The following is a 57671-nucleotide window of genomic DNA, read 5'->3' as shown; positions in this document are numbered from 1 at the left end:
CAGATGGACACGCCGGTGATGTCGGACGGCAGCAGGTCGGGCGTGAACTGGATGCGCCGCACCGAGCAGTCGATGGACCGCGCGAGCGTCTTGGCGAGCATCGTCTTGCCCACGCCGGGGACGTCCTCGATCAGCAGATGCCCCTCGGCGAGCAGCACGGTCAGCGAAAGCCGTACGACCTCGGGCTTGCCCTCGATCACGCCCTCCACCGAACCCCGCACGCGCTCGACCACCGCGGTCAGATCAGTGAGGCTCGCTCGATCGTCATAGGTCGTCACCCGGCCCTCCTCGGCCCCGTTCTCCAAGACCGACGCAACGGCTCGCGCGACCGGCCCACCCCGAAACACGGACAGCGCGCGGGAAAGGTTCCGCGCGACGCCACCACCGCATTCTTGTTGCCGTTACCGGTTCGTGTCACTCGCCTGTGGACAACTGCCAGCGATATGTCGGCTTTGATGCCTTTTGTGGCGTCGCGGGCGCGAATTGATAGCGAAACGACAGCTTCGGCGTGGGGTTACGCCGCCGCGTCGATCTCGCGCAGCAGGCCGGTCTTCACGTCGAAGACGAAACCGCGCACGTCGTCGGTGTGCGGCAGGAACGGCGAGGTGCGCACCCGCCGCATCGACTGCCGCACGTCCTGGTCGACGTCCCGGAAGGACTCCACCGCCCACGCCGGGCGCTGGCCGACCTCCTGCTCCAGCTCGGTGCGGAAGTCCTCGGTCAGGGTCTCCATGCCGCAGCCGGTGTGGTGGACCAGAACGACGCTGCGTGTGCCGAGCTTGCGCTGGCTGATCGTCAGGGAACGGATCACGTCGTCGGTGACGACACCGCCCGCGTTGCGGATGGTGTGGCAGTCGCCGAGCTGGAGACCGAGCGCCGTGAGCACGTCGAGCCGGGCGTCCATGCAGGCCACAACCGCGACCCGCTGCACCGGGCGGGCGTCCAGGTCGGAGTGGGCGAAGGAGGCGGCGTACCGCTCGTTGGCCTCGACGAGCCGGTCCGTGACGGAGCCCGCGGAGGCGGCGGTGTCCTGGGAGTCGGTGGGAACCGATGCAGAAGTCGTCATGCTTATGACGTTACTGGTCACCCGTGATCCGGTCTTGCTGTGAGACGGGGCAAAGAACGTCATTGGGTCGTTCTGTGAGGTAGTCCACAAGCGTCCTGCGGAGGGGTCCGTACGAGTGGCCCGCCGGCCCGGACACCGTCGCATGCGGTGCCCGTCGCGACGCGCAGGCCGGTTGATTGACCGGGCGACAGGGTGGACTAAAGTGACGCGAAGCGGGAGGCGAGACGCGCCCTCCCTGCTGGACCGCATTCACCCGGAGTCCCCGGCGACGTACCGGAGATCCCCCACGTGCGCGGCGCGTACGTACGGCTCGGCCTCCACCCGCTCCGGCCGGCCGACGCCTCCGGCGCCGGCAGGCCTCCCCTTCGCGAGCGGGCGGGGACCCGGCGGTGCGTACCGCCCGCCGGACCTGAGAGGGCCCCTTGAGCCAGAGTCGACACGTCCCGGTGATGCTCCAGCGGTGCCTGGACCTGTTGGCACCGGCCCTCCAGGCGCCGGGCGCGGTGGTCGTCGACTGCACCCTCGGCCTCGGCGGCCACAGCGAGGCCCTGCTCGCCCGCTTCCCCGAGGCGCGGCTCGTCGCCCTCGACCGGGACAAGGAGGCGCTGCGCCTGTCCGGCGAGCGGCTGGCCCCCTACGGCGAGCGCGCCACCCTCGTGCACGCGGTGTACGACGAGCTGCCCGACGTCCTGGACCGGCTCGGCATCCCGCGCGTCCAGGGCGTCCTGTTCGACCTCGGGGTCTCCTCCATGCAGCTCGACGAGGCCGGCCGCGGCTTCGCCTACGCCCAGGACGCCCCGCTCGACATGCGCATGGACCAGACGACCGGCATCAGCGCCGCGGAGGTCCTCAACACCTACCCGGCCGGCGAGCTGGTGCGGATCCTGCGCGCGTACGGCGAGGAGAAGCAGGCCAAGCGGATCGTCGGGGCGATCGTGCGCGAGCGGGAGAAGGAGCCGTTCAGCAACAGCGCCCGCCTGGTGGAACTGATCCGGGACGCGCTGCCGCAGGCCGCCAAGCGGACCGGCGGCAATCCCGCCAAGCGCACCTTCCAGGCGCTGCGGATCGAGGTCAACGGTGAACTCTCGGTGCTGGAGCGCGCGATCCCGGCGGCCGTGAAGGCGCTCGCCGTGGGCGGGCGGATCGCCGTGCTGTCGTACCACTCCCTGGAGGACCGGCTGGTCAAGCACGTCTTCGCGGCCGGTGCCGCGTCCACCGCGCCGCCCGGACTGCCCGTCGTCCCCGAGCGCTACCAGCCGCGCCTCAAGCTGCTCACGCGCGGTGCCGAACTTCCCACCGAGGAAGAGATCGCGGAGAACCGCCGGGCCGCCCCGGCCCGGCTGCGCGGCGCCGAGCGCATCAGGGAGGACGTCGAGTGAGCCGGGCGGAGGGCCGGGCGCGCACAGGCGCGGGTCGGAAAACCGGACCCACCGGGAGGGCGAGTGAGTAGGAAACCAGAACTGAGGGGCAGGGCGGCGCGGCTGGCGCGGCTCCTGCCCACGGCTCCGGGCCAGGCCGCCCGTACCCCCTTCGTCCTTCTCGTCGTGCTGCTCCTCGGCGGCGGCCTGATCGGTCTGCTGGTGCTGAACTCCGCGCTCAGCGAGGGCTCCTTCAAACTGGACGACCTCCAGCGCGAGACCAAGAACCTCACGGACGAGGAACAGGCCCTCCAGCGCGACATCGACGCCTACTCCGCCCCCGACGCCCTCCAGCGCCGCGCCCGCGAGCTGGGCATGGTCCCCGGCGGCGACCCGGCCTTCCTGAACCCCGACGGCACGGTCAAGGGCGTCCCCTCACCCGCCCCGGCCGCCGAGCCGCAGAGCGCCGCCCGCTCCCCGCTCGTCCTGGCCCCCGAGGCGATGACCGACCCCACCGCGTCCCAGACCGATTCCACGGCCTCCACGGCCGATCCGGCCGCACCCACGGGCGCCCCCACCGCTCCCGCGGCCGGCGGCCCCACGGCAGCCGCCTCCCCGTCCGCCCCCTCCGCCGCCCCCCGGCCCGCTCCGCCCGCCCCGACCATCCCCACGACCCCCGGCAGGTGACGGAAGTGGCTGACGACTACGGCAGGCAACCGCCGCGCCGCCGGGTGCCCGGCCCCGCGCGGCCCGTCCGCTCCGGCGGGCAGCGGCGCCCCGCACCCGCATCCGGAGCCCGCCCGGCCCGCCGCCCCGCGCGCCCCGCCCCGCCCCGCGCCACCGCCCCGCGCGTCATCCGGCTGGGCAGCCCCCGGCCCCGGCTGCGCATGGTCGGCGTCGCGCTCACGCTGGTCCTGCTCGTCTTCGTCGTACGTCTGCTCCAGGTGCAGGCCGTCGACGCGAGCGCGTACGCGGCCAAGGCGGAGCAGAACCGGTACGTCGGCCAGGTGCTGGCCGCCGAGCGCGGCGAGATCACCGACCGCGCCGGCGTGGCCCTCGCCACCAGCGTCGACGCGTACGACATCACCGCCGACCCCACGCTCTTCACTCGCGAGCAGCTGGAGATCGACGACGGCCCCGAGCAGGCCGCCGCCCTCCTCGCGCCGATCCTCGGCCAGGAGCAGGAGGACATCGTCAGGAAGCTGCGGCCCGAGGACGAGAAGCTGCGCTACGTCAAGCTCGCCGACCGGCAGACCCCGCAGGTCTGGAAGCAGATCAAGGACCTGAAGTCGGCGCTGGCCAACAAGGAGCAGACGGACGAGTCCACGGTGAACGTCCTCGCCGGTGTCCTGGCCACCCCCAGCAGCAAGCGGGTGTACCCGAACGGCGAGCTGGCCGCCGGGATACTGGGCTGGGTCAACGCCGAGGGCAAGGGCGGCGGCGGCGTCGAGCAGCAGCTGAACAAGCAGCTGGCCGGAAAGGACGGTGAGATCCGCTACGCCCAGTCCGGCGGCCGCCAGGTGCCCACCGTGGGTGCCGAGGAGACGCCCGCCGTGCCCGGCTCGGACATCGAACTCACCATCGACCGCGACATCCAGTGGGCCGCGCAGAACGCCATCGCCGAGCAGGTGGAGAAGTCGGCGGCGGACCGCGGCTATGTGATCGTGCAGGACACCCGGACCGGCGAGATCCTGGCCATGGCCAACTCGCCCGGCTTCGACCCCAACGACCTGTCCCGCGCCACCTCGGCCAACATGGGCAACGCGGCCCTCCAGGACGCCTACGAGCCCGGCTCCACCGCCAAGGTGATGTCGATGGCCGCCGTACTGGAGGAGGAGGTAGCCACCCCCGAGACGCGGGTGGTGGTGCCGAACCGGCTGCACCGCGGCGACCGGCTCTTCCAGGACGACATCGACCACCCCACCTGGTACCTCACGCTGAACGGCGTGCTCGCCAAGTCCAGCAACATCGGCACCATCCTCGCCACCGGCCAGCTCGGCAAGACCCAGGCGCAGGCCAACCGCGTCCTCTACTCCTACCTGCGCAAGTTCGGCATCGGCGAGTACACCGGGCTCGACTTCCCGGGCGAGACCAAGGGCATCCTGGCCCCGCCGGACGAGTGGTCGACCTCGCAGCAGTACACGATTCCTTTCGGCCAGGGCGTGTCCATCAACGCGATGCAGGCGGCGTCCGTCTACTCGACGATCGCCAACGGCGGCGTACGTGTCGAGCCGACCCTGATCCGCGGCACGAAGGGCCCCGACGGACGCTTCACCCCCGCCCCCGCACCCGAGAAGACCCGCGTGGTCAGCGAGAAGACCGCGAAGACGCTGGCCCGGATGCTGGAGTCGGTGGTCGACGACGAGGAGGGCACCGGCACCAAGGCGCGCATCCCGGGTTACCGGGTCGCGGGCAAGACGGGCACCGCCAACCGTGTGGATCCGGCCACCGGCAAGTACCACGGCTACACGTCGTCGTTCGCCGGTTTCGCCCCCGCGGACCAGCCCCGGGTCACCGTCTACTGCGCCATCCAGAACGCCACCGAGGGCAGCTACTTCGGCGGCCAGATCTGCGGGCCGGTCTACAAGCAGGTGATGGAGTTCGCGCTGAAGACGCTCCAGATCCCGCCCACCGGCGCCCAGCCCGCGAACCTGCCCGTGACGTACCAGCCCTGATCAGTCCTGAACAGCACCGAGCACCACCGAGCAACCAGGAACCACCGTGACAACGATCACCCCGGATGCCGGGAACCAAGGCACCCCCCGCCCCTCACTTCGCTCCGGGGCGGGTACGCCCGGTACGCTCACCGCCGTGCCACACGCTGATCAGTCCCAAACCACCCAGAAGGGCCATCCCGTGACCTATCCGGGACCGCCCCGGCCGGCGCAGGTCTCCGCCACACCCCTCGCGGAACTGGCCCGACAGCTGGGTGTCGCCGCTCCGGAGGACGACGCCGGGGTCACGGGCATCACCCATGACTCGCGCGCCGTCCGCCCCGGCGACCTGTACGCCGCCCTGCCCGGCGCCCGCGCCCACGGCGCCGACTTCGTCACCCAGGCCGCCGGCCTCGGCGCGGCGGCCGTGCTGACCGACCCGGCCGGCGCCGAGCGCGTCGCCGCCACCGGCCTGCCGGTGCTCGTCGTCGACGACCCGCGCGCGCGGATGGGCGAACTGGCCGCCACCATCTACGGCCGGCCCGGGCGGGACCTGCTCCAGATCGGCATCACCGGCACCTCCGGCAAGACCACGACGGCCTACCTCGTCGAGGGCGGCCTGAAGACGGTGAAGTCCACCGGACTGGTCGGCACCGTCGAGATGCGCATCGGCGACGAGCGCATCAAGTCCGAGCGCACCACCCCGGAAGCCACCGACCTCCAGGCCCTGTTCGCGGTGATGCGCGAACGCGGCGTCGAGGCGGTCGCCATGGAGGTCTCCAGCCACGCCCTGGTACTCGGCCGGGTCGACGGCTGTGTCTTCGACATCGCCGTGTTCACCAACCTCAGCCCGGAGCACATGGAGTTCCACTCCGGCATGGAGGACTACTTCCAGGCCAAGGCGCGGCTGTTCACGCCGGAGCGCAGCAGGCTCGGCGTGGTCAACGTCGACGACGAGTACGGCCGCCGGCTCGCCCGCGAGGCCACCGTCCCGGTCGTCACCTACTCCGCCGAGGGCCACCCGGACGCCGACTGGCGTGCCGAGGACGTGGTGATCGGCCAGCTCGACTCGACGTTCACCGTGCTCGGCCCGAACGGCGAGCGGATCGCCGCCAAATCGCCGCTGCCCGGCCCGTTCAACGTGGCGAACACCCTCGCCGCGCTGGTCGCCCTGGCCGCCGCCGGTCTCGAACCGCAGACCGCCGCCGACGGCATCGCCGCCGTGCCGGGCGTCCCGGGCCGCCTGGAGCGGGTGGACGCCGGGCAGCCCTACCTCGCGGTGGTCGACTACGCCCACAAGACCGATGCCGTCGAGTCGGTCCTGAAGGCGCTGCGCAAGGTCACCAAGGGCCGGCTGCACGTCGTCCTCGGCTGTGGCGGAGACCGGGACACCACCAAGCGGGCCCCGATGGGCGCCGCCGTGGCGCGGCTCGCCGACACCGCCGTACTGACCTCCGACAACCCCCGCTCCGAGGACCCGCTCGCGATCCTCGCCACCATGCTCCAGGGCGCGGCGTCGGTGCCGGTGCACGAGCGAGGCGAGGTCGTGCTCTTCGAGGACCGCGCCGCCGCGATCGCCGCCGCCGTCGAGCGGGCCCGGCCCGGCGACACGGTGCTGGTCGCCGGCAAGGGCCATGAGCAGGGCCAGGACATCGCCGGAGTGGTCCGTCCCTTCGACGACCGCCAGGTGCTTCGCGAAGCCATCCAGAAGACCCAGGGATGAAATCCCGAAAGATCCAGGGGATGAACTTGTGATCGCCCTCTCTCTCGCCGAGATCGCAGAAGTCGTCGGCGGGCAGACGTACGACATACCGGACACGTCGGTCCTGGTGACCGGGCCGGTCGTCCGGGACTCCCGTGAGGTGGGACCCGGCAGCCTGTTCGCCGCGTTCGTCGGCGAACGCGTCGACGGCCACGACTTCGCGCCACAGGTCGTGGCGGCGGGCGCGGTCGCCGTGCTCGGCTCGCGGCCCGTCGGTGTGCCCGCGATCGTCGTGGACGACGTCCAGGCGGCGCTCGGTGCCCTCGCCCGCCATGTCGTGAACGAACTCGGCACGACCCTGGTCGCGCTCACCGGCTCGGCGGGCAAGACCAGCACCAAGGACCTCATCGCGCAGGTGCTCCGGCGCAAGGCGCCGACGGTGTTCACGCCCGGCTCGCTCAACAACGAGATCGGGCTGCCGCTCACCGCGCTCAGCGCCACCGAGGAAACCCGGTTCCTGGTCCTGGAGATGGGCGCCCGCGGCATCGGCCACATCCGTTACCTGACCGAGCTGACGCCCCCGAAGATCGGCCTGGTGCTCAACGTCGGCTCCGCGCACATCGGCGAGTTCGGCGGCCGCGAGCAGATCGCGCAGGCCAAGGGCGAGTTGGTGGAGGCCCTCCCGGAGGACGGCACGGCGGTCCTCAACGCCGACGATCCGTACGTACGCGCCATGGCCTCCCGTACGAAGGCGAAGGTGCTGCTCTTCGGCGAGGCCGACGAAGCGGACGTACGCGCCGAGAACGTGCGGTTGACGGACACCGGGCAGCCCTCCTTCACCCTTCACACACCCTCCGGGTGCAGCGACGTGACCATGCGCCTGTACGGTGAGCACCACGTGTCGAACGCGCTCGCCGCGGCCGCCGTCGCCCATGAGCTGGGCATGTCCGCGGAAGAGATCGCCACCGCGCTCTCCGAGGCGGGCTCCCTCTCCCGCTGGCGGATGGAGGTCACCGAGCGCCCGGACGGCGTGACGGTCGTCAACGACGCCTACAACGCGAACCCCGAGTCCATGAAGGCCGCTCTGCGCGCGCTGGCGGCCATCGGCAAGGGGCGGCGGACCTGGGCGGTGCTCGGCAAGATGGCCGAGCTCGGGGACGAATCGCTCGCCGAGCACGACGCGGTCGGACGGCTCGCCGTCCGGCTCAACGTCAGCAAGCTCGTCGCGGTCGGGGGCAGGGAAGCCGCCTGGCTGCAACTGGGCGCATATAACGAGGGTTCGTGGGGTGAGGAGTCGGTGCACGTGTCCGACGCACAGGCGGCTGTCGACCTGTTGCGCAGCGAGTTGCGCCCGGGGGACGTGGTACTCGTGAAGGCGTCCCGTTCGGTCGGGCTCGAAAGCGTTGCCCAGGCGCTGCTGGAGTCCGGTGCCGAGGGTGAGGTTGCCGCCCGATGATGAAGCAGATCCTGTTCGCGGGAGTCATTGGCCTCTTCCTGACGCTGGTCGGCACCCCGCTGCTGATCAAGCTCCTCGCGCGCAAGGGCTACGGTCAGTACATCCGTGACGACGGCCCGCGCGAGCACGCCAGCAAGCGCGGTACGCCGACCATGGGCGGTATCGCCTTCATCCTGGCGACGGTCGCCGCGTACTTCCTGTCCAAGGTCATCACCGGCTACCCCCCGACCTACTCGGGCCTGCTGGTGCTCGGCCTGATGGTCGGCATGGGCCTGGTCGGCTTCCTCGACGACTACATCAAGATCGTCAAGCGGCGCTCGCTGGGTCTGCGGGCCAAGGCGAAGATGGCCGGCCAGCTGATCGTCGGCATCGCCTTCGCGGTGCTCTCGCTCCAGTTCGCCGACAACCGCGGCAACACCCCGGCCTCCACCAAGCTGTCGTTCATCACCGACTTCGGCTGGACCATCGGTCCGGTGCTGTTCGTGGTCTGGGCGCTGTTCATGATCCTCGCCATGTCGAACGGCGTGAACCTGACGGACGGTCTGGACGGTCTGGCCACCGGCGCCTCGGTCCTCGTCTTCGGCGCCTACACCTTCATCGGTGTCTGGCAGTTCCAGGAGTCCTGCGCCAACGCGGGCACCCTGACCAACCCCGGCGCCTGTTACGAGGTGCGCGACCCGCTCGACCTCGCGGTCGTCGCCTCCGCGCTGATGGGCGCCTGCCTCGGCTTCCTGTGGTGGAACACCTCACCGGCCAAGATCTTCATGGGCGACACCGGTTCGCTGGCGCTCGGCGGTGTGCTCGCGGGTCTCGCGATCTGCTCCCGCACCGAGCTGCTGCTGGCCATCCTCGGCGGTCTGTTCGTCCTCATCACCATGTCGGTGGTCATCCAGGTCGGCTCCTTCCGGCTCACCGGGAAGCGGGTCTTCAGGATGGCGCCGCTCCAGCACCACTTCGAACTCAAGGGCTGGTCCGAAGTGCTCGTGGTGGTCCGTTTCTGGATCATCCAGGGCATCTGCGTGATCGTCGGACTCGGCCTCTTCTACGCGGGATGGGCAGCAGAGAAGTGACCGACTGGCAGGGAAAGCGCGTCACCGTCGCCGGGCTCGGCGTCTCCGGCGTCCCGGCGGCCAAGGTGCTGCACGGGCTCGGCGCGATCGTCACCGTGGTCAACGACGGCGACGACGAGCGGGCCCGGGCGCAGGCCGCCGAGCTGGAGGCGCTGGGCGTCACCGTCCGCCTCGGCGACGGCGCGACCCTGCCCGACGGCACCGAGCTGATCGTCACCGCGCCCGGCTGGCAGCCGGACAAGCCGCTGTTCACGGCGGCTCGCGAAGCGGGGGTTCCGGTCTGGGGCGATGTCGAGCTGGCCTGGCGGCTGCGCGGCCCGGACGCCGCGCCCTGGCTCTGCGTGACCGGCACCAACGGCAAGACCACGACCGTGCAGATGCTGGCCTCCATCCTGAAGGCCGCCGGGCTGCGCACCGCCGCCGTCGGCAACATCGGCGTCTCGCTGCTGGACGCGGTGCTCGGCGACGAGGAGTACGACGTCCTCGCCGTCGAGCTGTCCAGCTACCAGCTGCACTGGGCGCCCTCGCTGCGCGCCCACTCCGCCGCCGTCCTCAACCTGGCCCCCGACCACCTCGACTGGCACGGCTCCATGGAGGCGTACGCGCGCGACAAGGGCCGCATCTACGAGGGCAATCGGGTCGCCTGCGTCTACAACGTGGCCGACAAGGCCACCGAGGACCTGGTGCGCGAGGCCGACGTGGAGGAGGGCTGCCGGGCCATCGGCTTCACCCTCGGCACCCCGGCGCCGTCCCAACTCGGCGTCGTGGAGGGCATCCTGGTCGACCGCGCCTTCGTCGAGAACCGGCAGAAGAACGCCCAGGAGCTGGCCGAGGTCGCCGACGTCAACCCGCCGGCTCCGCACAACATCGCCAACGCCCTCGCCGCGGCGGCCCTCGCCCGCGCCTTCGGGGTGCCCCCGCAGGCCGTACGGGACGGTCTGCGGGCCTTCCGGCCGGACGCCCACCGCATCGCCCATGTCGCCGACGTGGCCGGGGTCGCCTACGTCGACGACTCCAAGGCCACCAACACCCACGCCGCCGAAGCCTCGTTGGCGGCGTACGAGTCGATCGTGTGGATCGCGGGCGGGCTGGCCAAGGGCGCCACCTTCGACGAGCTGGTGGCCAGGTCGGCGAAGCGGCTGCGCGGGGTCGTGCTGATCGGCGCCGACCGCGCGCTGATCCGCGAAGCCCTCGCGCGACACGCCCCCGAGGTACCCGTCGTCGACCTCGACCGGACCGACACTGGGGCGATGCTCGCGGCTGTCCGGGAGGCCCAGCGCCTCGCCGAGCCGGGCGACACGGTGCTGCTGGCCCCGGCCTGCGCCTCGATGGACATGTTCGCCGACTACAACAAGCGCGGTGACGCGTTCGCGGCGGCCGTCCGCGAACTCGAAGCGGGCGCCTGACTGCGGGTCTCGACCACGGCGGGTGCTTCGGGACCCTTGGAGGGACGAATGACTCGGATGTGGCTCGGGATCGGCCGGCGGGAGTCCGCCGGTGGCAGGGCGCCGCGGCGGTCCGCGGCCGCGCCGCCCGGGGCCCGCCCCCGGGCGTTCCGGTGCGGGCGGGCGGGAGCCGGTCATGTCCGGTAGCCGTACGGGCCGTCCTCCGGTGCAGCGGGCCGTGCGGCCTCCGGCCGCCCCCCGCGAGAACCCGGTGGTACGGCTCCACACGCGGGCCCGCCGGGCCTGGGACCGGCCGCTGACCGCGTACTACCTGATCTTCGGCGGCAGCCTGCTGATCACCGTGCTCGGGCTGGTGATGGTCTACTCGGCCTCCCAGATCACCGCGCTCCAGATGTCGCTGCCCGGGTCGTACTTCTTCCGCAAGCAGCTGCTGGCCGCCGTGATCGGCGCCGGGCTGCTGTACGCGGCGTCCCGGATGCCGGTGAAGCTGCACCGGGCCCTCGCCTACCCGATCCTCGCGGGCGCCGTCTTCCTGATGGCGCTGGTGCAGGTGCCCGGGATAGGAGTGGCGGTCAACGGCAACCAGAACTGGATCTCGCTCGGCGGCTCCTTCCAGATCCAGCCCAGCGAGTTCGGCAAGCTCGCCCTGGTCCTGTGGGGCGCCGACCTGCTCGCCCGCAAGCAGGACAGGAAGCTGATGGCGCAGTGGAAGCACATGCTGGTGCCGCTCGTTCCGGTGGCGTTCCTGCTGCTCGGGTTGATCATGCTCGGCGGGGACATGGGCACCGCGATCATCCTGACCGCGATCCTGTTCGGGCTGCTGTGGCTGGCCGGGGCGCCCACCCGGCTGTTCGTGGGGGTGCTCGCGGTCGCCGGGGCGATCGGCGCGATCCTGATCAAGACCAATTCCAACCGGCTGGACCGCTTCGCCTGCATCGGCGCCACCGAGATGGGCCCGGACGGCTCCTGCTGGCAGGCCGTGCACGGGATCTACGCCCTCGCGTCCGGCGGGCTCTTCGGTTCCGGGCTCGGTGCGAGTGTGGAAAAATGGGGTCAACTCCCCGAAGCGCACACCGACTTCATCTTCGCCGTCACCGGTGAGGAACTGGGCCTCGCGGGGACGCTGTCGGTGCTCGCCCTCTTCGCCGCTCTAGGCTATGCGGGTATCCGCGTGGCCGGACGCACGGAGGACCCCTTCGTGAGGTATGCCGCGGGAGGTGTGACCACCTGGATCACGGCCCAGGCCGTGATCAACATGGGTGCGGTGCTCGGCCTGCTGCCGATCGCCGGCGTCCCCCTCCCGCTGTTCTCCTACGGGGGTTCCGCCCTGCTGCCGACCATGTTCGCCATCGGGCTGCTGATCGCCTTCGCGCGCGACGAGCCCGCTGCGCGGGCGGCGCTTGCGATGCGGCAACCCCGCTTTGGTAGAAAGCGGGGGGCTGGGGGTCCCGCGGGGCCCCGGAGATGGAACACGATGCGACGGCGCACCTCGGCGGTGCGCACGTCCGGAGAGCGGTGAATTTCGGTGCATGTCGTACTCGCCGGCGGGGGTACCGCGGGCCACATCGAGCCCGCGCTCGCCCTCGCGGACGCCCTGCGCAGGCAGGACCCGACCGTGGGCATCACGGCCCTGGGCACGGAGCGCGGCCTGGAGACGAGGCTGGTCCCGGAGCGGGGTTACGAGCTGGCGCTGATCCCGGCCGTACCGTTGCCCCGCAAGCCCACTCCCGAGCTGATCACCGTCCCGGGCCGGCTGCGCGGCACCATCAAGGCGGCCGAGCAGATCCTGGAGCGCACCAGGGCGGACGTCGTGGTCGGCTTCGGCGGCTATGTCGCGCTGCCCGGCTACCTGGCGGCCAAGCGCCTCGGCGTGCCGATCGTCATCCACGAGGCCAACGCCCGCCCCGGCCTCGCCAACAAGATCGGTTCGCGGTACGCCGCGCAGGTCGCCGTCGCCACCCCGGACAGCAAGCTCCGGAACTCGCGCTACATCGGCATCCCGCTGCGCCACTCCATCGCCACCCTGGACCGGGCCGCCGTGCGCCCCGAGGCGCGCGCGATGTTCGGGCTGGACCCCAATCTGCCGACGCTGCTCGTCTCGGGCGGCTCGCAGGGCGCCCGCCGCCTCAACGAGGTCGTCCAGCAGGTCGCGCCCTGGCTCCAGCAGGCCGGGATCCAGATCCTGCACGCGGTGGGCCCGAAGAACGAACTGCCGCAGGTGCACCAGATGCCCGGGATGCCCCCGTACATCCCGGTAAGTTACCTGGACCGGATGGACCTCGCGTACGCCGCGGCCGACATGATGCTCTGCCGCGCGGGCGCGATGACCGTCGCCGAGCTGTCCGCCGTCGGGCTCCCGGCCGCCTACGTCCCGCTGCCCATCGGCAACGGCGAGCAGCGGCTGAACGCCCAGCCGGTGGTCAAGGCCGGTGGCGGGCTGCTGGTCGACGACGCGGAGCTGACCCCCGAGTGGGTCCAGCAGAACGTGCTGCCCGTGCTCGCCGACCCGCACCGGCTGTACGAGATGTCCCGCGCCGCCGCCGAGTTCGGCCGCCGGGACGCCGACGAGCTGCTCGTCGGCATGGTGTACGAGGCGATCGCCGCCCACCGTGCACACCGATAGGAACCGGATCTCCAGGTAAGCGGAAGGCAGGGAGCGTGGCCGGACCCACCACCGCCGAGCGCGGTGCACGCCAGCAGGAGCCGTCCGGCCCGCCCCCCGCCCGGTGGCCACGGCTGCCCGGTATCCGTACGATCATCATCCCCGCCGTCGCCCTGGCGCTGCTCGTCTCGGGCGGCGGCTGGGTGCTGTACGGCTCGCAGTGGCTGCGCGTGGAGCGCGTCTCCGTCTCCGGCACCCGGGTGCTCGGCCCCGAGCAGGTGCGCGAGGCCGCCGACGTCCCCTTGGGGGAGCCCCTCATCTCGGTCGACACCGAGGCGATGGAGAGCCGGCTGCGCCGGAAACTGCCCAGAATTGACGAGATTGACGTGGTCCGTTCCTGGCCGCAGGGAATCGGTCTGAAAGTCACCGAGCGGACCCCGGTCCTGCTCGTCGGAAAGGGCCGGAAGTTTGTGGAAGTGGACGATGAAGGTGTCCGATTCGCCACGGTTTCTGACGCGCCGAAAGGTGTTCCTCTTCTGGAATTGACGCCCTCCCGGTCCGGTTCCGCCGCGGCCAGCCTGCGCCGTTTCGGCGAGCCCAGGCTGGTGCGCGAGGCGGTACGGGTGGCCGGTGCCCTCCCGGCGGCGGTCGCGCACCGGACGCGGACGGTCAAGGTCCGCTCCTACGACGACATCTCGCTGAAGCTGGCCGACGGCCGCACCGTCGCCTGGGGGAGCGGCGAGAAGGGGGCCGCGAAGGCCCGTACCCTCACCGCTCTCATGAAAGCGGCCCCCGATGCGCGGCACTTCGACGTGAGCGTCCCCACCGCCCCCGCGTCATCAGGGAGTTGACGCACATCCGCGCAGGCCAGCACCCTGGTTGGGCACCGCTACGGCTGATCACATAGGGTGAAAAGAAAAACGGGAGGTTCGGCGTGTTCGTTGAACGTGCGCCACTTGTCGACTTAGTGTCCTGTTCAGAAGACTCCAGGGAACAGACACACTGGTAACCCTAAACTTCAACGTTAGGGTTCGGGTCGGCACTACGGACCGTCCCATTCGGCATCAGTCGTCGGATCGCGGGGGCGCAGCGCCCACCGTGATGCGGCGACACGTAACTCGAGGCGAGAGGCCTTCGACGTGGCAGCACCGCAGAACTACCTCGCAGTCATCAAAGTCATCGGTGTCGGCGGCGGTGGTGTCAATGCCATCAACCGGATGATCGAGGTCGGTCTCAAGGGCGTCGAGTTCATCGCCATCAACACCGACGCGCAAGCTCTGTTGATGAGCGACGCCGACGTCAAGCTGGACGTCGGCCGCGAACTCACCCGCGGACTCGGCGCCGGAGCCAACCCGGCCGTCGGCCGCAAGGCCGCCGAGGACCACCGCGAGGAGATCGAGGAGGTCCTCAAGGGGGCCGACATGGTCTTCGTGACGGCCGGTGAAGGCGGCGGCACCGGCACCGGCGGCGCGCCCGTCGTGGCCAACATCGCACGCTCCCTCGGCGCGCTCACCATCGGCGTGGTCACGCGCCCGTTCACCTTCGAGGGACGGCGCCGCGCGAACCAGGCCGAGGACGGCATCGCCGAGCTGCGCGAAGAGGTCGACACCCTCATCGTCATCCCGAACGACCGTCTGCTGTCCATCTCGGACCGCCAGGTCTCGGTCCTCGACGCCTTCAAGTCGGCCGACCAGGTCCTGCTCTCCGGTGTCCAGGGCATCACCGACCTCATCACCACCCCCGGCCTGATCAACCTGGACTTCGCCGACGTCAAGTCGGTCATGTCCGAGGCCGGTTCCGCCCTCATGGGCATCGGCTCGGCGCGCGGCGACGACCGCGCGGTGGCCGCGGCCGAGATGGCGATCTCCTCCCCGCTCCTCGAGGCGTCCATCGACGGCGCCCGCGGTGTGCTGCTCTCCATCTCCGGCGGCTCCGACCTCGGCCTGTTCGAGATCAACGAGGCCGCCCAGCTGGTCAGCGAGGCCGCCCACCCCGAGGCCAACATCATCTTCGGCGCGGTCATCGACGACGCCCTCGGTGACGAGGTGCGGGTCACCGTGATCGCGGCCGGCTTCGACGGCGGCCAGCCGCCGGCCCGCCGGGACAACGTACTCGGCTCGGCCTCCGCCACCCCGGCCCGCCGCGAGGAGCCCGCTCCGGCACGGCAGCCGGAGAGCCGCCCGTCGTTCGGCTCGCTCGGCAGCGTCACGCCGAAGGAGGAGCCGGAGCCCGCGCCGGAGCCGGTGAACGACATCCCGGTCGCCCCGCCGGTCACGCCGGCGCCGCGGACCTACACGGACAGCGCGGCCGAGGAGCTGGACGTCCCGGACTTCCTGAAGTGATAGGACAGCGCGAGAGCGTCAGCGGCGCGCACTTCGCCTTCACCGACCGGTGGGGCGGGGTGAGCGCCGCTCCGTATGAGCAGCTCAATCTCGGCGGCGCGGTCGGCGACGACCCGGCCGCCGTGACGGCCAACCGGGAACTGGCGGCGAAGTCGCTGGGGATCGACCCGGCCCGGGTGATCTGGATGAACCAGGTGCACGGCAACGACGTGGCGGTGGTCGACGGCCCCTGGGGCGCCGACGCCGGGATCCCCTCGGTGGACGCGGTGGTCACCGCCCGCCGGGGACTCGCCCTCGCCGTCCTCACCGCCGACTGCACACCCGTCCTGCTCGCCGACCCGGTCGCCGGAGTGGTGGCCGCCGCCCACGCGGGCCGGCCCGGGATGGTCGCGGGGGTCGTCCCCGCCGCCGTCCGGGCCATGACGGAACTCGGCGCCGAACCCTCCCGGATCGTCGCCCGCACCGGACCCGCCGTCTGCGGCAGGTGCTACGAGGTGCCGGAGGCGATGCGCGCCGAGGTGACCGCCGTCGAACCGGCGGCGCACGCCGTCACGAGCTGGGACACGCCGGCGGTCGACGTGACCGCCGGGGTGCACGCGCAGCTCGATCGGCTCGGGGTGCACGACCGGGCGCAGTCGCCGGTGTGCACGCTGGAGTCGCACGACCACTTCTCTTACCGCCGCGACCGCGCCACCGGTCGGCTGGCGGGCTATGTCTGGCTGGACTGATAGGGCATGACGGACCGTAGGGACGAACTCGCCGGAAATCTGGCACGGGTCGAGGAGCGCATCGCCGCGGCCTGCGCGGCGGCGGGACGCAAGCGTGAAGAGGTGACCCTGATCGTGGTCACCAAGACCTACCCCGCGAGCGATGTGCGGATCCTGTCGGAACTCGGTGTGCGCCACGTCGCCGAGAACCGTGACCAGGACGCGGCGCCCAAGGCCGCGGAATGCCGGGATCTGTCCCTTTCCTGGCATTTCGTCGGCCAGTTGCAGACCAACAAAGTCCGTTCTGTGGTCGGTTACGCGGATGTGGTGCAGTCCGTCGACCGGGACCGGCTGGTGACGGCGCTCTCCAAGGAGGCCGTACGGGCCGGACGGGAGGTCGGCTGTCTGATCCAGGTGGCCTTCGACGCCGGAGCGAGCGGCCGGGGCGAGCGGGGCGGCGTGGCGCCGGAAGGTGTCGAGGAGTTGGCCGGCCTGATCGCCGGCTCTCCCGGGCTGCGGCTCGACGGGCTGATGACGGTCGCACCTCTGACCGGTGAGTACGCCGGGCGGCAACAGGCGGCGTTCGAGCGGTTGGTGGATTTGTCGGCCGACCTGCGCCGAGACCATCCGGCTGCGAACATGGTCTCGGCAGGGATGAGTGGGGATCTCGAACAGGCCGTGGCCGCCGGAGCGACACATGTACGCGTCGGCAGCGCGGTACTCGGAGTCCGTCCCAGGGTCGGGTAACGTCGCCAGGAAGTCGGACCACAGCAGAAAATATGGTCATTACCGTCGAAGGGCGGGCGTAACGACCTCGTGGATCGCGGGCACTTGCCACTCGTCAGCCGATCCACCACAGAGCGGAGGACTCAGAGCATGGCCGGCGCGATGCGCAAGATGGCGGTCTACCTCGGCCTCGTGGAGGACGATGGGTACGACGGCCGGGGATTCGACCCCGATGACGACTTCGAGCCCGAGCTGGACCCGGAGCCCGAACGGGATCACCGGCGGCACGAACAGTCCCACCAGTCGCACGGTTCACACCAGCCCCAAAGGGACGAATCGGTGCGAGTCGTACACCCTCCCGCGCCCCGCGAGCCGGCGGCGCACTCCGCTTCGCTCCCCGCGGAATCCGGACGTCCGGCGCGCATCGCGCCCGTGGCGTCCATCACACAAGAACGCGCAAGCCTGGAGAAGAACGCACCGGTGATCATGCCCAAGGTCGTGTCGGAACGAGAGCCTTACCGGATCACCACGCTTCACCCGCGGACCTACAACGAGGCCCGTACCATCGGGGAACACTTCCGTGAGGGCACGCCGGTGATCATGAATCTGACCGAGATGGACGACACGGACGCGAAGCGACTTGTCGACTTTGCGGCCGGTTTGGTGTTTGGTCTTCACGGCAGCATCGAACGGGTGACGCAGAAGGTGTTCCTGTTGTCGCCTGCTAACGTCGATGTCACGGCGGAGGACAAGGCCCGCATCGCAGAGGGCGGGTTCTTCAACCAGAGCTGAGACGCACGACCGGAAATCGCGGTACAAAGCAGTACCCACACAGCACGGGAAACAGGGGAGAGGGAAGCACGGGCATGAGCGTGGTTCTGGATGTCATCTACATCGCGCTGATGTGCTTCCTCATCGTGCTCATCTTCCGGTTGGTCATGGACTACGTCTTCCAGTTCGCCCGCTCGTGGCAACCCGGCAAGGCGATGGTGGTCGTTCTGGAGGCCACCTACACTGTCACTGATCCACCGCTCAAGCTTCTGCGGCGGTTCATTCCGCCGCTGCGTCTCGGGGGCGTGGCGCTCGACCTGTCCTTCTTCGTACTGATGATCATCGTCTACATCCTGATCTCGATCGTGAGCCGGCTGTGAGCGATGTGACCTACCGTCTTGCCGAATGCCGACGACTACGTTGAGGTGAAGAGATGCCGTTGACCCCCGAGGACGTGCGGAACAAGCAGTTCACGACCGTCCGCCTCCGAGAAGGCTATGACGAGGACGAGGTCGATGCCTTCCTCGACGAGGTCGAAGCCGAACTGACCCGTCTGCTCCGCGAGAACGAGGATCTGCGCGCGAAGCTGGCCGCGGCCACCCGCGCCGCCGCGCAGAACCAGCAGAACATGCGCAAGCCGCAGGAGCAGCAGGACCAGCAGCAGCCTCAGCAGGGCATGCCCCAGCAGGGCATGCCGCAGCAGGGCATGCGAGGTCCCGGCGCTCCGGTGCCCGCCGGCATATCGGGCCCGCCGCAGCAGCAGATGGGCGGCCCCATGGGTGGCCCGCCCCAGCTGCCGAGCGGTGCCCCGCAGCTGCCCGCCGGCCCCGGCGGTCAGGGTCCGCAGGGTCCCGGCCCGATGGGTCAGGGTCCGATGGGCCAGGGTGGCCCGATGCAGGGCCAGATGGGCCCGGGTCCGATGGGCGGCCCCATGGGCGGTCCGATGGGCGGACCCGGTCAGGGCCCCGGCGGCGACAGCGCCGCCCGTGTCCTCTCGCTGGCCCAGCAGACCGCCGACCAGGCGATCGCCGAGGCCCGTTCCGAGGCCAACAAGATCGTCGGCGAGGCGCGTTCGCGTGCCGAGGGTCTGGAGCGTGACGCCCGTGCCAAGGCCGATGCCCTGGAGCGGGACGCGCAGGAGAAGCACCGTGTCGCGATGGGCTCCCTGGAGTCCGCCCGCGCCACGCTGGAGCGCAAGGTCGAGGACCTGCGCGGCTTCGAGCGCGAGTACCGCACGCGACTGAAGTCGTACCTGGAGTCGCAGCTGCGCCAGCTGGAGACCCAGGCCGACGACTCCCTCGCCCCGCCGCGGAACCCGGCGACCGCGTCCCTCCCGCCGTCCCCGGCGCCCTCCATGGCCCCGGCCGGCGCGAGCGCCCCGTCGTACGGCGGCAACCAGTCGATGGGGGGTGCGCCGAGCCCGTCCGCTCCGTCCTACGGCGGTCAGCAGCAGATGTCCCCGGCCATGACCCAGCCGATGGCGCCGGTCCGGCCGCAGGGTCCGTCGCCGATGGGCCAGGCTCCCTCGCCGATGCGCGGGTTCCTGATCGACGAGGACGACAACTGACAGCGCGTGGTACGGCGTAGCCGTCGGCAGCATTCAGGGCGGGGCCCCGGATTTCGATCCGGGGCCCCGCCCTTTTGCGCGGGAAGTCGCGTAGGGTGCTCGGGGGGCGCGTAGCGCAGAGGGAGTCGCGCCTCGATGGCATCGAGGAGGACGCCGGTTCGAATCCGGCCCGCCCCTGCTTGCTCGTCGCCCTTCCGTGACCTGTGACGACGTGCGACGCGAAAGGCCCGGCCCCCCAGTACGGGAGGCCGGGCCTTTCGCGTCGTCCGCCCGTGCCTTACGCCTTGCGCAGGCGGAAGGTCAGGGACAGGCCCTCGTCGGTGAACGGCTCGCCGTAGCCCGAGCCGTCGGCCTCGCCCTGGGCGAAGTCCGTGGCCAGCACCTCGTCGGCGATCAGCGCGGAGTGCTCGGACAGGGCGGCGACGACCGCCGGGTCCGTGGCCGTCCAGCGCAGCGCGATCCGGTCGGCCACGTCGAGGCCGCTGTTCTTGCGGGCCTCCTGGATCAGCCGGATCGCGTCACGGGCGAGGCCCGCCTGGCGCAGCTCCTCGGTGATCTCCAGGTCCAGGGCGACCGTGGCACCCGCGTCGGACGCCACCGACCAGCCCTCGCGCGGGGTCTCGGTGATGATCACCTCGTCCGGGGCGAGGGTGATCGTCTCGCCGTCGACCTCCACGGACGCGTTGCCCTCGCGCAGTGCCAGCGACAGGGCCGCCGCGTCGGCGTTCGCGATCGCCTTGGCGACGTCCTGGACACGCTTGCCGAACCGCTTGCCCAGGGCACGGAAGTTGGCCTTGGCGGTCGTGTCGACCAGGGAGCCGCCGACCTCGCTGAGCGACGCCAGCGACTCGACGTTCAGCTCCTCGGTGATCTGGGTGTGCAGCTCGCGGTCGAGCGCCTCGAAGCCGGTCGCCGCGATCAGCGCGCGCCTGAGCGGCTGACGGGTCTTGACGCCCGACTCCGCGCGGGTGGCCCGTCCCAGCTCCACCAGGCGGCGCACCAGCACCATCTGCCGCGACAGCTCCGGGTCGATCGCGCCGAGGTCCGCCTCCGGCCAGGACGCCAGGTGCACCGACTCCGGCGCGCCCGGGGTGACCGGGACGACCAGGTCCTGCCAGACCCGCTCGGTGATGAACGGGGTCAGCGGGGCCATCAGCTTGGTGACCGTCTCGACCACCTCGTGCAGGGTGCGCAGCGCGGCCTTGTCGCCCTGCCAGAATCGGCGCCGGGAGCGGCGGACGTACCAGTTCGACAGGTCGTCGACGAACGCGGACAGCAGCTTGCCGGCGCGCTGGGTGTCGTACGCCTCCAGCGCCTGGGTCACCTGGTCGGTGAGGGCGTGGAGTTCGCTGAGCAGCCAGCGGTCCAGCAGCGGGCGGTCGGCCGGGGCCGGGTCCGCCGCGGACGGCGCCCAGTTCGACGTCCGCGCGTACAGGGCCTGGAAGGCGACCGTGTTCCAGTAGGTGAGGAGCGTCTTGCGGACGACCTCCTGGATGGTGCCGTGGCCCACGCGGCGGGCCGCCCACGGGGAGCCGCCGGCCGCCATGAACCAGCGGACCGCGTCCGCGCCGTGCTGGTCCATCAACGGGATCGGCTGGAGGATGTTGCCCAGGTGCTTGGACATCTTCCGGCCGTCCTCGGCGAGGATGTGGCCGAGGCAGACGACGTTCTCGTAAGACGACTTGTCGAAGACGAGCGTGCCCACCGCCATCAGCGTGTAGAACCAGCCGCGGGTCTGGTCGATGGCCTCGGAGATGAACTGCGCCGGGTACCGGCTCTCGAACAGCTCCTTGTTCTTGTACGGGTAGCCCCACTGCGCGAACGGCATCGAACCCGAGTCGTACCAGGCGTCGATGACCTCCGGCACGCGCACCGCGTCGAGGGAGCAGCCCTCGTGGGTGCAGGTGAAGGTGACGTCGTCGATGAACGGGCGGTGCGGGTCGAGGTTCGACTGGTCGGTGCCGGTCAGCTCGGTCAGCTCCGCGCGGGAGCCGACGCAGGTGAGGTGGCCCTCCTCGCAGCGCCAGATCGGCAGCGGGGTGCCCCAGTAGCGGTTGCGGGACAGCGCCCAGTCGATGTTGTTGTTCAGCCAGTCGCCGAAGCGGCCGTGCTTGACCGTGTCCGGGAACCAGTTGGTCTTCTCGTTCTCCTGGAGCAGGCGGTCCTTGACGGCGGTCGTGCGGATGTACCAGGAGGGCTGCGCGTAGTACAGCAGCGCGGTGTGGCAGCGCCAGCAGTGCGGGTAGCTGTGCTCGTACGGCAGGTGCTTGAAGAGCAGGCCCCGCTGCTGGAGGTCCTCGGTGAGCTTCTCGTCGGCCTTCTTGAAGAAGACGCCGCCGACCAGCGGGACCTCCTCCTCGAAGGTGCCGTCCGGGCGGACCGGGTTCACCACGGGCAGGCCGTAGGCGCGGCAGACCTTGAGGTCGTCCTCACCGAAGGCGGGGGACTGGTGGACCAGACCCGTGCCGTCCTCGGTGGTCACGTACTCGGCGTTCACCACGAAGTGGGCCGGCTCCGGGAACTCGACCAGCTCGAAGGGGCGCTGGTACGTCCAGCGTTCCATCTCGGCGCCGGTGAAGGACTGGCCGGTGGTCTCCCAGCCCTCGCCGAGCGCCTTGGCGACCAGCGGCTCGGCGACGACCAGCTTCTCCGTGCCCTCGGGGCCCTTCGTCGCGACGACGTAGGTGACCTCCGGGTGGGCGGCCACGGCGGTGTTGGAGACCAGGGTCCACGGGGTGGTCGTCCACACCAGCAGGGCCGCCTCGCCGGCCAGCGGGCCGGAGGTCAGCGGGAAGCGGACGTAGACCGACGGGTCGACGACCGTCTCGTAGCCCTGCGCCAGCTCGTGGTCGGACAGGCCGGTGCCGCAGCGCGGGCACCAGGGCGCCACGCGGTGGTCCTGGACCAGCAGGCCCTTGTCGAAGATGGTCTTCAGCGACCACCAGACCGACTCGATGTACTCCGGGTCCATCGTGCGGTAGGCGTCGTCGAGGTCGACCCAGTAGCCCATGCGGGTCGTCAGCTCGGCGAAGGCGTCGGTGTGGCGGGTCACGGACTCGCGGCACTTGGCGTTGAACTCGGCGATGCCGAACGCCTCGATGTCCTGCTTGCCGGCGAAGCCCAGCTCCTTCTCGACCGCCAGCTCGACCGGCAGGCCGTGGCAGTCCCAGCCCGCCTTGCGGGCCACGTGGTAGCCGCGCATGGTGCGGAAGCGGGGGAAGACGTCCTTGAAGACGCGCGCCTCGATGTGGTGGGCGCCGGGCATGCCGTTGGCGGTGGGTGGGCCCTCGTAGAACACCCACTCGGGGCGGCCCTGGGAATGCTCCAGGCTCTTGGCAAAGATCTTCTGCTCGCGCCAGAACTCGAGCACGGCGTGCTCGAGCGCGGGCAGGTCGACCTGAGCGGGCACCTGGCGGTACGTCGGCGCTGTCGTCATCAGCGATCTTCCTCCGGCGGAGTTGCTGCGTTCCGTCGGAGGGACGAGAGCTACGTCTTTCCTACGCCGCTTCGGCGCGCTCCCGCGGTACCACCCTCCTTGGCTCTCCGGGGCAGGTCCTTGCCTCGGCGAGCCCCCTCATTGGGGTCGCGATGCCGGTTCTACTGGCCACTGCTCCGGGCTGCGGCTTTCTTCCGGCGGCTCCGGGGTGATCTTCACGTCGCGCTCGCCCCCGGGCTTCCACCGTCCCCGGGTCGCTCTGGGCTGCGTACGCCGCTACTCGTCCCCATCCACGCTTTTCGCTCCGCCCAGTGTACGGCGCCCCACGGACAGCGGCCGACCGGTTTTACGGCGGGCCCGGCGCGGCGCTCGCGATGACCCGAATGGACATCTGGGGGGTCGCGTTCCGGGGAAGTCGAGCTCGGCGGCATACCCCGCGGGGAGCTGGGCACAACGCATGCATGCCGGTCACACGGGGTCGTGGGGCGGGCGAATCGGGCGGCGTGCCCCGTTGCCGCGGGACTCAAGTCGATTTATCGTCCCAGCACGATTCGCGTGCAAGATCACAATATGTGAAGGGGCCGCGGCCATGGTGGCGAAGAAGACCGCCGTACAGCAGTCGGCGTCGGGCAGGCCCACGAGCGCCCGTGCCTCCGGCGGTGCGGCCGGGGATGTGAGCGGTGCGGTCAAGGATGTGAGCGGGAAGAGGAGCACGCGGGGTGCCGACGCGGCGGGGGCGAAGCGTGCGGTGAACGCCGTGAACACGGTGCGGAGGGAGGGGGGCGGGGGGAAGGCGGCTGCTCCTGAGGTCGCCGCGGGGAAAGCGGTGGCGGGGAAGAAGACCGCGGGCAAGGAGGCGGGCCTGAAGAAGGCCGTCCCGGAGAAGGCGGCGGTGACGGCGGCTGCCGCGAAGGAGACCGCCGCGAAGAAGACGACGGCCCAGAAGACGACGGCCCAGAAGTCGGTGGCCAAGAACACCGCCGCGAAGGAGACCGCCGCGAAGGAGACCGCCGGGAAGAAGGCGGCGGCCAAGGAGACCGCCGCGAAGAAGGCGGCGGCCAAGAAGACCGCGGGCAAGAAGACTGCGGCCGAGAAGACTGCGGGCAGGAAGACCGCGGCCGAGAAGACCGCGGTCAGGAAGGCGGCAGCCGAGGAGGTGCCCGCCGAGAAGGCCGTGGCTGCGGCGCCGCCCGAGGAGGTGCCCGTCAGGAAGGCCCCCGTCAAGAAGGCCCCCGCCGAGAAGACAGTGGCCAAGAAGACCGCGGCCGAGAAGACAGTGGCCAAGAAGACAGTGGCCAAGAAGACCGCGGCCAAAAAGGCGGCGGTCAAGAAGGCCTCCCCCGGGCAGGCTCCGGCCGGCCAGGCCGCGGCCGGGAGGGCGGCGCCCCGCCGCCCGACGGGCAGGAAGGCCGCGGCCGAGGCCCCCGCCGCCGGTGGGACGGCCGTGGCGGGCGAAGAGGGTGCCGGGCGGGAAGAGGGAGCGCAGGGTCCTGCCGAGGGCGGGGCGGAGAGCACGGCGAAGAAGGCGGGCGCGGCCGAGGCCGCGGAGCAGACGGGAGCCACGACGGTGGTTGCGAAGAAGACTTCTGGCACGGCCCCGGCGGCCCAGACCGCCGTCCCCAAGGCACGCGCCGCCGCGGCGGAGCCCGGCGAGCTGGCGGTGCGCCCCGGTGAGGACCCCTGGACCCCTGAGGAGGTCGAGGAGGCCCGCGCGGACCTGTCGGGCGAGGCGGACCGGCTGAGCGCGGAGATCGCCTCCTCGGAGGCGTCCCTGGCCGGCCTGATGCGGGAGTCCGGGGACGGCGCGGGGGACGACCAGGCGGACACCGGTGCCAAGAACATCACGCGCGAGCACGAGCTGGCCCTGGTCGCGAACGCGCGCGAGATGCTGATGCAGATCGAGCGCGCCCTGCAGCGCCTGGACACGGGCACGTACGGCCTGTGCGAGAACTGCGGCAACCCGATCGGCAAGGCGAGGATGCAGGCCTTCCCGCGCGCGACCCTGTGCGTGGAGTGCAAGCAGAAGCAGGAGCGCCGGTACTGAACGCCGGTACTGATCGGCACGGAAGGCGTGCCGTACCCTCGTCCTCAGTCAGGCACCTAGGTTGAGGGACTCACGTGGCAGAGGCGGAGCGCATCATCGGTACGCCGGACAATTCGGACGCGGCCCGGGCCGAGGAGCCGGAGCGGCCCGGCGGCGACGAAAGCGGCGAGAGCGGCGCCGAGTCCGGGGCCGCTGCCGCGGGGCACCGGGGCAAGCGGCGGATCGCCGTGCTCTTCGCGGTCGCCGCCTTCGCCTACCTGCTCGACCTGATCAGCAAGATCATTGTGGTCGAGAAGCTGGAGCACCAGGAGCCGATCGAGGTCATCGGCGACTGGCTGCGGTTCGAGGCGATCCGCAACGCGGGCGCGGCCTTCGGCTTCGGTGAGGCCTTCACCGTGATCTTCACGGTGATCGCGGCGGCCGTGATCGTGGTGATCGCCCGCCTCGCCCGCAAGCTGTACAGCCTGCCCTGGGCGATCGCGCTCGGCATGCTGCTGGGCGGCGCGCTCGGCAACCTCACGGACCGGATCTTCCGCTCGCCGGGCGTCTTCGAGGGCGCGGTGGTGGACTTCATCGCGCCCAAGCACTTCGCCGTCTTCAACCTGGCCGACTCGGCGATCGTGTGCGGCGGAATCCTGATCGTGCTGCTGTCCTTCAAGGGCCTCGACCCGGACGGCACCGTCCACAAGGACTGAGCACCGCGTACGGATGTGCCGGACCCGTCCGGCATACTCGACGGGTGAGCACCCTTCCCGAGATCCGTAACCTGCCCGTGCCCGACGGCCTGGAGGGCGAGCGCGTCGACGCCGCCATCTCCCGCATGTTCGGCTTCTCCCGTACGAAGGCCGCGGAGCTGGCCGCGGCGGGCAAGGTGCTGGTCGACGGCACGGTGGTCGGCAAGTCCGAGCGGGTGCGCGGCGGCGCCTGGCTGGAGGTCGAGATGCCGCAGGCCGCCGCGCCGGTGCAGGTGGTGGCCGAGCCCGTCGAGGGCATGGAGATCGTGCATGACGACGATGACGTGGTCGTCATCGTGAAGCCGGTCGGTGTCGCCGCCCACCCGAGCCCCGGCTGGACCGGGCCGACCGTCATCGGCGGGCTCGCCGCCGCGGGGTACCGGATCTCGACGTCCGGCGCCGCCGAGCGCCAGGGCATCGTGCACCGCCTGGACGTCGGCACGTCGGGCCTGATGGTCGTGGCGAAGTCGGAGTACGCGTACACGTCGCTGAAGCGCCAGTTCAAGGAGCGCACGGTCGACAAGCGGTACCACACGCTCGTGCAGGGCCACCCGGACCCGACCAGCGGCACCATCGACGCGCCGATCGGCCGCCACCCGAACCACGACTACAAGTGGGCGGTCATCGCCGAGGGCAAGCCCTCCGTCACGCACTACGACCTGATCGAGGCGTTCCGCGCGGCGTCCCTGCTCGATGTGAAGCTGGAGACCGGCCGCACCCACCAGATCCGCGTCCACATGGCCGCGCACCGGCACCCCTGCGTCGGCGACCTGACGTACGGCGCCGACCCGACGCTCGCCAAGCGGCTGCGCCTGACCCGGCAGTGGCTGCACGCCGTCCGCCTCGGCTTCGAGCACCCGGGCAGCGGCGAGTGGGCCGAGTTCGCCTGCGACTATCCCGAGGACCTCCAGCAGGCGCTGGACCAGGTCCGCGAGGAGACCTACGGATGACCCCGCCCGCCCCGTCCGGCAAGTCGGCGTACGTCGTGCGCGTCGCCGAGGAGTCGGCCGACCGTGAGGCGTGCTTCGCGGTGCGCAAGCAGGTCTTCGTCGCCGAGCAGGGCGTACCGGAGGACGTGGAGTACGACGCGTACGACGCCGGCGCGCTGCATGTGCTCGCCGTCCGGGAGGACGGGGTGCCGCTGGGCACCGGGCGGCTGCTGTACGGCGAGGCCGCCGCGGCGCGGACCGGGGGCGACCCGTCGGTGGGCGCCCTCGGCCGGCTGGCGGTCGTCCGGGACGCGCGCGGCCTGGGGGTCGGCGTGGCACTGGTCCGGGCGATCGAGGACGCGGCCCGTGCGCGGGGGCTCGCGGCGGTGGATCTGCACGCGCAGACGCACGCGCTGCGTTTCTACGAGCGGCTGGGGTACGAGTCCTACGGCCCGGAGTACCTGGAGGCGGGGATTCCGCACCAGGCGATGCGGCGCGCGCTGTAGCGCGGATGGTCCATGGCAGGGTGGGTATCCGGGGGGCCTGATCGCCTAGACCCGTCGGAGTGCTGAGCGTGGATCAGTTGGCCCTGTTGTTCGTCCTGCTGCTCGGGGCCGTGGTGAGCGTCCCGGTCGGGGACCGCCTGGGTGTGCCCGCGCCGGTACTGATGACGCTGCTCGGCATCGTGCTGGCGCTGCTCGACTTCGTGCCGAACGTCGACATCCCGCCGGACCTGATCCTGCCGCTGTTGCTGCCGCCGCTGCTCTACGCGGCCGTACGACGCACCTCCTGGCGCCAGTTCGCGGCGAACAAACGGCCGATCTTCCTGCTCGCCGTGGCGCTGGTGTTCGTCACGATGTTCTGTGTGGGCTTCGTCGCCCACGCCATCGTGCCCGGACTGCCGATCGCCGCCGCCCTGGCCCTCGGCGCCCTGGTCGCGCCGCCCGACCCGGTCGCCGCGACCGCCGTCGCCGGGCAGCTGGGGCTGCCACGCCGGCTGGTGTCCATCCTGGAGGGCGAGGGTCTGTTCAACGATGTGACGGCCATCGTGCTCTACCACGTGGCGATCGCCGCCGTGGTCGGCGGCAGCTTCTCGCCCTGGGGAGCCGGGCTCGACCTGGTGCTGTCCGCCGTGGTGGCGGTCGCGGTGGGGCTCGCGCTCGGCTGGGGCGCGAACAAGCTGATGGACCTGCTGGGCGACCCCACCCTCCAGATCGGGCTCACCCTGCTGGTGCCGTACGCCGCCTATGTGCTGGCCGAGGAACTGCACGGCTCCGGGGTACTGGCCGTGCTCACCGCGGCGCTGTTCCTCGCGGAGTACGCCACCGACGCCGACGACGTCATGACCCGGCTCGCCGGGCACACCTTCTGGGACGTCGTCGACACCCTCGTCACCGGGGTCGCCTTCGGGCTGATCGGCCTCGAACTGCACAACGCGATCCACACGGCGTCCGGACGGTGGGGCGAGATGCTGGGCTGGGCGGCGGCCGTCGCGGGCGTCGTGGTCCTCGTCCGGCTGCTCTGGCTGCTGCCCGCGACCTGGCTGACCAAACGGCTGCACGCGCGGCGCGACCACGAGGACATCCCCATGAGCTGGCGGGAGACCGTCGTCATGTGGTGGGCGGGGATGCGGGGTGTGGCCTCGGTGGCGCTGGCGCTGGCCATTCCGCTGAAGACCGACGACGGGTCGCCGTTCCCCGACCGGGACGAGATCGTCTTCATCGCGTTCGGTGTGATCATGGCGACGCTGGTGCTCCAGGGGCTGACCCTGCCGTGGCTGGTCAAGCGGCTCGGAGTGCGCGCGGACAGCGAGCGGGAGAAGGAGTTCGAGAAGGCGCTCGCGGTGCGGGCGGCCAAGGCCGCCAAGCGGCGGTTGCGGGAGATCGAGCAGGTCGAGGAACTGCCGGAGGAGCTGTCCGAGCGGATGCTGCGGCGTGCCTTCGAGATCGGGGTGCGGATCAGCCCGGACATGGGCGAGGAGGAGCGGATGGAGGCGCACGCCCAGCGGGTGAAGCGGATGAAGCGGGTGCGCCGGATCGAGGGGGAGATGCTGAGCGCCGCCCGGCACGAGGTGCTGGCGGCGCGCAGCGAACAGGGGGCGGACCCCGAGGTGGTGGACCGGGTGCTGCGCCAGCTGGATGTGCGCAGTCTGCGCTAGGGGGTGTCCCGCCCGGCCGTCCGGCTCAGCTCCGGTCCGCCCTCGGGGTCTCCACCGCGCGGCGGTTCGGCATGCCGTCGAGGGACGAGCGGGGACCCGGCGGCCGGCCCGGCAGGTTGGCGTCGGCCGTGTTGACCCGGGGCAGGGCGTACGGGTGCTCGCGGACCAGCCAGTCGATCATCTGCTCGCGGACCGCGACCCGGACCGTCCAGACGTCGTCGGCGTCCTTCGCGGTCATCAGGGCCCGCACCTCCATCGTGTTGGGCGTGGTGTCGGTGACCGAGAGGTCGTAGGCGCGCCCGTCCCAGGCGGGGCACTCGCGCAGCAGGTCGCGGAGCTTGTCGCGCATCGCCTCCACCGGGGCCGAGTGGTCCAGGTGCCAGAAGACGACACCGGTCATCTGCGGGGTGCCGCGCGACCAGTTCTCGAACGGCTTGGAGGTGAAGTACGACACCGGCATGGTGACCCGGCGCTCGTCCCAGGTCCGTACCGTCAGATAGGTCAGGGTGATCTCCTCGACGGTGCCCCACTGGCCGTCCACGACGACCGTGTCCCCGATGCGCACCATGTCGCCGAACGCGATCTGGAAGCCCGCGAACACGTTGCTCAGCGTGGACTGCGCGGCGACGCCGGCGACGATGCCGAGGATGCCCGCGGAGGCCAGCAGGGAGGCGCCCGCCGCGCGGAAGGCGGGGAACGTCAGCAGCATCGCCGCCACCGCCACCACCCCGACGGTCGCCGCGACCACCCGCATGATCAGCGACACCTGGGTGCGCACCCGGCGCACCCGCGCGGGGTCGCGCCGGGCCCGGGAGTGGGCGTACCGGGTGTACGAGGTCTCGACGACCGCCGCCGCGATCCGGATCACCAGCCAGGCGGCCGAGCCGATCAGCACCAGAGTGAGGACGTGGCCGACACCGACCCGGTGGTCGCCGAGCAGCTGCGCCTTGTCGTACGACCCTCTCAGCAGCGCGGCGCACAGGACGAGCTGGTAGGGAATGCGGCCGCGGCGCAGCAGGTCCCACAGCGGGGTCTCGCCCTGCCGTTCGTCGGCCCTGCGCAGCAGCAGGTCGGTGGCCCAGCCGATCACCAGAGTGAGCAGGACGGAGCCGCCGACCACGATCAGTGGGCGGAGTATGTTCTCCATGACCAGGAACGTAACCGGCCATCGCAGGCCTGAACCTGTGATTCGGCCGACGTTCCGGGTAGTGCCCGGGCCCCGCGAGGTCACACCCGGCTGGCACCATGGCCTCATGAACATCATGCTCTTTCACTCGACCTATGGCCTCAGGCCCGCGGTGCGGGCCGCGGCGGACCGGCTGCGCGCGGCCGGGCACGAGGTGTGGACGCCGGACCTCCTGGAGGGGCGCACGTTCGACACGGTCGAGGAGGGCATGGCGGTCCAGGACGAGATCGGCAAGGACGAACTGCTGAAGCGGGCCGTGCTGGCCGCCGCCCCGTATTCGGAGCGGGGGCTGGTGTACGCCGGGTTCTCCCTCGGGGCCTCGATCGCGCAGACCCTGGCCCTGGGCGACGAGAAGGCGAAGGGCCTGCTGCTGCTGCACGGCACCTCGGATCTCGCGCCGGACGTCTCGGTGGATGATCTGCCGGTGCAGCTGCACATGGCCGAGCCGGACCCGTTCGAGACGGAGGACTGGCTCGGCTCCTGGTATCTCCAGATGCGCCGCGCGGGCGCGGACGTGGAGGTGTTCCGGTATGCCGGGGCGGGCCACCTCTACACCGACCCCGAGCTGCCGGACTACGACGCGGAGGCAGCCGAGGCCACCTGGCGGGTGGCGCTCGGCTTCCTGGACTCGCTCCACTAGACGGTCAGACGGTTCAGCCGTTGGCGCGGTAGGCCGTCCAGTTCTGTTGCATGCGGGTCACCTGGCCGGAGGTGAACTGGTACATGCAGGCGTCGTAGGTGTAGTCCATGAAGTTGTGGATCGGGTCGGTGCCCGCCTTGCGGGCGCAGGTGTCCCGGCCCTCGGGGCACTCGTAGGCCGGGCTCTTCTCGGCCGGGGTGTCCTCGACGTAGTCGCCGTTGCCGCTGCAGCCGCCCTGGAAGGTGTGGTACAGGCCCAGCCAGTGACCGACCTCGTGGGTCGCGGTGTCGCCCTCGTCGTAGTGGGTGGCCGAGCCGCCGGGCAGCGACGCGTCCAGCACGACCACGCCGTCCATGGACGGACTGGAGTTGTACGAGCTGGGGAAGGTGGCCCAGCCGAGCAGTCCGCCGCCGAGGTTGGCGGTGTAGAAGTTGAGCGCGCCCGCCCCGCCCTTGCGCAGGGCGGACTTCATCGCCTTCTCCTCGGCGGAGCCGGAGGAGAGGTTGTACCAGGCGGCGTTGTCCGTGTAGTCGGTGCCGGCCAGGGTGAACTGGAAGCCGGAGTCGACGTTGCCGGTGCCCTGGCCGCCGAACGCCGCGTTCAGCACGTTCATCTGGGCGGTGATGTCGGCCGAGCCGAGCCGGCCCTTGGTGCCGTCGTGGATGACGTGGAAGTAGACCGGGATGCTGGTCGTGGCGGTCGCCGAGAGGCTGCGGCCGTTCGCGGGCAGCTTGTCGAGCTTCCTGCGCAGGTCGGCGTCCATGGCCTGAGCCCTGGCGGCGCTCACCTCGTTGGGCTCGGCGGCGTGCTCGCCGTGCCCGGGGCGGGCCTCGCGGGCCGTGGCGGGGGTGCTCGCGTGGGCGTCCGCGTGGGTGTCCTCGACGCACTCGGCGGCCGTGGGGGTGCCGGCCGCCGCGACGCTGGTGGGCGCCGACAGGGGGGTGAGCATCAGGGTTCCGGCCACGACGGCGGTGGCGAGAACACGTCTGCGCGTCGAGGGAGATATCCGGGCAAGCGCACGCATGCTGGCTCCTAGCGGATGCGGTGGGGAGGGCGCACAGGGGTCTTCCTGGTCGCCGCCCGGAGATTACGTGGACATGACCAGGCGAGAAGAGTTGCGATCAGGCCCAATCAAATTCCCGGCAAACAGGGAGAACTGAGGAGATGAACTGTCGGCCTGTCCGAGGTTTGAAGTCCCGGCATGGCGAAGGCCGTCACCGAGGCGGGTGGTGTGTCCGGATTCGATCCATGGCTCGCACCACCCGCCGTAGCGGAGGACGGGGCGTCGTGATCTCGCCTCAGCAACTCATCACGTCAGTGTGGTTGGCTGAAAATCGCCCCTTGAGTACCGCTGTCACACAGGGGTGTGGGCGCGCTCGACCTTCTGCGTCCCGCTGCGGGTCCGGTAGGAGCGCGCCCACGAGGAGGCCGCGTCCGCCTCGGTGCGGTCGGACAGCACGTAGTAGTCCATCTGCGCCCGCTCGGCGGTGAGGTCCAGGACGCCGTATCCGTGCCGGTCGGTGTCGACCCAGTGGACATGCCGGTTGGCGGCGCGGATGACCGGGGCGGCGACCGCGGAGACCGTGCCCTCCGGGACCTTCAGCAGGTCGTCCAGGTTGTCGGAGGTGACCGAGGTGACCACGAACTCCGTGGCGGCCGAGGCCGACAGCGGATACGTCCCGGCGTTCACCGGCACGTCGTTCGCCCAGGCCATGTGGATGTCGCCGGTCAGGAACACCGTGTTGCGGATGGCGTTCGCGCGCAGATGGGCCAGCAGCTCCCGGCGGTCGTCGGTGTAGCCGTCCCACTGGTCGGTGCTGATCGCCAGGCCCTCCCGCGGCAGGCCCAGCAGCTTCGCCAGCGGCTTGAGCAGCTCCGCCGGGAGCGAGCCGACGGCGAACGGCGCGATCATCACCGAGTTGCCGACCAGCCGCCAGGTGGTGTCCGAGGCGGCCAGCCCCGCCTTCAGCCAGTCCAGCTGGGCGCGCCCGGTGAGCGTGCGCTCCGGGTCGTCGACCTCGCCGCTGCCGACGGTGACCTGCCGCGAGCGGAAGGAGCGCAGGTCGAGCAGGGACAGATCGGCCAGCTTGCCGAAGCGCAGCCGGCGGTAGGTGGTGCCGGCGAGCGCCGCGCGGACCGGCATCCACTCGAAGTACGCCTGCTTGGCCGCCGCCTGGCGCGCGGCCCAGGTGCCCTCCGCGCCCTCGGTGTGGTTCTCGGCGCCGCCGGACCAGGTGTCGTTGGCGATCTCGTGGTCGTCCCAGATGGCGACGACCGGGGCCGCGGCGTGCAGGGCCTGGAGGTCCGGGTCGGTCTTGTAACGCCCGTGCCGGGTCCGGTAGTCGGCGAGGGTCAGGATCTCGTGGGCCGGGGTGTGCGGCCGGACGACGGTGCCGCGCGTGCCGTACTGGCCCGTGCCGTACTCGTATATGTAGTCGCCGAGGTGCAGCCAGGCGTCCAGGTCGCCGCGGGCCGCGAGATGGCGGTACGCCGCGAAGTGCCCGGCCTCCCAGTTGGCGCACGAGACCACGCCGAAGCGGAGGTTGGCCACCGCGGTGTCGGCGGCCGGGGCGGTGCGGGTGCGGGCGGCGGGGGAGGTGGTGCCGGCGGCCGAGAAGCGGAACCAGTAGTCGGTGGCGGGCGTGAGGCCGCGGACGTCTGCCTTGACGGTGTGGTCGGAGGCGGCGGTCGCGGTGACGGAGCCCTGGGCGACGACGGTGGTGAACGCCTTGTCCAGAGCGACGGTCCAGTTCACCTCGACATCGGGGCCGAGGCCCGAGCCGGGGACGGCCTCCGGGGCGGGGGTCACCCGGGTCCACAGCAGGATGCCGTCCGGGAGCGGGTCGCCGGAGGCGACGCCGTGCAGGAAGGCGGGCGCCTCGGCGGCCCGCGCCGGGACGGCGGCGGCCGACGGGGCCGCGAGAACGGCCCCGGCCGCGGCGGCCTTGACGACCGTACGGCGGCGCGGGGCGGGCGAGTGGGGATCGGTGTGGGATCTACGACTGGTCACGGCCGGTCAGATTACTGATCGGTAAGGGATTCGGTAAGGAGCCGTACGTGAAGAGCGGGCGAACCCCGGGGAGTTCGCCCGCTCCGGTGTCCCGCGTTACTTGGTGACGCCCGCGTCCTTGAGCGCCTTCTCCCAGTCGGCCACGGTGCGCGGGTTCTCGATGACCTTGTCGTTGATCTTGATGGTGGGGGTGGACTTGACGTCCTTCGTGTCGTCGAAGGTGTCGCTCATCCGCATCGCCCAGGCGTCGTACGTGCCCTTCTCGACCGCGTCCTGGAACTTCTTGTTGTTCTTCAGGGCGTCGACCGTGTTCGCCACCTTGATCAGGTAGTCGTCCTTCGCGAACTCGTCGCTCGTCTCGGCGGGGTGGTACTTCGCCGAGTACAGCGCCGCCTTGTAGTCGAGGAACGCGTCGGGACTCACGTTCAGCGCGGCGCCGAGCGCGCTCAGCGCGTTCTTGGAGCCCTCGCCGCTGAGGTTGCCGTCGAGGAAGGTGCCGAGGGTGAAGGAGAGCTTGTAGTCGCCGTCCTCCATGCCCTTGTTGACGGTCTCGCCGATGGTCTGCTCGAAGGAGGCGCAGGCCGGGCAGCGCGGGTCCTCGTAGAGGTGGACGACGTTGTCGGACTTGGAGTCGCCGAGGAGGATCTCGGTGCCGTCCTTGCCGGAGGTGTTGGCCGGGGCGACGACCTTGGCCTCGGCGGCGGCCTCCCAGCCCGAGGGCTTGCTGCCCTGGACGACGGCGTAACCGATGCCGCCGGCTATCGCGAGGACCGCGACCATCGAGCCGGCCACGATCAGCTGCCGCCTGGTCTTCTCGCGCTTGGCCTGGCGCTCGCGCTCCTGACGCAGCCGCTCCCGGGCCGCCGTCTTCGCCGTCTGGCTGTTCCGCTTGCTCATGTCGTGATCTCCCTGGGGTGGCGCGCAGCTCTGCGCGCATCTGGACGAGGAACCGCTCGTGTTCGGATGTGCCGCTTCGCTCAGACGACAGCGAGCGCGACAGCGGCCGAGCGCGGCGGTCCGCGCCGTCCCAGGGAGTGCGCGAGGAGGAGGTCGGGGGCGGTCGAGGCGAGGCGGTGCGCGGGGCGCGGCAGCCGGCCGGCCGCCGGGGCCGGCCGGGCCGTCACCGCGGCGACCGCCAGCAGCAGCGGGCGGAAGGTGGTCGCGGGCATCGCGCGCAGCAGCTGGGCCAGCGCCTGCTCGCCGCGGCGCAGCCAGGCCGCCGCCAGCAGCCCCACGCCGACATGCGCGCCCAGCAGCAGCCAGGCGGTCTCCGGATGGGCGTCGGCGAGCAGCGCGGCGACCCGTTCGGTGCCGGTCGTCCCGGCCATCCGGGCCAGCGGGCTGCCCACCTCGCCGCCGCCGCACAGCACGTCCAGGCCGACCGAGCGCAGCGGACCGGCGACGGGGCCGCCCGCGCGGCCGTAGCAGGCGTGCTGGCCGGCGGTGAAGACGGTGTCGGCGGCCAGCTCCAGCGGGATCAGCAGCGCGGCGATCCGGCCGAAGCCCCGCTCCCGGCCGGCCAGCGCGTAGGCGATCACGAACACGGCGCCGGTGATCGCCGCCACCGTGCCCAGGGGCAGCGGGACCCGTGACAGCAGCACGTGCGACGCGGTGCTGAGCGTCACGACGATCGCCGTGAACAGCGCCGCGCGCACGGCTCTGATCTGGGTCCCTGATATGTCCATCGCGGGAGAGTGTGTCATGGGCTCCGGTAAGAGACCCCTAAAGGGTTCCTGTGCGGGAGCGCCGGCGGTCCTGAGCGGCTAGAGACCGGGGATCCGGCCGTTGCGGAACAGGTCGAGGAAGATCTGGTGGTCGGCACGCGCGCGTGCCCCGTAGGTGTGCGCGAAGTCCACCAGGAGCGGGGCGAAGCCCTCCTCGTCGGCCGCGAGGGCCGCGTCGATGGCCCGCTCGGTGGAGAACGGCACCAGGGACTCCCCGGACTGGTCGTCCGCCGCCGAGTGCATCGACGCCGTGGCCCGCCCCAGGTCGGCGACGACCGCCTCGATCTCCTCCGGGTCGTCGATGTCGCCCCAGTCCAGGTCGACCGCGTACGGCGAGACCTCGGCGACCAGCTGGCCCGAGCCGTCCAGCTCGGTCCAGCCCAGCCACGGGTCGGCGTGCGCCTGGAGGGCGCGCTGGGAGATCACCGTGCGGTGGCCCTCGTGCCGGAAGTACTCCCGGATCGCCGGGTCCGTGATGTGCCGGGAGACGGCCGGGGTCTGGGCCTGCTTGATGTAGATCACGACGTCGTTCTCCAGGGCGTCGCTGTGGCCCTCCAGCAGGATGTTGTACGACGGCAGGCCCGCCGACCCGATGCCGATGCCGCGGCGCCCGACGACGTCCTTCACGCGGTAGGAGTCCGGGCGGGCCAGGGACGTCTCCGGCAGGGTCTCCAGATAGCCGTCGAAGGCGGCCAGCACCTTGTAGCGGGTGGCCGCGTCCAGCTCGATGGAGCCGCCGCCGGGGGCGAAGCGGCGCTCGAAGTCACGGATCTCGGTCATCGAGTCCAGCAGCCCGAACCGGGTCAGCGAGCGGGCGTCGCGCAGCGCGTCCAGCAGCGGCCCGTCGGCGGTGTCCAGGGTGAACGGCGGCACCTCGTCGCTCTTGGCGCCGGTGGCCAGGGCGTGGATCCGCTCGCGGTACGCGCCCGCGTAGACCGTCACCAGCTCGGTGATCTGCTCGTCGCTGAGCGCCTTCGCGTACCCGACCAGCGCGATCGAGGCGGAGAAGCGCTGGAGGTCCCAGGTGAAGGGGCCGACGTAGGCCTCGTCGAAGTCGTTGACGTTGAAGATCAGCCGGCCCGTGGAGTCCATGTACGTGCCGAAGTTCTCGGCGTGCAGATCGCCGTGGATCCACACCCGGGAGGTCCGCTCGTCCAGGTACGGCCCGGCAGGCGTCGTCCCGCCGTCCCGCCCGGCGTTCCCGGCGTCGAGGTCGTGGTAGAAGAGGCACGCCGTGCCCCGGTAGAACGCGAACGCCGAGGCGGCCATCTTCCGGAACTTCACCCGGAACGCGGCCGGGTCGGCGGCCAGGAGCTCGCCGAAGGCGGTGTCGAGTACGGCAAGGATCTCCTCGCCGCGTTGCTCGTCGCTGAGCTGCGGAAACGACATCGCGGGGTGCCTCCTGGTACCGGTGGTGCATGACCTGTGCGGACGGGGTCCGGGACGGGTGTCCGACAGCTTCCAACGTCCGACCGTACGCGGGAGTGCCCGCCGGGTGTCACCGGCGAGGCATAGACTTCGACGCTGTCCCCCAGACTGTCCGCAGCCTGTCGGACCCCCGTCGACCCACGTTTCCCCTGGAGGCCGCAGCCGTGTCGAAGCCGCCGTTCACGCACCTGCACGTCCACACCCAGTACTCGCTGCTGGACGGTGCCGCGCGGCTGAAGGACATGTTCAACGCCTGCAATGAGATGGGCATGACGCATATCGCCATGTCCGACCACGGCAACCTGCACGGCGCGTACGACTTCTTCCACTCCGCGAAAAAGGCCGGAGTCACCCCGATCATCGGGATCGAGGCCTATGTCGCCCCCGAATCCCGGCGCAACAAGCGCAAGATCCTCTGGGGCCAGCCGCACCAGAAGCGGGACGACGTCTCCGGTTCCGGTGGTTACACCCACAAGACGATGTGGGCGGTGAACAGGACCGGCCTGCACAACCTCTTCCGGCTCTCCTCCGACGCCTACGCCGAGGGCTGGCTGCAGAAGTGGCCCCGGATGGACAAGGAGACCATCGCCCGGTGGTCCGAGGGCATCGTCGCCTCCACCGGCTGCCCCTCCGGCGAGGTGCAGACCAGGCTGCGCCTCGGCCACTTCGACGAGGCGCTGAAGGCCGCCGCCGACTACCAGGACATCTTCGGCAAGGACCGCTACTTCCTGGAGCTGATGGACCACGGCATCGAGATCGAGCGCCGGGTCCGCGACGGCCTCCTGGAGATCGCCAAGAAGCTCGGCATCCCGCCGCTGGTCACGAACGACTCGCACTACACGTACGCGCACGAGGCGGGCGCGCACGACGCGCTGCTGTGCATCCAGACCGGCAAGAACCTCTCCGATCCGGACCGCTTCAAGTTCGACGGCACCGGCTACTACCTGAAGTCCACGGACGAGATGTACGCCATCGACTCCTCGGACGCGTGGCAGGAGGGCTGCGCCAACACGCGCCTCATCGCCGAGATGGTCGACACCGCGGGCATGTTCGAGAAGCGCGACCTGATGCCGAAGTTCGACATCCCGGAGGGCTACACGGAGGTCAGCTGGTTCCGCGAGGAGACCATGCGCGGGATGCACCGCCGGTTCCCGGACGGCATCCCGGACGACCGGATGAAGCAGGTCGAGTACGAGATGGACACGATCATCTCGATGGGGTTCCCGGGCTACTTCCTCGTGGTCGCCGACTTCATCATGTGGGCGAAGAAGCAGGGCATCGCGGTCGGCCCCGGCCGGGGCTCCGCGGCCGGCTCTATCGTCGCCTACGCCCTGGGCATCACCGACCTCGACCCGATCCCGCACGGACTGATCTTCGAGCGGTTCCTCAACCCCGAGCGCATCTCGATGCCCGATGTCGACATCGACTTCGACGAGCGCCGGCGCGTCGAGGTGATCAGGTACGTGACGGAGAAGTACGGCGCCGACAAGGTCGCCATGATCGGCACCTACGGCACCATCAAGGCCAAGAACGCGATCAAGGACTCCGCGCGCGTGCTGGGCTACCCGTACGCGATGGGTGACCGGATCACCAAGGCGATGCCGCCGGACGTCCTGGGCAAGGGCATCCCGCTGTCGGGTATCACCGACCCCCAGCACCCCCGCTACTCGGAGGCGGGCGAGGTCCGGGCGATGTACGAGAACGAGCCGGACGTGAAGAAGGTCATCGACACCGCGCGCGGTGTGGAGGGCCTGGTCCGGCAGATGGGTGTGCACGCCGCCGGCGTGATCATGTCCAGCGAGACCATCACCGAGCACGTCCCGGTCTGGGTGCGGCACACCGACGGCGTGACCATCACGCAGTGGGACTATCCGAGCTGTGAGTCGCTCGGCCTGCTGAAGATGGACTTCCTGGGCCTGCGCAACCTCACGATCATGGACGACGCCGTCAAGATGGTGAAGGCGAACAAGGGGATCGACATCGATCTCCTGAGCCTCCCGCTCGACGACCCGACGACCTTCGAGCTGCTCCAGCGCGGCGACACCCTCGGCGTCTTCCAGTTCGACGGCGGCCCCATGCGCTCCCTGCTGCGCATGATGAAGCCCGACAACTTCGAGGACATCTCCGCCGTCTCGGCCCTGTACCGGCCGGGTCCGATGGGCATGAACTCGCACATCAACTACGCGCTGCGCAAGAACGGCCAGCAGGAGATCACCCCGATCCACCCCGAGCTGGAGGCGCCGCTCAAGGAGGTCCTGGACGTCACCTACGGCCTGATCGTCTATCAGGAGCAGGTGCAGAAGGCCGCCCAGATCATCGCGGGCTACTCGCTCGGCGAGGCCGACATCCTCCGCCGCGTGATGGGCAAGAAGAAGCCGGAGGAGCTGGAGAAGAACTTCGTCATCTTCCAGGCCGGTGCCCGCAAGAACGGCTACAGCGACGAGGCCATCCAGGCGCTCTGGGACGTGCTGGTCCCCTTCGCCGGATACGCCTTCAACAAGGCACACTCCGCCGCGTACGGCCTGGTCTCCTACTGGACCGCCTATCTGAAGGCGAACCACCCGGCCGAGTACATGGCGGCGCTGCTGACCTCGGTGAAGGACGACAAGGACAAGTCGGCCGTCTACCTCAACGAGTGCCGCCGCATGGGCATCAAGGTGCTCCCGCCGAACGTGAACGAGTCGGAGTCCAACTTCGCCGCCCAGGGCGACGACGTGATCCTCTTCGGCCTCTCCGCGGTGCGCAACGTGGGCACCAACGTGGTGGAGTCGATCATCAAGTGCCGCAAGGCGAAGGGGAAGTACAGCTCCTTTCCCGACTACCTCGACAAGGTCGACGCGGTGGTCTGCAACAAGCGGACCACGGAATCGCTGATCAAGGCGGGCGCCTTCGACTCGATGGGGCACACCCGCAAGGGCCTGATGGCGCAGTACGAGCCGATGATCGACAACGTGGTCGCGGTCAAGCGCAAGGAGGCCGAGGGCCAGTTCGACCTCTTCGGCGGGATGGGCGAGGAGAACAGCAGCGAACCCGGCTTCGGACTCGACGTGGAGTTCTCCACCGACGAGTGGGACAAGACCTACCTGCTCGCCCAGGAACGCGAGATGCTCGGCCTGTACGTGTCCGACCACCCGCTGTTCGGTCTGGAACACGTGCTGTCCGACAAGGCCGACGCGGGCATCGCCCAGCTCACCGGCGGTGAGCACGCGGACGGCGCGGTCGTCACCATCGGCGGCATCATCTCCGGCCTCCAGCGCAAGATGACCAAGCAGGGCAACGCCTGGGCCATCGCCACCGTCGAGGACCTCGCGGGCTCCATCGAGTGCATGTTCTTCCCGGCGACCTACCAGCTCGTCTCCACCCAACTGGTCGAGGACGCCGTGGTGTTCGTCAAGGGCCGCCTCGACAAGCGTGAGGACGTGCCGCGGCTGGTCGCGATGGAGCTGATGGTCCCGGACCTGTCCAACGCGGGCACCAACGCCCCCGTCGTCCTCACCATTCCCGCCGTCAAGGTCACCCCGCCCCTGGTCAGCCGCCTCGGCGAAGTCCTCAGCCACCACAAGGGCGACAGCGAGGTGCGGATCAGGCTCCAGGGGCCGACCAAGACGACCGTGCTGCGCCTGGACCGGCACCGGGTGAAGCCGGACCCGGCACTCTTCGGTGACCTGAAGGTGCTGCTCGGCCCGTCCTGCCTGGCGGGCTAGGGGTCTTCGCTCAGGGTCCGTCGTCCGGAGCGGGCCCGGTGTCCGTACGCTGCGCCAAGGGGCGTCTCCCGCGCGGGAGACGCCCCTTGCGTGTGCCGGGGCCACGACGGCCCTCGACGCGATGATCAGTTGTGGCCGAAGCGCTTCTGCCGGCCCTTGCGGGCCAGGTCGCCGGGGGTCACCTGCGGGGAGGGCTGGTCCTGCGTGTCGATCGGGGACTGCGGGGCCTGCTGCGCGCGCTCGGACTGCGGCTGCTTACGGTCACGGTTCTTGTTCTTGGCCATGGTGATGCCTCCTGTGGGGGATCTAGGGGCCAGGGCCGGGATCAGATTCACATAGCCCGACACGCCGCGCATGTCGGACAATTACCGTCCGTGACAGGGCTTGTCGAGGCACGCGGGGGCGCGCCCCCGCACCGATTCCCGCAAACGCCACGCCGAAGATCGAGTTCCGGCCGTTAACCCTTGCGCGGTCGGGCAGACTCGGAGGAAGCCCGAAGCAAACCTCCCGGGAAGAGGGTGAGTCGCGTGGACCGCTGCATCGTCCTGGTGGACGCCGGGTATCTCCTGGGGGCCGCGGCCAGCCTCCTCGCCGGAGAGCCCTCGCGGTCCCGGATCACCGTCGACCACCACGCCCTCATCCAGGGCCTGAGGGAACGCGCGGAATCGGACACCCAGCAGCCCCTCCTGCGCATCTACTGGTTCGACGGCGCGCCCGACCGCGTCCCGCAGCCCGAACACCGGCGGCTGCGGGTGATGCCCCGGGTCACCGTCCGGCTGGGCGCGCTGACCCGCAGTGACGGCCGCTGGGCGCAGAAGGGCGTGGACGCCGCGATGCACGCCGAACTGACCGAGCTGGCCCGCAACCGGGCCTGCTCCGACGTGGTCCTGGTGACCGGGGACGGCGATCTGCTGCCCGGCATGATGGCCGCCAAGGAGCACGGGGTCGCCGTCCATCTGTGGGCCGTGCAGGCCGCCGACGGGGACTACAACCAGTCCGAGGACCTGGTCGCCGAGGCCGACGAGCGCCGGGTCCTCGACCGGGCGTGGATCACCAAGGCCGTACGCGCCAAGGAACTGGGCGGGATCTGCGCGCCGGCGCACACGCCGCGCCCGGAGATCGCCGCGATCCTCTCCGCGCCGCTGCCCGAGTCGGCGCTCGGCGCGCCGGAACGCACCGCCGAGGAGCCTCCGGGTCCGGAGCCGGCCGCCGCGCAGAACGGCGCGGCGGAGCGGATGCCGGCGTCGAAGGCCGTGCCGACCCCCAAGGACCTGGCCGCGCTGCGGGCGCACGGCACCCAGTCGGCCGCTCCGGCCGCCCAGCACCCCACCACCGCCACCCTGCGCTGGTCCTCCGACAAAGGGTGGGTGGACCGCTCCGGGATCGCCTCCGAGCCGCCCGAGGCCGTCGCCATGCCGACCCTGGCCCAGCTGACCACCGCCGAGCAGCGGTGGGCCGACCGGGAGGAGGACATCACCACGGTCGGCGGGGACCCGTACGAGGTGGGGCAGGTCTTCGCCCGGCGCTGGATCTCCCGCCTCGGCGACCAGGGGCATCTCCAGCGGCTGTCCGGGATGTACCCGCGGATCCCGCACCGCATCGACGGGGAGCTGCTGCGCTACGCCGCCCGCTTCGGGCTGCTGGCCCACAAGGACGACCAGATCGACGAGCACGACCGATACGCGATCCGCGCGGGCTTCTGGCGCGAGGTGGACGCCCGCACCGGGGCCGAACGCACGCCGGCGGGGGAGTAGAGCGGGGAGTGGCGCGCCGCGCGGAGCAGGAGCGGCGCCCTCGCGCGCAATGGGAGCCCCTGCGCGGAACGCGGCGGAATGATCGTTACCGGTGGATTTGTGGGTGGGGAGGCCGCCCCGCGCGCGGAGGCCGGTCCGGCACCCCGTAGTCTCGTCCCTTGTGAGTACGCGCGCGGGACAGGCCTTTGGGGACAGCGGTGAGGTCGTGTGTGCGGTGCGCGGGCTGACCAAGACGTACCCCGCCACCCGGGCGCGCCGCGGTGCCCCCGGGACACCCGCGGTACGGGCCACCGACGACGTACGGCTCGATGTGCGGCGCGGCGAGATCTTCGGACTGCTCGGGCCGAACGGGGCCGGCAAGTCCACCCTCGTCCGCCAGCTCACCGGGCTGATGCGGCCCGACAGCGGCAGCGTCGAGATCCTCGGCCACGACATCGTGCGCCATCCCGAGCGCGCCTCGCGCATCCTCGCCTACCTCGGCCAGGAGTCCACCGCCCTCGACGAGCTGACCGTCTCGCTCGCCGCCGAGACCACCGGGCGGCTGCGCGGTCTGGACGTGCGGCGGGCACGGGCCGAGCGGGACGCCGTACTCGACGAACTCGGGCTCGCCCCGATCGCCTCCCGGCCGCTGAAGAAGCTCTCCGGCGGGCAGCGGCGGCTGGCCTGCTTCGCCGCCGCCCTGGTGGGCGAGCGGCCGCTGCTGGTGCTCGACGAGCCGACCGCCGCGATGGACCCGGTGGCGCGGCGCGCGGTGTGGTCCGCCGTCGACCGGCGGCGCGCCGAGCGCGGCACCACGGTCGTGCTGGTCACCCACAACGTCATCGAGGCGGAGACCGTCCTCGACCGGGTCGCCGTCCTCGACCAGGGCCGGGTGATCGCCTGTGACACGCCCGCCGGGCTCAAGGAGCAGGTGGCCGGCGAGGTGCGGGTCGACCTGGTGTGGCGGGAGCGGGCGCCGCTGGACGTCCCGGAGGTGGCCGCGCTGCGGGACCGGGCCGAGGAGTCCGGGCGCCGCTGGACGCTGCGGCTGGCGCCCGAGGAGGCCCGCGCGGTCGTCTCGACCGTCACCGGCGGGGCCGCCTTCGCGGCGCTGGACGACTTCACCCTGACCACGCCGAGCCTGGAGGACGTGTACATGGCGCTCGGCGGGGCCGCGCGGCAAGGGCTGGTGAAGGCATGAGCGGCCCGGGCGCCGCATCCGTACGGAACAGGGCCACCGCCGGAGGGAACGCCGCAGTGAAGAGGAGCAGCACGACGTGAGTGTCGTACCCGCAGAGGTTCTGCCGGGCAGCGCCCTGGCCGCGGACCAGGTGAAGCGTCCCGCCGCCGAGCTGGCGCCGGCCGCCCGGCTGTGGCCGTCGCTGTGCGCCGTGTACCGGGCGCAGCTGTCGCGGGCGCGGGTGGCGCGGATCCCGCTGCTGTTCGTGGCGACCTTCCAGTCCGTCGGCATCATGATCATGATGCGGGGGGTCGTCGACGGCGGTGGCGAGGCGCAGTCCGTCGTCGCCGGATCCTCGGTCGTCGTCGTCGCGTTCGTCGCCCTGAACCTGCTCGCGCAGTACTTCGGGCAGCTGCGGGCCACCGGCGGACTCGACCACTACGCCACGCTGCCCGTGCCGCCCGCCGCCGTGGTGCTCGGAGCGGCCGGGGCGTACGCCTCCTTCACCGTGCCCGGGACCTTCGTCACCGCCGCCGTCGGATGCCTGCTGTTCGGACTGCCGCTCACCCACCTGTGGATCCTCCTCGCGGTCATCCCGCTCGCGGGCGCGGCGCTCGCCGGGCTCGGGGCCGTGTGCGGGCTGCTCGCGCCGCGGCCCGAGCTGGCCACGCTGCTCGGGCAGCTCGGCATGTCGGCGGCGCTGCTGCTCGGGGTGCTGCCGCCGGAGCGGATGCCGGAGATCATCCGGCTCGCGCGGGACCTGCTGCCGTCGACCTACGGCGTGGAGGCGTACGCCCGGACCTTCTCCGCCGATCCGGACTGGGCCGTCGTCGCTGCCGACCTCGCGGTGTGCGCCGGAGTCGGGGTGATCTCGCTGGCCGCGGCCACCTGGGCGTACCGGCGGGCCGCCGTCCGGTGACGCGTCCCCTGGGCGGGCCTGGCACGATGTCAGGGTGACAGCACCGTTGACACCGCCTCCGCCGCCGCACGAACAGTCCGCGCACCGTCAGGGGCCGCCCTCGGCCGCCGCGGGGTACGGGAGTGCGGCGTACGGAGCCCACGGAGGGCAGGGACAGGACGGCCCCGGGATGAAGACCGAAGTGCGGGAGGCCGCCGTGATCACGGTGGCGGTGGCGCTCGGCGGGGTGCTGCTCGGACTGCTGTGGCACTGGCTGGCACCGCGCGTGCCGCTGGTCGGGGACGTCGTGGACGGCCGCTGGGCGGTGTACGTCAAGGACACCGAGGGGGAGCAGGCGGCCGGCGTCGACGGGACGTTCGCCCTGCTGGCGCTGGCGTTCGGGGTGCTCAGCGGCGTGATCGTGTTCCTGCTGCGGCGGCGCGGGGGCGTGCCGGTGGTGGTGGCCCTGGGCGTCGGAGGGCTGCTCGGGTCGCTGCTCGCCTGGCGGGTGGGCGTGTGGCTCGGACCGGCGCAGGATGTCCTGGCGCACGCCAAGGACGTGGGGCGCGGGGTGACGTTCTCGGCGCCGGTCGAGCTGGGGGCGAAGGGGGCGTTGCTGGCGTGGTCGCTGGGGGCGCTGCTGGTGCATCTGGGGTTGACGGCGCTGTTCGGGCCCCGGGATCCCGAGGGGCCGTATGGGTACGGGCCGGAGGGCGGGACCGGGGCGGTGGGGTGAGCCGCGCTCGGCGTTCGCGCTGAGGTGCCGGAGTTTCGCAGCCCGGCGCGACGGGGTGCCGCCCGCGCCCGCCTTCGGCGTCCGGGGGTGTCTCGCCGATCATGCCGGTCCGGCCTGATCGACGAGACCCTCCTAGGCCCGGCCGATGGGGGCCAGGACCGCGTTCGTCAAAGTCGTCAGGTCCTTCGGGGAGAGTTCGACCTCCAGGCCGCGGCGGCCCGCCGAGACGCAGATCGTCTCGTGGGACGTGGCGGAGGTGTCCAGGACCGTGGGGAGCTTCTTGCGCTGGCCCAGGGGGGAGATACCGCCCCGGACGTAACCCGTGGTGCGTTCCGCGAGGGCGGGGTCGGCCATGGTCGCGCGTTTGCCGCCGACCGCCGAGGCCAGGGCCTTGAGGTCCAGCTGGCCCGCCACCGGGACCACCGCCACGGTGAGGTTGCCGTCCACGTCCGCGACCAGCGTCTTGAAGACCCGCTCCGGGGAGACGCCCATCGCCTCGGCCGCCTCCTCGCCGTACGACGGGTGGGAGGGGTCGTGGTCGTAGGCGTGGACCGTGTACGCGACGCCCGCCGCGGTCAACGCGACCGTCGCGGGCGTGCCACCGGACTGGGGCTGCTTCTTCGACTTCTTCGCCATCGGTTCCCGGTCTTCAGTTCAGACTCGTCGGCCCGCGCGTCAGTTCAGCCGCGGGCAGCGACGGCAGCGTACGGATGATCGACGTCTCGGCGCGAAGGAGTTTCAGCTCGTCGCGCAGCCGGGACGCGGTGTCCGGTGCCTGCAGGAGCCGCTGCTTGGTGGGGATGTCCAGCATCATCGCCGCCGCGACCAGGTAGGACACGACCGACGGCTCGTCGGGCAGCTCGGCGCCGGTGGCCAGCGAGCGCTCCCGCGCGCCCGCGAGGCGCTTCTGGTACTGCCGGAACGCCCGCAGCACCCCCTCGGCCAGCGCCCCCGCCTCGTCACCCGGCTCCTCCGGCAGCTCTTCCAGCTCGCCGGTGAGGTACGGCCCGGAGGCGTCCACGGACAGCAGCCGCACCCGGGTCGTTCCGGTCGCCAGCACCTCGAAGGTGCCGTCGGCCCGCTCCCGGATGGTGGCCGCGTCGGCCACGCAGCCGACGCGGTGGAAGGCCTTGGCGGGGTCCGCGCCGAACCCGGCGGCGGGCCCCCGTTCCGGCAGCGAGGTCGGATCGGGCATCCCCGGCGCGCTCGGAGCCACCTCGTGGCCGTCGCGGATCGCCACGACGGCGAACCGGCGCGGATCGTCCTCGGGGGTCTTCGACAGCGCGCGCATCATGGCGCGGTAACGCTCCTCGAAGACGTTCAGCGGGAGGACGAGTCCCGGGAACAGCACCGAGTTCAGGGGGAAGAGCGGCAGCCGGACGGTGGTCACGGCGCCAAAGCCTAATGGTCGCGGACGTCGGGGCGTCCGCCCCGCCCACGGGAAGGGCACGCCGGGCCCCTTCCCGGACCCGCTGCTTCCGGCTCCCGGACCCGCTGCTTCCGGCTCCCGGGCCACTCGGTTCCGGCTCCCGGGCCACTCCGTTCCCGCCCCCGGACCCCTTCGTCCCCGCTCTCCCGGCCACTCCGCTCCCGCCCCGGACCCGTCAGTTCCGGCGCAGCAGCCGGGTCGCGCCCGCCGCCACGGTGGTGGCCAGGACCCAGCCCAGCAGCACCAGCGCCGCTCCCAGCCACTGCCAGCCGCCGCGCAGCTGCCAGACGCCCGCCTGGCCGAGGTCGATGACGGGGAGCAGCAGGTCGAGGGCGAACAGGGCGGGGTTCCAGGGTGGGTCCGCGGCGCTGCCGCCGCCCGCCTCCGGCCGCCCGGCGTGCGCGAAGGCGAGGGAGCCCGCCGCCCACAGCACCGCCATCCACACGGCGGCGCGCCCCGGCCGGTAGCCGTAGGCCACGGTCCAGTCCTGCGCGTACCCGACGATTTTGGCGGCGGGCGGCAGGGTCTCGCGGCGCCGGCGCTGCTTGGCGAGCAGCACCTCGCGCGCGTCCTCGTCCTCCCCGCCGGCCCGCAGCACGGCGGCGAGACGTTCGTACGGGTCCGGGTTGTACTCGGCGGTCGCCGCAGCCACCCACTCCAGCCGCTCGGCCAGCGGGAACGGGCCCTGCGGGACCAGGTTCTCGTAGGTGAAACCCGGCATGTGCAGATGCCCGGGGCCCGGCCAGCTGCTCGCCCGGTCGACGAGGTTGACGATCCGCGCGCCGGACAGCACCACCTTGCCGCGCTGCGGGCGTTCCCCGAGGAAGCGCAGCTCGGGCACCTGGACACGGCGCAGGGACAGCTCCTGGTCGTCGGTGAGGACGAGACGGGCGCCGTCGAGGTCGACCGCGTCGCCGAACCGGCCGTCGTCCAGCCGCAGCCCGCCCTGGCACTCGAACCGCTGCACCCGGGTGCCCTGCGCGGGAGTCCGGCCGCTCAGCTGGAGACCGCCGACGCCCGCCGGGGTGAGGTACAGGGTGCGCTCGACGGTCAGCTGGGGGGCGTTGAGCGCGAGCCGGCCGTACGGGTTGCGCAGCCGGGCGCCGCGCAGGCTGAGCGAGACCCCGACCGTGGCGCTGCGCAGGCTCAGCTCGCCGTGCGACTCCAGCAGCTCGGCCTGGAGGTCCTGCCCGACGTTCAGGCCGTCCGCGGCGATGGACCGGCCGCTGCGGTCGCGGTACACGATCGCCTGGTTGAGCAGCAGGTCGGTGCCGATCTGGGCGTCGGTGAGCCGCATCCCGCTCAGGAACCGGGAGCGCGGCAGATGCAGATCGCCCTCGGTCTGGACCCGGGCCGCCTCCAGCCGGGGCACCGAGCAGTTCACCAGCCGCACGGTGGTGAAGCGGGCCTCGGGCAGCCGGACCTCGCGTTCGAAGCGGCAGCCGGTCAGCTCCACGTACGGCACCACGGTGCCGCCGGCCAGGTCCATCGAGTCGGCGATCTGCACCCCGGTCAGCTTCAGCGAGGACACCCGGCCGGCCAGCGCGGGCGGTCCGTCCAGCAGCAGCCAGCACACTATGCGGGCCCGCACGGTCCGCTCGGGGCCCCAGGGCTGCCCGCCGTGCGGATCGTCGACGACGATGTCGCCGCTGCGCAGGTCGTAGACGCTGCCGTTGCGGAAGGCCTGCCACATGCCGGCCTCGGCGGCGGTCAGTTCGTCGGGGATGTCCCCGGTCCGTAAGGCGGCCCCTTCGGTCACATCGGTCCCTCCTTTCCCGGATACTCGCGGGTTTCGGTCCTCGTACACCCGTTCATGCCCGCTGAGTGACCTGTCGAACACGAAACGTGAGGGAGATCTTCCGGGTTGGCGGGGGATTCTGTATCAGCCATTGATACGCGCGAACGGCCGCCGTCGCCGATCTGCGAGAATTGAGCACGTGATCTCCCGAATCGATCTGCGCGGCGACGCCCTCCCGGAGGGTCCCGCCCTGCGCGACCTGCTGCCCCGAGCCGACTTCGACGTATCGGCCGCCCTGGAGAAGGTGCGTCCGATCTGCGAGGCCGTGCATCATCGGGGCGACGCGGCGCTGATCGACTTCGCCGAGAAGTTCGACGGCGTCAAGCTCGACCGGGTGCGGGTGCCGGCCGCCGCCCTCGCCCGTGCCCTGGAGGAGCTGGACCCGGCCGTGCGCGCGGCCCTGGAGGAGTCCATCCGCCGGGCCCGCCTGGTCCACCGCGCCCAGCGGCGCGCGACCCACACCACCCAGGTGGTGCCCGGCGGCTCCGTCACCGAGAAGTGGGTGCCGGTCGAGCGCGTCGGCCTGTACGCGCCGGGCGGCCGCTCGGTCTACCCGTCCTCCGTGGTGATGAACGTCGTCCCGGCCCAGGAGGCCGGCGTCGAGTCCATCGCGCTCGCCTCGCCCGCCCAGTCCGACTTCGGCGGCCTGCCGCACCCGACGATCCTCGCCGCCTGCGCGCTGCTCGGCGTCGACGAGGTGTACGCCGCGGGTGGCGCGACGGCCGTGGCGATGTTCGCGTACGGCACCGAGTCCTGCCCGCCCGCCAACATGGTCACCGGCCCCGGCAACATCTGGGTCGCCGCCGCCAAGCGCTACTTCACCGGCAAGATCGGCATCGACGCCGAGGCCGGCCCGACCGAGATCGCGATCCTCGCGGACTCCACCGCCGACCCCGTGCACGTCGCCGCCGACCTGATCAGCCAGGCCGAGCACGACCCGCTCGCGGCCGCCGTCCTGGTCACCGACTCCGCCGAGCTGGCGGAGGCCGTGGAGAAGGAGCTGGACACCCAGGTCGCGGCCAGCAAGCACATCGACGACCGGATCGTGCCCGCCCTCAAGGGCAAGCAGTCCGCGATCGTGCTGGTCGACGGGGTCGAGGAGGGCCTGCGCGTGGTCGACGCGTACGGCGCCGAGCACCTGGAGATCCAGACCGCCGACGCCGCCGCGGTCGCCGACCGGGTGAAGAACGCGGGCGCGATCTTCATCGGCCCCTGGGCCCCCGTCTCGCTCGGCGACTACGCCGCCGGGTCCAACCACGTCCTGCCCACCGGCGGCTGCGCCTGCCACTCCTCGGGCCTGTCCGTCCAGTCCTTCCTGCGCGGCATCCACATCGTGGACTACACCCGCGACGCCCTCGCCGAGGTGGCCCACCACGTGGTGACGCTGGCGGAGGCCGAGGACCTGCCGGCGCACGGCGCGGCGATCAAGGCCCGGTTCGACTGGAAGGTGCCGGAGAGCAAGTGAACATCCGGATCGACGATCTCCCCGTCCGGGACGAGCTGCGCGGCAAGACCCCCTACGGCGCGCCCCAGCTCGACGTCCCGGTACGGCTGAACACCAACGAGAACCCGTACCCGCTGCCCGAGCCGCTGGTCGAGCGGATCGCCGAGCGGGTGCGCGAGGCGGCCCGCCACCTCAACCGCTACCCGGACCGCGACGCGGTCGAGCTGCGCACCAAGCTCGCCGAGTACCTGACGAAGACCTCCGGGTACGAGGCCGGCCCGGCGAACGTCTGGGCGGCCAACGGCTCCAACGAGGTCATCCAGCAGCTGCTGCAGACCTTCGGCGGGCCCGGCCGCACCGCGATCGGCTTCGAGCCGTCGTACTCGATGCACGGGCTCATCGCGCGCGGGACGGGCACGGGCTGGATCTCCGGCCCCCGCAACGAAGACTTCACCATCGACCTCGCGGCGGCGGAGAAGGCGATCGCCGAGCACCGGCCGGACGTCGTCTTCATCACCACCCCCAACAACCCCACCGGCACCGCGGTCCCGCCGGAGACGGTCGTCGCGCTGTACGAGGCCGCGCAGGCCGCCAAGCCGTCGATGGTGATCGCGGACGAGGCGTACATCGAGTTCAGCCACGGCGACTCGCTGCTGCCGCTGCTCGAAGGCCGCCCGCACCTGGTCGTCTCCCGCACCATGTCCAAGGCGTTCGGCGCGGCGGGCCTGCGCCTCGGCTACCTCGCCGCGCACCCGGCCGTCGTCGACGCCGTGCAGCTGGTCCGGCTGCCCTACCACCTGTCGGCGGTCACCCAGGCGACCGCCCTGGCCGCCCTGGAGCACACCGACACGCTGCTCGGGTACGTGGAGCAGCTGAAGGCCGAGCGGGACCGCCTGGTGAGCGAACTGCTCGCGATCGGCTACGAGGTCACGGCCTCGGACGCCAACTTCGTGCAGTTCGGCCGGTTCGCCGACGCCCACGAGGCCTGGCGGAAGATCCTCGACCGGGGCGTCCTGGTCCGGGACAACGGCGTACCGGGGTGGCTCAGGGTCACCGCCGGCACCCCGGAGGAGAACGACGCGTTCCTCGACGCGGTCCGTGAACTGAAGAAGGAGCAGAACGCATGAACCGCGTGGGACGTGTGGAGCGCACGACCAAGGAGACCTCGGTCCTCGTCGAGATAGACCTCGACGGCACCGGGAAGACCGACATCTCCACCGGTGTCGGCTTCTACGACCACATGCTCGACCAGCTCGGCCGGCACGGTCTGTTCGACCTCACCGTGAAGACCGAGGGCGACCTGCACATCGACTCCCACCACACCATCGAGGACACCGCCCTCGCGCTGGGCGCCGCCTTCAAGCAGGCACTCGGCGACAAGGTGGGCATCTACCGCTTCGGCAACTGCACGGTCCCGCTCGACGAGTCCCTCGCCCAGGTCACCGTCGACCTGTCCGGCCGCCCGTACCTCGTGCACACCGAGCCCGAGAAGATGGCGCCGATGATCGGCGAGTACGACACCACGATGACCCGGCACATCCTGGAGTCCTTCGTCGCCCAGGCGCAGATCGCGCTGCACGTGCACGTGCCGTACGGGCGCAACGCGCACCACATCGTGGAGTGCCAGTTCAAGGCGCTCGCCCGGGCCCTGCGGTACGCCTCCGAGCGCGACCCGCGCGCGGCCGGAATCCTTCCCTCCACGAAGGGCGCGCTGTGAACGGCTCCTCGACGGCGCTGATCGTCGTCGGCCTCTTCCTGATCGGCGGCATCATCTCCTTCATCAAGCAGAAGATGCCGACGAGCCTGATCGTCCTGCTCTCCATCGGCGCCGCGATGTGTCTCGTCGCGGGCGTCATGCGGCTGGAGGTGTGGAATTGAGCACCAAGAGCGTCGTGGTCTTCGACTACGGCTTCGGAAACGTCCGCTCCGCCGAGCGTGCCCTCGCGCGCGCGGGAGCCGACGTCGAGATAACCCGCGACTTCGACAAGGCCATGAACGCGGACGGCCTGCTGGTGCCGGGCGTCGGCGCCTTCGCCGCCTGCATGCGGGGCCTGCGCGCGGCGCGCGGTGACTGGGTCATCGACCGCCGGCTGTCCGGCGGACGCCCCGTGATGGGCATCTGCGTCGGCATGCAGATCCTCTTCGCCCGCGGCATCGAGCACGGTGTGGAGGCCGAGGGCCTGGACGAGTGGCCCGGCTCGGTCGAGCCCCTCCAGGCCGACATCGTCCCCCACATGGGCTGGAACACCGTCGAGGCCCCGGCCGGCACCGAGCTGTTCGCCGGCCTGGACGCGGACGCCCGCTTCTACTTCGTGCACTCCTACGCCGTCCACGACTGGACCCTGGAGACGCACAACCCGGCGATCGCCGCGCCCAAGGTCACCTGGACCACGCACGGCAAACCCTTCGTGGCCGCCGTGGAGAACGGCGCCCTGTGGGCCACGCAGTTCCACCCCGAGAAGTCCGGCGACGCCGGCGCGCAGCTGCTCACCAACTGGATCGGAACCCTGTAGAGACATGGCCAAGCTCGAACTGCTTCCCGCCGTCGACGTCCGCGACGGCCAGGCCGTCCGCCTCGTGCACGGCGAGTCCGGCACCGAGACCTCCTACGGCTCCCCGCTGGAGGCCGCCCTCGCCTGGCAGCGCGCGGGCGCCGAATGGCTGCACCTGGTCGACCTGGACGCGGCCTTCGGCACCGGCGACAACCGTGAGCTGATCGCGGAGGTGGCCAAGGCGATGGACATCAAGGTGGAGCTGTCCGGCGGCATCCGCGACGACGCCTCGCTGGCCGCCGCGCTCGCCACCGGCTGCACCCGCGTCAACCTCGGCACCGCCGCCCTGGAGACCCCGCAGTGGGTCGCCAAGGTCATCGCCGAGCACGGCGACAAGATCGCGGTCGGTCTCGACGTACGGGGCACGACCCTGCGCGGCCGGGGCTGGACCCGGGACGGCGGGGATCTCTACGAGACGCTGGACCGCCTCAACAAGGAGGGCTGCGCGCGGTACGTCGTCACCGACATCGCCAAGGACGGCACCCTCCAGGGCCCGAACCTGGAGCTGCTGAAGAACGTCTGCGCGGCCACCGACCGCCCGGTCGTCGCCTCCGGCGGCGTGTCGTCCCTGGACGACCTGCGCGCGATCTCCGAGCTGGTCCCCCTCGGCGTCGAGGGCGCCATCGTCGGGAAGGCCCTGTACGCCAAGGCGTTCACCCTGGAAGAGGCCCTGGAGACGGTGTCGTCATGACGTCCGGAGCCGTGCGGCGCGTGCAGAGCGGAAGCCCCTGGGGGGAGTCCTTCGGTTTCGCGCGCGCCGTCGCGGCGGGCGACCGCGTCCTGGTCGCGGGCACCACGTCCTTCAAGGGGACGGTGCTGTACGGCGAGGGCGACCCGTACGAACAGGCCATGGTGGCCTTCACGAGCGCGATCGAGGCGATCGGCGAGTTCGGGCTGGGCGTCGAGTCCGTCATCCGCACCCGGATGTACCTGACGCACGCCCGCGACGTGGACGCGGTGGGCCGCGCCCACAAGGAAATCTTCGGCACGGTGCGGCCGGTGTCCACCCTCCTGGTGGTGGAGGGCTTCGTGGACCCGCGCATCCTGGTCGAGGTCGAAGTAGAGGCATTCAGAGGAGCCGAGCAGTCATGACCCTGGCGGTCCGAGTCATCCCCTGCCTGGACGTGGACAACGGCCGGGTCGTCAAGGGCGTCAACTTCCAGAACCTGCGCGACGCGGGCGACCCCGTCGAGATGGCGAAGGTGTACGACGCCGAGGGCGCCGACGAGCTGACGTTCCTGGACATCACCGCGTCCTCGGGCAACCGCGAGACGACCTACGACGTGGTGCGCCGCACCGCCGAGCAGGTGTTCATCCCGCTCACGGTCGGCGGCGGCGTCCGCACGGCCGACGACGTGGACCGGCTGCTGCGCGCGGGCGCGGACAAGGTCGGCGTCAACACGGCCGCGATCGCCCGCCCCGACCTGATCCGCGAGATCGCCGAGCGCTTCGGCCGGCAGGTGCTGGTGCTGTCGGTGGACGCCCGGCGGACGGAGAGCGGCTCCTTCGAGGTGACCACGCACGGCGGTCGCAAGGGCACCGGCATCGACGCCGTCGAGTGGGCGCACCGGGCCGCCGAGCTGGGCGCGGGGGAGATCCTGCTGAACTCGATGGACGCGGACGGCACCAAGGACGGCTACGACCTGGAGATGATCCGGGCCGTCCGCAAGCACGTCACGGTCCCCGTGATCGCCTCCGGCGGCGCCGGCCGGCTCACCGACTTCCCGCCCGCGATCGAGGCCGGCGCGGACGCGGTCCTCGCGGCCTCCGTGTTCCACTTCGGCGACCTGCGCATCGGCGAGGTCAAGCAGACCCTGCGGGAGGCCGGCCACCCGGTCCGGTGACCCGGTCCGGTGCCCCGGTGCGCGGCTCGGCGGCTCGGCCTCCTCGGCAGCTCAGATGCCGAGCTGCTTGCTGTCGTGCAGGCGTTCGATCGCGTCCGCGTCGCCGTCCAGATCGACCTTGGCGACGTTCTGGCGGCCGTAGAGGAACAGCAGCAGCTCGGACGGCTCGCCGGTCACCGTCACCACCGGGGTGCCCCGGCGGGCGACCGCCGTCTGGCCGTCGGGGCGGCGCAGCACCAGGCCGGTCGGGGCGCTGCGGCCCGTCAGCCGCGCGGTGCGCTCCGTCCGGGACCACAGGGCGTCCTGGAAGACCGGGTCGAGCACCCGCGCGGTCCACTCGGGCTGGGCGCGCCGGACGTCCTCGGCGTGGACGTAGAACTCCACCGTGTTCGACATCTCGTCGAGCTGCTTCAGGGAGAACGGCGAGAAGCGCGGCGGGCCGGTGCGGATGAGCTGGATCAGCTCCTCGTACGGTTTCGCCGCGAACTCCTCCATCGCCTTCTCCAGGCGTGGCGCGAGCTGTTTGATCAGCAGACCGCCGGCCGCGTCGGGGCGGCGCTCGCGCACCACCACGTGCGCGGCCAGGTCCCGGGTCCGCCAGCCCTCGCACAGGGTGGGAGCCTCCGGGCCCGCGGTTTCCAAGAGGTCGGCGAGAAGGAGCCGTTCACGCTTGGCAAAGGTCGACATGCCGTCAGCCTACGACCGCCTGCCTCGTCCGCCCACCCGGCACTCGGCCACGCCCCCCGACTAGGCGCTTCGCGCCCTGCTGCCCATCTGGTGGACGCCGCGCCGGGACTGTCCGTGGCGCGCGGCACAATGGCCCCATGACCAGCACGCCTCCCCCCAGCAGGCCCAGCGGCCTGGACCCCGAGATCGCGGCGCGCCTCAAGCGCGGCGCGGACGGTCTCGTGCCCGCCATCGCTCAGCAGTACGACACCGGAGAGGTGCTCATGCTGGGCTGGATGGACGACGAGGCGCTGCACCGCACGCTGACCACCGGCCGCTGCACCTACTGGTCCCGCAGCCGCCAGGAGTACTGGGTGAAGGGCGACACCTCCGGTCACTTCCAGTGGGTGAAGTCCGTCGCGCTGGACTGCGACGCGGACACCGTGCTGGTCAAGGTCGACCAGGTCGGCGCCGCCTGCCACACCGGCGCGCGCACCTGCTTCGACGAGGACGTGCTGTTGGAAGACCTTCAGGACGCCGACGCGCCGGCCGGGAATCAGTAAGGTCGGCGGCCATGGACCTCGAGACGTTCCGCAAGCTCGCCACCGACCGCCGGGTCATCCCCGTCACCCGCAAGCTCCTCGCCGACGGCGACACCCCGGTCGCGCTCTACCGCAAGCTCGCCGCCGAGCGCCCCGGCACCTTCCTCCTGGAGTCCGCGGAGAACGGCCGCTCCTGGTCCCGCTACTCCTTCGTGGGCGTCCGCTCCGCCGCGACCCTCACCGAGCGCGACGGCCGGGCGCACTGGCTGGGCGTCCCGCCGGTCGGCGTCCCGGTCGACGGCGACCCGCTCGCCGCCCTGCGCGCCACCATCGAGGCGCTGCACACCCCGCACCAGGAGGGCCTGCCGCCCTTCACCGGCGGCATGGTCGGCTATCTCGGCTACGACATCGTGCGCCGCCTGGAGAAGATCGGCCCCGGCGAGCGCGACGACCTGAAGCTGCCCGAGCTGACCATGCTCCTCACCAGCGATCTCGCGGTGATGGACCACTGGGAGGGCTCGGTCCTGCTGATCGCCAACGCGATCAACCACAACGACCTGGACACCGGCGTCGACGAGGCCCACGCGGACGCGGTCGCCCGCCTGGACGCCATGGAGGCTGACCTGTCCCGCGCGGTCGCCCAGCCGCCCGCCGTCCTGCCGCCGTCCGAGCTGCCGGAGTACACCGCGCTGTGGGGCGGCGCCGAGTACCAGGCGGCCGTCGAGGACATCAAGGAGCGCATCCGCGCGGGCGAGGCCTTCCAGGTGGTGCCCTCGCAGCGGTTCGAGACCCCCTGCACGGCGAGCGCGCTGGACGTGTACCGGGTACTGCGGGCCACCAACCCGTCCCCGTACATGTACCTGTTCCGGTTCGACGGGTTCGACGTCGTCGGCTCGTCCCCCGAGGCACTGGTCAAGGTCGAGGACGGGCGGGCCATGGTCCACCCCATCGCCGGCACCCGCCATCGCGGCGCCACCCCGCAGGAGGACCAGGCCCTCGCCGAGGAACTGCTCGCCGACCCCAAGGAGCGCGCCGAGCACCTGATGCTCGTCGACCTGGGCCGCAACGACCTGGGGCGGGTCTGCGAGCCCGGCTCGGTCGAGGTCGTCGACTTCATGTCCATCGAGCGGTACTCGCACGTCATGCACATCGTCTCCACGGTCACCGGCAAGGTCGCCGCGGGCCGCACCGCGTTCGACGTGCTGACCGCCTGCTTCCCGGCCGGCACCCTCTCCGGGGCGCCGAAGCCGCGCGCGATGCAGATCATCGACGAGCTGGAGCCGTCCCGGCGCGGGCTGTACGGCGGCTGCGTCGGCTACCTCGACTTCGCGGGCGACTCCGACACCGCCATCGCCATCCGCACCGCGCTGCTGCGCGACGGCACCGCCTACGTCCAGGCGGGCGCCGGAGTCGTCGCCGACTCCGACCCCGTCGCCGAGGACACCGAGTGCCGCAACAAGGCCGCCGCGGTCCTGCGGGCCGTCCACACCGCCAGCCGGCTCGGCGAGTAGGGCGCGGATCACGTGAGCCCCGGGTGACGGTTCGCCCGGGGTTCAGGCGATAGTGGAGTACGTGACTGCTGCTCCTCACCCCCGATCCGAAGCCCCACGACCCGCGCGGGCCGGGCGCCGGAGCCTCGCCGTGGCGCTGCTGTGCGGCGCGCTCGGCGCGGCCCTGGTGCTCCTCGCCACCCGCCAGCAGTGGTCGGAGGGCACCGCGACGGTGGCCGGCGGCTCCTTCCCCCTGACCGCCAACGGCAGCGACGTCACCGGCGTCCCCGCGGCCCTGGCCATAGTGGGCCTCGCCGCGCTCGTCGCCGTGTTCGCCGTACGCCGCGCCGGCCGCCTCGTGGTCGCCGCGCTGCTCACGCTGTCCGGCGCCGGCATCGCCGCCGCCGCCCTGCTCGGCGCCTCCGACACCGCCGCGCTCGACGAGCGGGCCGCCCGCGCCTCCGGCGACACCTCGGCCACCGTCCACGCGCTCAGCCACACCGCGTGGCCGTACGTCGCGGCCGCCGGCGGCGCGCTGATCCTGTGCGCCGGACTGCTCGCCCTGCGCTACGGCCGCCGCTGGCCCACGATGTCCGGCCGCTACGAGCGCACCGGCGCCCCCCGGCCGCGCCGCACCGCCCCCGTCGTCGACCCGGACCGGCCCGAGGACCTGTGGAAGGCTCTGGACCGCGGCGAGGACCCCACCGGCACCGGCCCGGCCTGACGGCCGACGGCGGTGATCCGGCCAACTCGCCCCGGTGTGGCGAAACAGACGCGACCCCGGGGCCACCCCGGCGCGGGCGTACGGGACAATGGACGACGAGCGTCAGGCTCACACACGTACACGGCTACGAGGAGCAAGCAATGGCGGACAGCAGCCACGGGCACGGTCACACCCCGGCCGCCTGGACCGGTGTCATCATCGCCTTCATCGGTTTC

At 71.5% G+C, this 57671-nt stretch carries 53 protein-coding genes and 1 tRNA gene (1 of these 54 running past the window's edge); 40 read left to right on the top strand and 14 right to left on the bottom strand.

The genetic code is table 11. The annotated features are described in order from the left end of the window. Positions 1–278, bottom strand: partial view of a MoxR family ATPase gene (locus VE614_RS14495; protein ID WP_324936538.1) — the 5' end (the start) only. It extends 757 nt beyond the left edge of the window; the window shows 278 of its 1035 coding nt (coding positions 1–278); its start codon is at positions 276–278; its stop codon lies off the left edge, out of view. A 236-nt stretch (positions 279–514) separates the two neighbouring features. Then, a complete protein-coding gene (locus VE614_RS14490) occupies positions 515–1129 on the bottom strand; it encodes a carbonic anhydrase (RefSeq protein WP_324936536.1) in 615 nt (204 codons plus the stop codon). Between the two features lie 359 nt (positions 1130–1488). Here VE614_RS14490 and rsmH point away from each other — a divergent pair, with 359 nt between their 5' ends. The 17 genes from rsmH to VE614_RS14405 all read left to right on the top strand — a co-directional run bounded on the left by rsmH (position 1489) and on the right by VE614_RS14405 (position 19604). After that, positions 1489–2445, top strand: coding sequence for a 16S rRNA (cytosine(1402)-N(4))-methyltransferase RsmH (rsmH, locus tag VE614_RS14485; protein ID WP_324936534.1), 957 nt, complete (start codon positions 1489–1491; stop codon positions 2443–2445). A gap of 63 nt (positions 2446–2508) precedes the next feature. After that, on the top strand, positions 2509–3111 hold the full coding sequence (locus tag VE614_RS14480) for a septum formation initiator family protein (protein WP_324936532.1): 603 nt from the start codon (positions 2509–2511) through the stop codon (positions 3109–3111). A gap of 5 nt (positions 3112–3116) precedes the next feature. Beyond that, positions 3117–5099, top strand: coding sequence for a penicillin-binding protein 2 (locus VE614_RS14475; protein WP_324936530.1), 1983 nt, complete (start codon positions 3117–3119; stop codon positions 5097–5099). A gap of 181 nt (positions 5100–5280) precedes the next feature. After that, positions 5281–6801, top strand: coding sequence for a UDP-N-acetylmuramoyl-L-alanyl-D-glutamate--2,6-diaminopimelate ligase (locus VE614_RS14470; RefSeq protein ID WP_324936528.1), 1521 nt, complete (start codon positions 5281–5283; stop codon positions 6799–6801). A 28-nt stretch (positions 6802–6829) separates the two neighbouring features. Then, positions 6830–8236 (top strand): UDP-N-acetylmuramoyl-tripeptide--D-alanyl-D-alanine ligase, encoded by a 1407-nt coding sequence (locus VE614_RS14465; protein WP_324936526.1) that lies wholly within the window; start codon positions 6830–6832, stop codon positions 8234–8236. Next, positions 8236–9306 carry a phospho-N-acetylmuramoyl-pentapeptide-transferase gene (mraY, locus tag VE614_RS14460; RefSeq protein WP_043500063.1) on the top strand — a complete coding sequence of 357 codons (1071 nt, stop codon included), beginning with the start codon at positions 8236–8238 and terminating at the stop codon, positions 9304–9306. Before VE614_RS14465 ends, mraY begins: the two co-directional genes overlap by 1 nt. Further along, a complete protein-coding gene (murD, locus tag VE614_RS14455) occupies positions 9288–10712 on the top strand; it encodes a UDP-N-acetylmuramoyl-L-alanine--D-glutamate ligase (protein ID WP_324936524.1) in 1425 nt (474 codons plus the stop codon). Before mraY ends, murD begins: the two co-directional genes overlap by 19 nt. 175 nt (positions 10713–10887) lie before the next feature. Beyond that, on the top strand, positions 10888–12231 hold the full coding sequence (gene ftsW, locus VE614_RS14450; RefSeq protein ID WP_324936522.1) for a putative lipid II flippase FtsW: 1344 nt from the start codon (positions 10888–10890) through the stop codon (positions 12229–12231). Between the two features lie 6 nt (positions 12232–12237). Further along, on the top strand, positions 12238–13335 hold the full coding sequence (murG, locus tag VE614_RS14445) for an undecaprenyldiphospho-muramoylpentapeptide beta-N-acetylglucosaminyltransferase (RefSeq protein WP_324936520.1): 1098 nt from the start codon (positions 12238–12240) through the stop codon (positions 13333–13335). 35 nt (positions 13336–13370) lie between these two features. Next, a complete protein-coding gene (locus VE614_RS14440; protein ID WP_324936518.1) occupies positions 13371–14165 on the top strand; it encodes a cell division protein FtsQ/DivIB in 795 nt (264 codons plus the stop codon). Between the two features lie 288 nt (positions 14166–14453). Continuing rightward, positions 14454–15656: a cell division protein FtsZ gene (gene ftsZ / locus VE614_RS14435; RefSeq protein ID WP_324936516.1), complete on the top strand. Its 1203-nt coding sequence runs from the start codon at positions 14454–14456 to the stop codon at positions 15654–15656. Then, a complete protein-coding gene (gene pgeF / locus VE614_RS14430) occupies positions 15653–16384 on the top strand; it encodes a peptidoglycan editing factor PgeF (protein WP_324936514.1) in 732 nt (243 codons plus the stop codon). Before ftsZ ends, pgeF begins: the two co-directional genes overlap by 4 nt. Before the next feature lie 6 nt (positions 16385–16390). Next, complete coding sequence (locus tag VE614_RS14425; RefSeq protein WP_324936512.1) at positions 16391–17110, top strand: YggS family pyridoxal phosphate-dependent enzyme; 720 nt, start codon at positions 16391–16393, stop codon at positions 17108–17110. A 129-nt stretch (positions 17111–17239) separates the two neighbouring features. Next, a complete protein-coding gene (locus VE614_RS14420) occupies positions 17240–17881 on the top strand; it encodes a cell division protein SepF (protein ID WP_324936510.1) in 642 nt (213 codons plus the stop codon). Positions 17882–17955: 74 nt separating this feature from the next. Further along, positions 17956–18240, top strand: a complete 285-nt coding sequence (locus tag VE614_RS14415) for a YggT family protein (RefSeq protein WP_016435858.1) — start codon at positions 17956–17958, stop codon at positions 18238–18240. Positions 18241–18293: 53 nt separating this feature from the next. Further along, positions 18294–19427, top strand: coding sequence for a DivIVA domain-containing protein (locus VE614_RS14410; RefSeq protein ID WP_324936502.1), 1134 nt, complete (start codon positions 18294–18296; stop codon positions 19425–19427). A gap of 103 nt (positions 19428–19530) precedes the next feature. After that, positions 19531–19604, top strand: a tRNA-Ala gene (locus VE614_RS14405). Positions 19605–19704: 100 nt separating this feature from the next. Here the strand turns inward: VE614_RS14405 and ileS are convergent. Next, positions 19705–22863 (bottom strand): isoleucine--tRNA ligase, encoded by a 3159-nt coding sequence (gene ileS, locus VE614_RS14400; protein WP_324936500.1) that lies wholly within the window; start codon positions 22861–22863, stop codon positions 19705–19707. An 826-nt stretch (positions 22864–23689) separates the two neighbouring features. Here ileS and VE614_RS14395 point away from each other — a divergent pair. The 5 genes from VE614_RS14395 to VE614_RS14375 all read left to right on the top strand — a co-directional run bounded on the left by VE614_RS14395 (position 23690) and on the right by VE614_RS14375 (position 28728). Then, on the top strand, positions 23690–24907 hold the full coding sequence (locus tag VE614_RS14395) for a histone H1-like repetitive region-containing protein (protein WP_324936497.1): 1218 nt from the start codon (positions 23690–23692) through the stop codon (positions 24905–24907). 74 nt (positions 24908–24981) lie between these two features. Continuing rightward, positions 24982–25602, top strand: a complete 621-nt coding sequence (gene lspA, locus VE614_RS14390; RefSeq protein ID WP_324936495.1) for a signal peptidase II — start codon at positions 24982–24984, stop codon at positions 25600–25602. A 44-nt stretch (positions 25603–25646) separates the two neighbouring features. Further along, entirely contained in the window at positions 25647–26591 is a 945-nt protein-coding gene (locus VE614_RS14385) for an RluA family pseudouridine synthase (RefSeq protein ID WP_324936493.1), read from the top strand. Beyond that, positions 26588–27076: a GNAT family N-acetyltransferase gene (locus tag VE614_RS14380; RefSeq protein WP_324936491.1), complete on the top strand. Its 489-nt coding sequence runs from the start codon at positions 26588–26590 to the stop codon at positions 27074–27076. Before VE614_RS14385 ends, VE614_RS14380 begins: the two co-directional genes overlap by 4 nt. Positions 27077–27144: 68 nt before the next feature. Further along, positions 27145–28728 carry a Na+/H+ antiporter gene (locus VE614_RS14375; protein WP_324936489.1) on the top strand — a complete coding sequence of 528 codons (1584 nt, stop codon included), beginning with the start codon at positions 27145–27147 and terminating at the stop codon, positions 28726–28728. 25 nt (positions 28729–28753) lie between these two features. On the opposite strand, the gene VE614_RS14370 is transcribed toward VE614_RS14375, so the two are convergent. Beyond that, positions 28754–29875, bottom strand: a complete 1122-nt coding sequence (locus tag VE614_RS14370; protein ID WP_324936487.1) for a mechanosensitive ion channel family protein — start codon at positions 29873–29875, stop codon at positions 28754–28756. 106 nt (positions 29876–29981) lie between these two features. On the opposite strand from VE614_RS14370, the gene VE614_RS14365 reads away from it, so the two are divergent. Further along, positions 29982–30554 carry a dienelactone hydrolase family protein gene (locus VE614_RS14365; protein WP_324936485.1) on the top strand — a complete coding sequence of 191 codons (573 nt, stop codon included), beginning with the start codon at positions 29982–29984 and terminating at the stop codon, positions 30552–30554. A gap of 13 nt (positions 30555–30567) precedes the next feature. On the opposite strand, the gene VE614_RS14360 is transcribed toward VE614_RS14365, so the two are convergent. The 5 genes from VE614_RS14360 to VE614_RS14340 form a co-directional block, all read right to left on the bottom strand. Beyond that, positions 30568–31578, bottom strand: a complete 1011-nt coding sequence (locus VE614_RS14360) for a zinc metalloprotease (RefSeq protein WP_324936483.1) — start codon at positions 31576–31578, stop codon at positions 30568–30570. Between the two features lie 330 nt (positions 31579–31908). Beyond that, positions 31909–33564, bottom strand: a complete 1656-nt coding sequence (locus VE614_RS14355; protein ID WP_324936481.1) for an alkaline phosphatase D family protein — start codon at positions 33562–33564, stop codon at positions 31909–31911. A gap of 96 nt (positions 33565–33660) precedes the next feature. Further along, positions 33661–34461, bottom strand: coding sequence for a DsbA family protein (locus VE614_RS14350; protein ID WP_324936479.1), 801 nt, complete (start codon positions 34459–34461; stop codon positions 33661–33663). Between the two features lie 80 nt (positions 34462–34541). Then, complete coding sequence (locus VE614_RS14345; RefSeq protein ID WP_324936477.1) at positions 34542–35249, bottom strand: hypothetical protein; 708 nt, start codon at positions 35247–35249, stop codon at positions 34542–34544. Positions 35250–35327: 78 nt separating this feature from the next. Then, positions 35328–36677 (bottom strand): DUF2252 domain-containing protein, encoded by a 1350-nt coding sequence (locus VE614_RS14340; RefSeq protein ID WP_324936475.1) that lies wholly within the window; start codon positions 36675–36677, stop codon positions 35328–35330. 203 nt (positions 36678–36880) lie between these two features. Here VE614_RS14340 and dnaE point away from each other — a divergent pair, with 203 nt between their 5' ends. Then, a complete protein-coding gene (dnaE, locus tag VE614_RS14335; RefSeq protein WP_324936473.1) occupies positions 36881–40420 on the top strand; it encodes a DNA polymerase III subunit alpha in 3540 nt (1179 codons plus the stop codon). Positions 40421–40545: 125 nt separating this feature from the next. On the opposite strand, the gene VE614_RS14330 is transcribed toward dnaE, so the two are convergent. After that, a complete protein-coding gene (locus VE614_RS14330; RefSeq protein WP_324936471.1) occupies positions 40546–40704 on the bottom strand; it encodes a hypothetical protein in 159 nt (52 codons plus the stop codon). Between the two features lie 243 nt (positions 40705–40947). On the opposite strand from VE614_RS14330, the gene VE614_RS14325 reads away from it, so the two are divergent. The 4 genes from VE614_RS14325 (at position 40948) to VE614_RS14310 (ending at position 44967) form a co-directional block, all read left to right on the top strand. Beyond that, entirely contained in the window at positions 40948–42174 is a 1227-nt protein-coding gene (locus VE614_RS14325) for an NYN domain-containing protein (protein WP_324936469.1), read from the top strand. A gap of 205 nt (positions 42175–42379) precedes the next feature. Continuing rightward, positions 42380–43354 (top strand): ABC transporter ATP-binding protein, encoded by a 975-nt coding sequence (locus VE614_RS14320; protein ID WP_324936545.1) that lies wholly within the window; start codon positions 42380–42382, stop codon positions 43352–43354. Between the two features lie 76 nt (positions 43355–43430). Beyond that, positions 43431–44252, top strand: a complete 822-nt coding sequence (locus VE614_RS14315) for an ABC transporter permease (RefSeq protein WP_324936468.1) — start codon at positions 43431–43433, stop codon at positions 44250–44252. A 34-nt stretch (positions 44253–44286) separates the two neighbouring features. Continuing rightward, positions 44287–44967, top strand: a complete 681-nt coding sequence (locus VE614_RS14310) for an AAA family ATPase (protein WP_324936467.1) — start codon at positions 44287–44289, stop codon at positions 44965–44967. A 132-nt stretch (positions 44968–45099) separates the two neighbouring features. Here the strand turns inward: VE614_RS14310 and ybaK are convergent, their stop codons facing one another. From ybaK to VE614_RS14295, 3 genes are all read right to left on the bottom strand, one after another. Further along, positions 45100–45603 carry a Cys-tRNA(Pro) deacylase gene (gene ybaK, locus VE614_RS14305; RefSeq protein WP_324936466.1) on the bottom strand — a complete coding sequence of 168 codons (504 nt, stop codon included), beginning with the start codon at positions 45601–45603 and terminating at the stop codon, positions 45100–45102. A 13-nt stretch (positions 45604–45616) separates the two neighbouring features. Beyond that, complete coding sequence (locus VE614_RS14300) at positions 45617–46357, bottom strand: LON peptidase substrate-binding domain-containing protein (RefSeq protein ID WP_324936465.1); 741 nt, start codon at positions 46355–46357, stop codon at positions 45617–45619. 214 nt (positions 46358–46571) lie between these two features. Next, on the bottom strand, positions 46572–48155 hold the full coding sequence (locus VE614_RS14295; protein ID WP_324936464.1) for an oxidoreductase: 1584 nt from the start codon (positions 48153–48155) through the stop codon (positions 46572–46574). Between the two features lie 178 nt (positions 48156–48333). On the opposite strand from VE614_RS14295, the gene hisD reads away from it, so the two are divergent. The 8 genes from hisD to hisF are packed head-to-tail and all read left to right on the top strand — an operon-like array spanning position 48334 to position 54034. Next, positions 48334–49659 carry a histidinol dehydrogenase gene (gene hisD / locus VE614_RS14290; protein ID WP_324936463.1) on the top strand — a complete coding sequence of 442 codons (1326 nt, stop codon included), beginning with the start codon at positions 48334–48336 and terminating at the stop codon, positions 49657–49659. Continuing rightward, positions 49656–50765, top strand: coding sequence for a histidinol-phosphate transaminase (locus VE614_RS14285; protein WP_324936462.1), 1110 nt, complete (start codon positions 49656–49658; stop codon positions 50763–50765). Before hisD ends, VE614_RS14285 begins: the two co-directional genes overlap by 4 nt. Then, the gene (hisB, locus tag VE614_RS14280; RefSeq protein WP_324936461.1) at positions 50762–51355 is read left to right on the top strand and encodes an imidazoleglycerol-phosphate dehydratase HisB; all 594 of its coding nucleotides are present in this window, start codon (positions 50762–50764) and stop codon (positions 51353–51355) included. Before VE614_RS14285 ends, hisB begins: the two co-directional genes overlap by 4 nt. After that, on the top strand, positions 51352–51516 hold the full coding sequence (locus tag VE614_RS14275; RefSeq protein ID WP_169731530.1) for a hypothetical protein: 165 nt from the start codon (positions 51352–51354) through the stop codon (positions 51514–51516). Before hisB ends, VE614_RS14275 begins: the two co-directional genes overlap by 4 nt. Next, positions 51507–52151 carry an imidazole glycerol phosphate synthase subunit HisH gene (gene hisH / locus VE614_RS14270; RefSeq protein WP_324936460.1) on the top strand — a complete coding sequence of 215 codons (645 nt, stop codon included), beginning with the start codon at positions 51507–51509 and terminating at the stop codon, positions 52149–52151. The genes VE614_RS14275 and hisH overlap by 10 nt, the downstream gene beginning before the upstream one ends. Positions 52152–52155: 4 nt before the next feature. Further along, a complete protein-coding gene (gene priA / locus VE614_RS14265) occupies positions 52156–52881 on the top strand; it encodes a bifunctional 1-(5-phosphoribosyl)-5-((5-phosphoribosylamino)methylideneamino)imidazole-4-carboxamide isomerase/phosphoribosylanthranilate isomerase PriA (RefSeq protein ID WP_324936458.1) in 726 nt (241 codons plus the stop codon). After that, positions 52878–53282: a RidA family protein gene (locus VE614_RS14260; RefSeq protein ID WP_324936456.1), complete on the top strand. Its 405-nt coding sequence runs from the start codon at positions 52878–52880 to the stop codon at positions 53280–53282. The genes priA and VE614_RS14260 overlap by 4 nt, the downstream gene beginning before the upstream one ends. Next, positions 53279–54034, top strand: coding sequence for an imidazole glycerol phosphate synthase subunit HisF (gene hisF, locus VE614_RS14255; RefSeq protein WP_324936454.1), 756 nt, complete (start codon positions 53279–53281; stop codon positions 54032–54034). Before VE614_RS14260 ends, hisF begins: the two co-directional genes overlap by 4 nt. A gap of 51 nt (positions 54035–54085) precedes the next feature. Here hisF and VE614_RS14250 read toward each other — a convergent pair whose 3' ends face one another. Further along, complete coding sequence (locus tag VE614_RS14250) at positions 54086–54721, bottom strand: TIGR03085 family metal-binding protein (protein ID WP_324936452.1); 636 nt, start codon at positions 54719–54721, stop codon at positions 54086–54088. Between the two features lie 137 nt (positions 54722–54858). Here VE614_RS14250 and hisI point away from each other — a divergent pair, with 137 nt between their 5' ends. From hisI to VE614_RS14230, 4 genes are all read left to right on the top strand, one after another. Next, complete coding sequence (gene hisI, locus VE614_RS14245) at positions 54859–55263, top strand: phosphoribosyl-AMP cyclohydrolase (protein ID WP_324936450.1); 405 nt, start codon at positions 54859–54861, stop codon at positions 55261–55263. An 11-nt stretch (positions 55264–55274) separates the two neighbouring features. Further along, on the top strand, positions 55275–56753 hold the full coding sequence (locus VE614_RS14240; protein ID WP_324936448.1) for an anthranilate synthase component I: 1479 nt from the start codon (positions 55275–55277) through the stop codon (positions 56751–56753). A 52-nt stretch (positions 56754–56805) separates the two neighbouring features. After that, on the top strand, positions 56806–57456 hold the full coding sequence (locus VE614_RS14235) for a TIGR02234 family membrane protein (RefSeq protein ID WP_324936447.1): 651 nt from the start codon (positions 56806–56808) through the stop codon (positions 57454–57456). Between the two features lie 140 nt (positions 57457–57596). Then, on the top strand, positions 57597–57671 hold a 75-nt coding region (locus tag VE614_RS14230), incomplete at its 3' end, for an HGxxPAAW family protein (protein ID WP_324936544.1).

The sequence above is a fragment of the Streptomyces sp. genome (assembly GCF_035645055.1).
Lineage (GTDB): Bacteria > Actinomycetota > Actinomycetes > Streptomycetales > Streptomycetaceae > Streptomyces.
This window is presented reverse-complemented; position numbering and strand designations above follow the sequence as displayed.

Coding starts and splice junctions, on each gene's coding strand:
- VE614_RS14380 (WP_324936491.1), top strand. CDS start 26,588: ATGACCCCGCCCGCCCCGTCCGGCAAGTCGGCGTACGTCGTGCGCGTC.
- hisB (WP_324936461.1), top strand. CDS start 50,762: ATGAACCGCGTGGGACGTGTGGAGCGCACGACCAAGGAGACCTCGGTC.
- VE614_RS14365 (WP_324936485.1), top strand. CDS start 29,982: ATGAACATCATGCTCTTTCACTCGACCTATGGCCTCAGGCCCGCGGTG.
- VE614_RS14240 (WP_324936448.1), top strand. CDS start 55,275: ATGGACCTCGAGACGTTCCGCAAGCTCGCCACCGACCGCCGGGTCATC.
- ileS (WP_324936500.1), bottom strand. CDS start 22,863: ATGACGACAGCGCCGACGTACCGCCAGGTGCCCGCTCAGGTCGACCTG.
- VE614_RS14345 (WP_324936477.1), bottom strand. CDS start 35,249: ATGGACATATCAGGGACCCAGATCAGAGCCGTGCGCGCGGCGCTGTTC.
- VE614_RS14415 (WP_016435858.1), top strand. CDS start 17,956: ATGAGCGTGGTTCTGGATGTCATCTACATCGCGCTGATGTGCTTCCTC.
- mraY (WP_043500063.1), top strand. CDS start 8,236: ATGAAGCAGATCCTGTTCGCGGGAGTCATTGGCCTCTTCCTGACGCTG.
- VE614_RS14425 (WP_324936512.1), top strand. CDS start 16,391: ATGACGGACCGTAGGGACGAACTCGCCGGAAATCTGGCACGGGTCGAG.
- VE614_RS14250 (WP_324936452.1), bottom strand. CDS start 54,721: ATGTCGACCTTTGCCAAGCGTGAACGGCTCCTTCTCGCCGACCTCTTG.
- VE614_RS14340 (WP_324936475.1), bottom strand. CDS start 36,677: ATGTCGTTTCCGCAGCTCAGCGACGAGCAACGCGGCGAGGAGATCCTT.
- VE614_RS14370 (WP_324936487.1), bottom strand. CDS start 29,875: ATGGAGAACATACTCCGCCCACTGATCGTGGTCGGCGGCTCCGTCCTG.
- VE614_RS14410 (WP_324936502.1), top strand. CDS start 18,294: ATGCCGTTGACCCCCGAGGACGTGCGGAACAAGCAGTTCACGACCGTC.
- VE614_RS14350 (WP_324936479.1), bottom strand. CDS start 34,461: ATGAGCAAGCGGAACAGCCAGACGGCGAAGACGGCGGCCCGGGAGCGG.
- hisI (WP_324936450.1), top strand. CDS start 54,859: ATGACCAGCACGCCTCCCCCCAGCAGGCCCAGCGGCCTGGACCCCGAG.
- ybaK (WP_324936466.1), bottom strand. CDS start 45,603: ATGGCGAAGAAGTCGAAGAAGCAGCCCCAGTCCGGTGGCACGCCCGCG.
- VE614_RS14420 (WP_324936510.1), top strand. CDS start 17,240: ATGGCCGGCGCGATGCGCAAGATGGCGGTCTACCTCGGCCTCGTGGAG.
- VE614_RS14360 (WP_324936483.1), bottom strand. CDS start 31,578: ATGCGTGCGCTTGCCCGGATATCTCCCTCGACGCGCAGACGTGTTCTC.
- VE614_RS14330 (WP_324936471.1), bottom strand. CDS start 40,704: ATGGCCAAGAACAAGAACCGTGACCGTAAGCAGCCGCAGTCCGAGCGC.
- hisF (WP_324936454.1), top strand. CDS start 53,279: ATGACCCTGGCGGTCCGAGTCATCCCCTGCCTGGACGTGGACAACGGC.
- murD (WP_324936524.1), top strand. CDS start 9,288: ATGGGCAGCAGAGAAGTGACCGACTGGCAGGGAAAGCGCGTCACCGTC.
- VE614_RS14490 (WP_324936536.1), bottom strand. CDS start 1,129: ATGACGTTCTTTGCCCCGTCTCACAGCAAGACCGGATCACGGGTGACC.
- priA (WP_324936458.1), top strand. CDS start 52,156: ATGGCCAAGCTCGAACTGCTTCCCGCCGTCGACGTCCGCGACGGCCAG.
- ftsW (WP_324936522.1), top strand. CDS start 10,888: ATGTCCGGTAGCCGTACGGGCCGTCCTCCGGTGCAGCGGGCCGTGCGG.
- VE614_RS14260 (WP_324936456.1), top strand. CDS start 52,878: ATGACGTCCGGAGCCGTGCGGCGCGTGCAGAGCGGAAGCCCCTGGGGG.